The 57,671-nt window shown below is 58.2% G+C and carries 49 protein-coding genes and 2 pseudogenes (1 of these 51 running past the window's edge); 24 read left to right on the plus strand and 27 right to left on the minus strand.

Annotated elements, in window-relative coordinates; all coding sequences use genetic code 11:
* From ACFOFO_RS05780 to ACFOFO_RS05830, 11 genes and pseudogenes are all read right to left on the minus strand, one after another.
* On the minus strand, positions 1-518 hold a 518-nt coding region (locus ACFOFO_RS05780), incomplete at its 3' end, for a VCBS domain-containing protein (protein WP_390331090.1).
* Positions 519-546: 28 nt separating this feature from the next.
* Complete coding sequence (locus ACFOFO_RS05785; RefSeq protein WP_390331091.1) at positions 547-1,158, minus strand: hypothetical protein; 612 nt, start codon at positions 1,156-1,158, stop codon at positions 547-549.
* 391 nt (positions 1,159-1,549) lie between these two features.
* The gene (locus ACFOFO_RS05790) at positions 1,550-2,200 is read right to left on the minus strand and encodes a LuxR C-terminal-related transcriptional regulator (RefSeq protein WP_390331093.1); all 651 of its coding nucleotides are present in this window, start codon (positions 2,198-2,200) and stop codon (positions 1,550-1,552) included.
* A 1-nt stretch (position 2,201) separates the two neighbouring features.
* Complete coding sequence (locus tag ACFOFO_RS05795) at positions 2,202-3,602, minus strand: HlyD family type I secretion periplasmic adaptor subunit (protein ID WP_390331094.1); 1,401 nt, start codon at positions 3,600-3,602, stop codon at positions 2,202-2,204.
* The gene (locus ACFOFO_RS05800) at positions 3,586-5,763 is read right to left on the minus strand and encodes a type I secretion system permease/ATPase (RefSeq protein WP_390327339.1); all 2,178 of its coding nucleotides are present in this window, start codon (positions 5,761-5,763) and stop codon (positions 3,586-3,588) included. The genes ACFOFO_RS05795 and ACFOFO_RS05800 overlap by 17 nt, the downstream gene beginning before the upstream one ends.
* A gap of 552 nt (positions 5,764-6,315) precedes the next feature.
* Positions 6,316-6,522: pseudogene (locus tag ACFOFO_RS05805) on the minus strand (Tn3 family transposase); the annotation flags it as partial.
* A 3-nt stretch (positions 6,523-6,525) separates the two neighbouring features.
* Positions 6,526-9,009 (minus strand): EAL domain-containing protein, encoded by a 2,484-nt coding sequence (locus ACFOFO_RS05810; RefSeq protein ID WP_390331095.1) that lies wholly within the window; start codon positions 9,007-9,009, stop codon positions 6,526-6,528.
* Positions 9,010-9,014: 5 nt separating this feature from the next.
* On the minus strand, positions 9,015-9,452 hold the full coding sequence (locus tag ACFOFO_RS05815; RefSeq protein WP_390327340.1) for a response regulator: 438 nt from the start codon (positions 9,450-9,452) through the stop codon (positions 9,015-9,017).
* Positions 9,449-10,879, minus strand: coding sequence for a sensor histidine kinase (locus ACFOFO_RS05820; protein WP_390331096.1), 1,431 nt, complete (start codon positions 10,877-10,879; stop codon positions 9,449-9,451). Before ACFOFO_RS05820 ends, ACFOFO_RS05815 begins: the two co-directional genes overlap by 4 nt.
* Positions 10,880-10,950: 71 nt before the next feature.
* Positions 10,951-11,946, minus strand: a complete 996-nt coding sequence (locus ACFOFO_RS05825; RefSeq protein ID WP_390327342.1) for an ABC transporter substrate-binding protein — start codon at positions 11,944-11,946, stop codon at positions 10,951-10,953.
* Between the two features lie 1,118 nt (positions 11,947-13,064).
* Positions 13,065-13,976, minus strand: coding sequence for a LysR family transcriptional regulator (locus ACFOFO_RS05830; protein ID WP_390331098.1), 912 nt, complete (start codon positions 13,974-13,976; stop codon positions 13,065-13,067).
* A 127-nt stretch (positions 13,977-14,103) separates the two neighbouring features.
* Here ACFOFO_RS05830 and ACFOFO_RS05835 point away from each other — a divergent pair, with 127 nt between their 5' ends.
* The 13 genes and pseudogenes from ACFOFO_RS05835 (at position 14,104) to ACFOFO_RS05895 (ending at position 24,492) form a co-directional block, all read left to right on the plus strand.
* Complete coding sequence (locus ACFOFO_RS05835; RefSeq protein WP_390331100.1) at positions 14,104-15,567, plus strand: form I ribulose bisphosphate carboxylase large subunit; 1,464 nt, start codon at positions 14,104-14,106, stop codon at positions 15,565-15,567.
* Between the two features lie 66 nt (positions 15,568-15,633).
* Complete coding sequence (locus ACFOFO_RS05840) at positions 15,634-16,053, plus strand: ribulose bisphosphate carboxylase small subunit (protein WP_390327345.1); 420 nt, start codon at positions 15,634-15,636, stop codon at positions 16,051-16,053.
* A 44-nt stretch (positions 16,054-16,097) separates the two neighbouring features.
* A complete protein-coding gene (gene cbbX / locus ACFOFO_RS05845) occupies positions 16,098-17,021 on the plus strand; it encodes a CbbX protein (protein WP_390331102.1) in 924 nt (307 codons plus the stop codon).
* Positions 17,022-17,026: 5 nt separating this feature from the next.
* The gene (locus tag ACFOFO_RS05850) at positions 17,027-17,791 is read left to right on the plus strand and encodes an HAD-IA family hydrolase (RefSeq protein ID WP_390328280.1); all 765 of its coding nucleotides are present in this window, start codon (positions 17,027-17,029) and stop codon (positions 17,789-17,791) included.
* Between the two features lies 1 nt (position 17,792).
* A pseudogene (locus tag ACFOFO_RS05855) lies at positions 17,793-17,900 on the plus strand (ribulose-phosphate 3-epimerase); the annotation flags it as partial.
* Entirely contained in the window at positions 17,866-18,027 is a 162-nt protein-coding gene (locus ACFOFO_RS05860; RefSeq protein WP_390328380.1) for a hypothetical protein, read from the plus strand. The pseudogene ACFOFO_RS05855 and the gene ACFOFO_RS05860, both read left to right, overlap by 35 nt.
* A 25-nt stretch (positions 18,028-18,052) precedes the next feature.
* Positions 18,053-19,129, plus strand: a complete 1,077-nt coding sequence (locus ACFOFO_RS05865) for a class 1 fructose-bisphosphatase (protein ID WP_390331104.1) — start codon at positions 18,053-18,055, stop codon at positions 19,127-19,129.
* A 40-nt stretch (positions 19,130-19,169) separates the two neighbouring features.
* Positions 19,170-20,054, plus strand: a complete 885-nt coding sequence (locus ACFOFO_RS05870; RefSeq protein ID WP_390331130.1) for a phosphoribulokinase — start codon at positions 19,170-19,172, stop codon at positions 20,052-20,054.
* A 12-nt stretch (positions 20,055-20,066) separates the two neighbouring features.
* Positions 20,067-22,082: a transketolase gene (tkt, locus tag ACFOFO_RS05875; protein ID WP_390327347.1), complete on the plus strand. Its 2,016-nt coding sequence runs from the start codon at positions 20,067-20,069 to the stop codon at positions 22,080-22,082.
* Positions 22,082-22,765 (plus strand): phosphoglycolate phosphatase, encoded by a 684-nt coding sequence (gene gph, locus ACFOFO_RS05880; protein ID WP_390327349.1) that lies wholly within the window; start codon positions 22,082-22,084, stop codon positions 22,763-22,765. Before tkt ends, gph begins: the two co-directional genes overlap by 1 nt.
* A 20-nt stretch (positions 22,766-22,785) precedes the next feature.
* The gene (locus tag ACFOFO_RS05885) at positions 22,786-22,926 is read left to right on the plus strand and encodes a hypothetical protein (protein WP_390331135.1); all 141 of its coding nucleotides are present in this window, start codon (positions 22,786-22,788) and stop codon (positions 22,924-22,926) included.
* Positions 22,927-22,953: 27 nt separating this feature from the next.
* Positions 22,954-24,018, plus strand: coding sequence for a class II fructose-bisphosphate aldolase (gene fba / locus ACFOFO_RS05890; RefSeq protein ID WP_390331105.1), 1,065 nt, complete (start codon positions 22,954-22,956; stop codon positions 24,016-24,018).
* 123 nt (positions 24,019-24,141) lie between these two features.
* Positions 24,142-24,492: a hypothetical protein gene (locus ACFOFO_RS05895; RefSeq protein WP_390327351.1), complete on the plus strand. Its 351-nt coding sequence runs from the start codon at positions 24,142-24,144 to the stop codon at positions 24,490-24,492.
* A 431-nt stretch (positions 24,493-24,923) separates the two neighbouring features.
* Here ACFOFO_RS05895 and ACFOFO_RS05900 read toward each other — a convergent pair whose 3' ends face one another.
* The 10 genes from ACFOFO_RS05900 to ACFOFO_RS05945 form a co-directional block, all read right to left on the minus strand.
* Positions 24,924-25,388 carry a ferritin-like domain-containing protein gene (locus tag ACFOFO_RS05900; protein ID WP_390327352.1) on the minus strand — a complete coding sequence of 155 codons (465 nt, stop codon included), beginning with the start codon at positions 25,386-25,388 and terminating at the stop codon, positions 24,924-24,926.
* 353 nt (positions 25,389-25,741) lie between these two features.
* On the minus strand, positions 25,742-26,224 hold the full coding sequence (gene ssb / locus ACFOFO_RS05905) for a single-stranded DNA-binding protein (RefSeq protein WP_390327354.1): 483 nt from the start codon (positions 26,222-26,224) through the stop codon (positions 25,742-25,744).
* Positions 26,225-26,517: 293 nt separating this feature from the next.
* Positions 26,518-26,700, minus strand: a complete 183-nt coding sequence (locus tag ACFOFO_RS05910) for a hypothetical protein (protein ID WP_390331107.1) — start codon at positions 26,698-26,700, stop codon at positions 26,518-26,520.
* A 287-nt stretch (positions 26,701-26,987) separates the two neighbouring features.
* On the minus strand, positions 26,988-27,989 hold the full coding sequence (locus tag ACFOFO_RS05915; protein ID WP_390331109.1) for a porin: 1,002 nt from the start codon (positions 27,987-27,989) through the stop codon (positions 26,988-26,990).
* A gap of 308 nt (positions 27,990-28,297) precedes the next feature.
* Positions 28,298-29,065 carry a fumarylacetoacetate hydrolase family protein gene (locus ACFOFO_RS05920; RefSeq protein WP_390327360.1) on the minus strand — a complete coding sequence of 256 codons (768 nt, stop codon included), beginning with the start codon at positions 29,063-29,065 and terminating at the stop codon, positions 28,298-28,300.
* 41 nt (positions 29,066-29,106) lie between these two features.
* Positions 29,107-29,787 carry an aspartate/glutamate racemase family protein gene (locus ACFOFO_RS05925; RefSeq protein ID WP_390331111.1) on the minus strand — a complete coding sequence of 227 codons (681 nt, stop codon included), beginning with the start codon at positions 29,785-29,787 and terminating at the stop codon, positions 29,107-29,109.
* A 7-nt stretch (positions 29,788-29,794) separates the two neighbouring features.
* A complete protein-coding gene (locus ACFOFO_RS05930) occupies positions 29,795-31,240 on the minus strand; it encodes an MFS transporter (RefSeq protein ID WP_390327364.1) in 1,446 nt (481 codons plus the stop codon).
* Positions 31,241-31,346: 106 nt separating this feature from the next.
* Positions 31,347-32,852, minus strand: coding sequence for an amidase family protein (locus ACFOFO_RS05935; RefSeq protein WP_390327365.1), 1,506 nt, complete (start codon positions 32,850-32,852; stop codon positions 31,347-31,349).
* Positions 32,853-32,947: 95 nt separating this feature from the next.
* Positions 32,948-34,267: an MFS transporter gene (locus ACFOFO_RS05940; protein ID WP_390331113.1), complete on the minus strand. Its 1,320-nt coding sequence runs from the start codon at positions 34,265-34,267 to the stop codon at positions 32,948-32,950.
* A 166-nt stretch (positions 34,268-34,433) separates the two neighbouring features.
* Complete coding sequence (locus ACFOFO_RS05945; protein WP_390331115.1) at positions 34,434-35,654, minus strand: pyridoxal-phosphate-dependent aminotransferase family protein; 1,221 nt, start codon at positions 35,652-35,654, stop codon at positions 34,434-34,436.
* A gap of 168 nt (positions 35,655-35,822) precedes the next feature.
* Between ACFOFO_RS05945 and ACFOFO_RS05950 the strand changes: the two genes are divergently transcribed.
* Complete coding sequence (locus tag ACFOFO_RS05950) at positions 35,823-36,572, plus strand: GntR family transcriptional regulator (protein ID WP_390331116.1); 750 nt, start codon at positions 35,823-35,825, stop codon at positions 36,570-36,572.
* Positions 36,573-36,722: 150 nt separating this feature from the next.
* Here ACFOFO_RS05950 and ACFOFO_RS05955 read toward each other — a convergent pair whose 3' ends face one another.
* Positions 36,723-38,048, minus strand: coding sequence for a CynX/NimT family MFS transporter (locus ACFOFO_RS05955; RefSeq protein WP_390327367.1), 1,326 nt, complete (start codon positions 38,046-38,048; stop codon positions 36,723-36,725).
* Positions 38,049-38,491: 443 nt separating this feature from the next.
* Here ACFOFO_RS05955 and ACFOFO_RS05960 point away from each other — a divergent pair, with 443 nt between their 5' ends.
* Positions 38,492-39,256, plus strand: a complete 765-nt coding sequence (locus tag ACFOFO_RS05960) for a GntR family transcriptional regulator (RefSeq protein WP_390331118.1) — start codon at positions 38,492-38,494, stop codon at positions 39,254-39,256.
* Positions 39,257-39,707: 451 nt separating this feature from the next.
* On the plus strand, positions 39,708-42,641 hold the full coding sequence (gene uvrA, locus ACFOFO_RS05965; RefSeq protein WP_390331119.1) for an excinuclease ABC subunit UvrA: 2,934 nt from the start codon (positions 39,708-39,710) through the stop codon (positions 42,639-42,641).
* 217 nt (positions 42,642-42,858) lie between these two features.
* Here the strand turns inward: uvrA and ACFOFO_RS05970 are convergent, their stop codons facing one another.
* The gene (locus ACFOFO_RS05970; RefSeq protein ID WP_390327371.1) at positions 42,859-44,841 is read right to left on the minus strand and encodes a monovalent cation:proton antiporter family protein; all 1,983 of its coding nucleotides are present in this window, start codon (positions 44,839-44,841) and stop codon (positions 42,859-42,861) included.
* 167 nt (positions 44,842-45,008) lie between these two features.
* Here ACFOFO_RS05970 and ACFOFO_RS05975 point away from each other — a divergent pair, with 167 nt between their 5' ends.
* From ACFOFO_RS05975 to ACFOFO_RS06010, 8 genes are all read left to right on the plus strand, one after another.
* Positions 45,009-46,034, plus strand: a complete 1,026-nt coding sequence (locus tag ACFOFO_RS05975) for a KpsF/GutQ family sugar-phosphate isomerase (RefSeq protein WP_390327372.1) — start codon at positions 45,009-45,011, stop codon at positions 46,032-46,034.
* Positions 46,034-46,639 (plus strand): KdsC family phosphatase, encoded by a 606-nt coding sequence (locus tag ACFOFO_RS05980; RefSeq protein WP_390327373.1) that lies wholly within the window; start codon positions 46,034-46,036, stop codon positions 46,637-46,639. The genes ACFOFO_RS05975 and ACFOFO_RS05980 overlap by 1 nt, the downstream gene beginning before the upstream one ends.
* Complete coding sequence (gene lptC, locus ACFOFO_RS05985) at positions 46,636-47,229, plus strand: LPS export ABC transporter periplasmic protein LptC (RefSeq protein ID WP_390327375.1); 594 nt, start codon at positions 46,636-46,638, stop codon at positions 47,227-47,229. Before ACFOFO_RS05980 ends, lptC begins: the two co-directional genes overlap by 4 nt.
* Before the next feature lie 59 nt (positions 47,230-47,288).
* Complete coding sequence (gene lptA, locus ACFOFO_RS05990; RefSeq protein WP_390327377.1) at positions 47,289-47,855, plus strand: lipopolysaccharide transport periplasmic protein LptA; 567 nt, start codon at positions 47,289-47,291, stop codon at positions 47,853-47,855.
* Entirely contained in the window at positions 47,852-48,592 is a 741-nt protein-coding gene (lptB, locus tag ACFOFO_RS05995) for an LPS export ABC transporter ATP-binding protein (RefSeq protein WP_390327378.1), read from the plus strand. Before lptA ends, lptB begins: the two co-directional genes overlap by 4 nt.
* A 267-nt stretch (positions 48,593-48,859) precedes the next feature.
* Positions 48,860-50,368 carry an RNA polymerase factor sigma-54 gene (locus tag ACFOFO_RS06000; protein WP_390327379.1) on the plus strand — a complete coding sequence of 503 codons (1,509 nt, stop codon included), beginning with the start codon at positions 48,860-48,862 and terminating at the stop codon, positions 50,366-50,368.
* A gap of 79 nt (positions 50,369-50,447) precedes the next feature.
* Positions 50,448-50,807 (plus strand): ribosome hibernation-promoting factor, HPF/YfiA family, encoded by a 360-nt coding sequence (gene hpf / locus ACFOFO_RS06005; protein WP_390327381.1) that lies wholly within the window; start codon positions 50,448-50,450, stop codon positions 50,805-50,807.
* Between the two features lie 235 nt (positions 50,808-51,042).
* Entirely contained in the window at positions 51,043-52,146 is a 1,104-nt protein-coding gene (locus tag ACFOFO_RS06010) for an enoyl-CoA hydratase/isomerase family protein (RefSeq protein ID WP_390327382.1), read from the plus strand.
* A 151-nt stretch (positions 52,147-52,297) separates the two neighbouring features.
* Here the strand turns inward: ACFOFO_RS06010 and ACFOFO_RS06015 are convergent, their stop codons facing one another.
* The 4 genes in view from ACFOFO_RS06015 to pilQ are tightly spaced (at most 57 nt apart) and all read right to left on the minus strand, a layout consistent with a single transcriptional unit that may run on beyond the window.
* Entirely contained in the window at positions 52,298-53,434 is a 1,137-nt protein-coding gene (locus ACFOFO_RS06015) for a deoxyguanosinetriphosphate triphosphohydrolase (RefSeq protein ID WP_390327383.1), read from the minus strand.
* 1 nt (position 53,435) lies between these two features.
* On the minus strand, positions 53,436-55,106 hold the full coding sequence (gene aroKB, locus ACFOFO_RS06020; protein WP_390331131.1) for a bifunctional shikimate kinase/3-dehydroquinate synthase AroKB: 1,671 nt from the start codon (positions 55,104-55,106) through the stop codon (positions 53,436-53,438).
* A 57-nt stretch (positions 55,107-55,163) separates the two neighbouring features.
* Complete coding sequence (locus tag ACFOFO_RS06025; protein WP_390331121.1) at positions 55,164-57,008, minus strand: hypothetical protein; 1,845 nt, start codon at positions 57,006-57,008, stop codon at positions 55,164-55,166.
* A gap of 36 nt (positions 57,009-57,044) precedes the next feature.
* A protein-coding gene (pilQ, locus tag ACFOFO_RS06030; protein ID WP_390331133.1) for a type IV pilus secretin PilQ crosses the window boundary here: on the minus strand, positions 57,045-57,671 show its 3' portion. Its footprint extends 1,521 nt past the window's final position; 627 of the gene's 2,148 nt are visible here — the last part of the coding sequence; the start codon falls outside the window, past its right edge — the gene reads right to left on this strand; its stop codon occupies positions 57,045-57,047.

Below are 57,671 nucleotides of genomic sequence, written 5' to 3' on the forward strand. Positions count from 1 at the left end.
TCCTGCACGGCACCGGCGGCGGCCGCGGCGTTCGAGGTGATCACCGGCGCATCGTTCACACCGGCGATTTGTACTGTCGCGGTGGCCCAACTGAGCGTCCCGTTGCCGAGCCGTATTGCGTAGGTAAAACTGTCTGTGGCATATTCGCCCGCTGCGAGATGCTGGAGCTGAGCCTTGAAGTCTGCGAATAGAGTGCTTGCATCGTATCCGACTTGTCCATCGGACGTGATCCAGATTTTGGCGCCATGTGCGCTGCTGTCTGTGCTTAGCGCCTCCGTCCTGACTGTGTCTTGAATCAAGAGATCCGCAGGCCTGGTGCCACCAAGACTGGTGCCGTCATCGATCGAATAGAGAGTCTTGGCGGCGCCGCCGAGATCGTTGGCCATCACGTTCAGATATTTGATGCTAAACAAATCTTCGGTGAGGCCGGTATTGGCCGCCAGAAACAGGTCATCCCCGGCCTGCGGCGTGTTGCCGAACGAAACGGTAATCCCTGGTGATAGTGTGGTGGTAGTCATGATTTTCCCCTTAAATCTGGATTTAGCTCTATAAATCGGTGCTGCCGGAAGTGACGCGATGCGTCGCGGGCCAGATATGACGCCCCGTTGAGTATTCCCATGCTGAATGATCCGGAACCGACCCGTCATTACACGAGCACCTCGGCAGCCGCAAATCGCTACCTTTATCGATCGCCCTTCCGATGGCAGTCAGATCCGCCGCATGCTCATCCACTGTATCGAGCAACAGCGGGTCGAAGTCGGACACTGTGTGGTCGATGAAGTCCCTCTCGCGTGGCTGGACCATTGCTTTTTTCTGCATTAAGCTGCGGAATAAGATCGACGACGGTGTCGAAAATTCCGAGCCGAACCCGCCGGCGGTGGTGCTGATGTCGATACGGTCTTTGAATTCATGGGCGGAGTTAATCACCTCGCCCATGCCGCTTGCGACCACGAAGGTCGCCGTGTTAGCGGCACCGCTGATAGTTAGTAGGTCGGCCGTGCTGGCGTCAATCGCGGTGTTGCCTGCACTGAGGTCGGCGACCTCGTTCAGCACACGAGTATTCGACATCAGTCTGAAATTGATGGCGACGATTTTCGGGCCCGGGTCGAGATCTATACCGCCTTCTCGGCCTGAGGTTATCAAGTGGGTGTGAGTCATTTTATTTTCCCCCTGACGTGCCGGCGCGCCGACAGCAGCCATTAATCCGAATTTGCTGAGGCGAAAAGCGCCCTAAGCTCAGACTAATCGACTCTGGCAATGTGTTCTATTGGACCTTGGTACACCCCATACTTAAGTACAGGTGCCCACATCGCGTTCCGATGAGCGTTACCAGTACATCAGCGGCGTGCTTCAGGAAGAAGAGGCCGCGGCACATTTGCGACGTGCTGACGGGAGCTTCGCAGAGATATCTGCATGTCCGGTTTCAGCCGGCAGGGGGAGGAGAATTTCTATCGCTTGCCGCCAGCACCCGCGCAGCAAGGTTTGTCACACAAGGATCAGGCAGCAGCCGGTCCGTGCCGGTGCCGCCAACGCGGGCAGGCGCCGCCGGTCAGACGTCGGGGAGGTCTATTACCAGCAGCGCCAGCTTCAACCGATCAGCAATCCCAAGTTTGCGAAATATCTCGGTCAAGTGCGCCTTCACCGTGCGCTCGGTAATGGTCAGCTGTCGCGCGATCTGCTTGTTGCACTCGCCATTCCCGATCAGCTCGGCGATTTCCCGCTCGCGCCGCGTAAGGTCGGCGAGTCGCGCGACATTCGCCCGCCTGGTGTCGCTGTCGTCACGCATCCGCGCGCCCAGCTCATCCAGCAGGCGCGGGGTGAGCGTCCTGCGAATCCACAATTCCCCTTGCTTGATCGCGACGATGATCGATTTGAGCAGCTGCGGGTCAATGTCGCTGCGGCAGCAGCCGCGCACGCCGATCCTGAACAGGGCCAGTTCCCTGTCGTCGGAAATTTCGCCGCTCAGCACAATGATTCTGGTCGCCGGATTGAGCTTCATCAGGCGCGCAATGCCCTTCGTGCCTTCGAGATCGGGCAATTCGAGCTGCAGCAGAAGCACGTCCGGCTTTATCCGCACCAGGTATTCCTTGAGTGCGTCCAGATCGCTTACCGCGGTCGCGGCGGCAAAACCTTCCAGGCCTTGCTTCCAGCTGCAAAGTCTGTCGGGGGATGGGCTGGCAAGTAGGATCACGGCATTCATCTTATCGTTCGCGAAGCGCCATTTCTTTGGTCTTGATGATTGGTTTTAGCAGATAGTGCAGCACGGTTTTCTTGCCGGTCTTGATATCCACCGTGGCCACCATGCCGGGCAGGATCGCCAACGGCTCGGCCCGGCCGTTCGGCTTGTTCTGCCTGGTGCGCACCCGGATCTGGTAAAAGCTTTCCTGCCTCTCGCCAGGCCGTTCCGGCATCAGGGTGTCGGCGCTGATGTGTTCCAGCGTCGCCGGGAATCCGCCGTAAATGGAAAAATCGTAGGCCGACAGCTTTACCATGGCTTCTTGGCCGGGGTGGAGGAAGGCGATGTCGGCCGGGCGCACGCGCGCTTCGATCAGCAGCGTGTCGTCCAGCGGCACGATCTCCAGCAGGTCCATGCCGGGCTGAACCACGCCGCCGACCGTGTTGACCTTGATCTGCTTGACGGTGCCCGCCAGCGGCGCCCGTACCAGGGTGCGCGTGACGCGATCGTCGAGAGCGGTATTGGCGGCGCTTAACGCGGTCTGTTCCGCCCGCGCCAGGTTCAGTTCCTTCATGGCATCGGCGCGAAAGTGTGCGCTCAGCTCTTCCATTTTTTGCTGCACTTCGCGGTACGCCGAGTCAAGCCGTGGCAGCGCCAGCCTGGTCGCATCCAACTCGCCCTGCAAGTCGTTGGTCTGCCGTTCCAGTCGTAGCAGTTCCACTTCCGACACTGCGCCTTGCTGCGCCATCGGCCTTGTCATCGCCAGTTCCTTCGCAATCAGGCCATGGCTTTGCCGCAGCTGTACTTCACGCGCGCGCTTCTCGGCGAGTTCCTGCCGCCGCTGCTCGGCCTGTTGCCGCAATACGGACTGGTTGGCTTGCAGCTCTCGTTGCCTGGTGGCGTACAGCGACTTTTCTTCAGCCATCAGCTTGGGATTTTCCTTTTCCAGTTGCGCCGGCGGCACGAATTCAGTATTGCCGGCTTCCGCCGTCAGCCGTGCGATCCGGGCGAGCAGGGCATGGTCCTTAGCCTGGCCTTCGTGCGACGATGCGGTGAAGCGGGTGTCATCGATGCGCATCAGGGCCTGGTCTTTTTGCACCACCTGTCCCACCTGCACCAGGATTTCGGAGACGATGCCGCCCTCCAGGTTTTGCACGATCTGCACCTGGCTCGATGGAATCACCTTGCCTTCGCCGACGGTGAATTCGTCGACCGTGGCCAGCGCCGCCCACCCCAGCGCGAGCGCGCAGAAGAGCAGTGTCAGCCACAGGATCCAGTGGGTGAAATAGCGCGGCCCTTCCATCACGGCGGCGCTGCTTTCGCGCATGAACTCGGTGTCGTCGACGCTGGGCCTGAGTGCGTTTGCGACGCGACGCGTCAGTGCGCGCACGCCATCCTTGCGTGTCAGATCAGTTGGCGGCTGCATGGAGCTTTCCTCCTGCCAGTGCCGCCAGCACTAGCTCCTTGGGTCCGTCGGCAATCACGCGGCCGTGGTCGAGCACGATCAAGCGGTTGACCAGGCTCAGCAGCGACGCCCGGTGCGAGATCAGGATCAGCGTGCGGCCGTCGAGCTGGGCCGAGATGCGGGCCTTGAATTGGTCTTCGGAGCGGTTGTCCATGGCGCTGCTCGGCTCGTCGAGCAGGAGCAGCGGTGGCGCCATCAGTTCGGCGCGGGCAATGGCGATCGCCTGGCGCTGCCCGCCCGACAGTTTTTCGCCGCGCTCGCCGACCTGCAGATCGAGCCCTTGCGCCGCGCTGTTAGTGAATTCCGTGACGCCGGCGATTTCGGCGGCGCGTAGCACCGCGGCGTCATCCGCGTACGGTGCGCCGAGCACGATGTTGTCACGCACGCTGCCATAGAACAGCAGTATGTCCTGCGGCACATAGCCGATGTCGCGGCGCAGCGCCGCCGGATCGATCTGGCGCTGGTCGGTGCCATCGATCAGTACCGCGCCCGAGCTTGGCGGATACAGGCCGAGCACCAGTTTTTCGACGGTGGTCTTGCCGGAGCCGACGCGACCGAGGATCGCAACCCGTTCGCCGGGAGCGATTTTGAATGAGACGCCCGCCAGCGCTTCCGCGCTCTGGTCAGGATAGGCGAAGCTGACGTTCTTGAATTCGACGCCGCCGCGCAAGGCGGGCCGGTGTACGAAGTCCTTGCCGGCCGGCCGTTCCGCCGGCAGGTTCATCAGCCGGTCGATCGACATCAGCGCATCGCGCGACTGGTGGTAGCGCGTCAGCAGTCCCGCCACTTGCGACAGCGGCGCCAGCGCGCGCCCGGTGAGGATGGAGCAGGCGATCAGGCCGCCCATGGTGAGCTTGTCGTCGGCAATCAGGTAGACGCCCAACACGATCACCGCGAGATACGCCGCCTGCTGCGCGAATATGGAAAAATTGACGGCGCAAGCAGCCAGGAAGCGCGATTTCAATGCGAGCTTTCCGATGTGCCCGATCACCTGTTCCCACTTGCGCTGCACCGGGCCTTGCGCGCCCATGACCTTGATCGTTTCCAGCCCGACCAGGCTTTCGATCAGGGTCGCCTGCCGTTGCGCAGCCAGCTTGGAGCTCGCCTGCACCACGTGCGCCAGCGGCAGTTGCAGCGCCAGGCCGACGCCGACGATGAGCGGCACGGCAATCAGCGGCACCCACCCGAGCGCGCCGCCGACCCAGAACATGGCGCCGATGAACAGCACGACAAAGGGCAGGTCGATCAGGGCGGTGATGGTGGCGGAGGTGACGAATTCACGGAAAGCCTCGAATTCCTGCAAGTTGCTGGCAAACGCGCCGACCGAAGCGGGGCGCGCGCTCATCTGGATGCCGAGCACTTTTTCGAAGATGTTGGCGGACAGGACCACGTCCAGTTTTTTGCCGGCGACGTCGATGAAGTAGCCGCGCAGAGCGCGCATCAGCAAGTCGAAAGTCATGACCAGCCCGACTCCGATCGCCAGCGCCCACAGCGTTTCCACCGCATGGTTCGGCACGACCCGGTCATACACGTTCATCGAAAACAGGGGCACGACCAGGGCAAACAGGTTGATCAGCAGGGACGCGATCAGCACTTCGCCATAGATCGGCCATGACCGCACCGCCACGCCCCAGAACCAATGCAAGCGGGGCACGACGCTGTCGGCCGTGCGGGCATCGAAGCGGTAGGCGGGCCGCATGAAAATCACATGGCCGGTATAGCGCTGCTGCAACTCGTCCAGCTGGATGTCGTGCTCGCCAGTGCCGGATTCCGGCAGGATGATTTGGGCAGTTCTGCCATCATTGCGCAGCAGAATGCAGGCTTGCTTGTCCCGCAGCAACAACACGGCAGGCAAGACCAGGTCGGAAATCTTGTCCAGCGGCCGCTTGACCAGCTTCGCGGAAAAACCGACGCGCAATGCCGCGCGGATGAAGAGTTCCGGCGTCAGACTATGGTCAACCAGCGGCAGGCCGGCGGTCAGTGTGTCGGCCGAAACCGGCTTGTTATGCATCCGGGTCAATGCCATCAGGCAACCCAGCAGTGGATCGTCAGCCACGCTGGCCGCGGGCGGCAAGTCCCAAGCGTCGGCGGCGCTTATGGCAAGGGCATGGATCGGTTGCATTATGGGGGAGTCCTGAAGAGGATGTTACGTAGAGCAACCATACCAATTGTTTAACTGCAATACTTGATAATAATCAATACTCCAGAAAAAATTGTTACCGAAACTTAATTTATTTTCTGCATCATTGCCTGGATCAGCGAACAAGCCCGGACAAGATGACTGCTTGAGTAAACTTGTGCTCTCGCGAGCGCTGGCACGAAAACAACAACCCGCCGTACTTCGTTACTTAATGGAAACTTGCATGCATAACTTGCATGCCTAACTTGCATGCTAACTTGTCTGACGCCTGCATTTTCCGTTCCGCACGGGACGCTACTGTTTCGGCCTGATGTTTATTAACGCCGCGTCGCCATTGGCACATTGGCAATAACAAAACCGGGGGAACAGGCGCGCAAACGCCTTATTAAAAAGGCTGTGTGAGCGTTCAGCGTTGAAATTATCCCATTGCATGTTGAAGCAACCCGATAGCCTTCAGGTTCGCCCCTTCTTTGTCGAGCAGCCGGTGCCGGTCACGCAGATGCTGCGCCACGCCGAGCGGGAGCGTTGACGGACCCGACGACGCTGACTCTCATACGAACGGTCGCGGATTTCACTGAATCGGCGCAAGAATACTGCCCGACTCAGCGAGTTTTTCGCTTCGCCTTTGTTCAGCCCGATTTGACTGCGCCGACGCAATTCTGGGTCCTGCAACCAATCTAGCGTAACGAACGTACGCTCCGGCTTACCCAACGCACGTAACGCTAGCGTTAATCCGGTCCGGCTTTAGTGAAGTGTCCGCTGCACTTTCAGCATCTCTTCGAACTTCATCGCCGGTACCGGTTGGCTGAAATAGTAACCCTGAATTGCATCGCACTGATGGGCTTCCAAAAACGCCAACTGTTCCTGGGTCTCGACTCCTTCGGCGATGACCGACATCTTTAAACTATGCGCCATGGAGATGATGGCCTTGATGATCGCGGCATTGCTTTCGTCATGCGCGATATCCCACACAAACGACTGGTCGATCTTGAGAGTGTCGATCGGAAAGCGTTTCAAATAACTCAGGCTGGAGTAGCCAGTACCAAAATCATCAATCGAAAGATTGATCCCTAGTTGCTTGAGTCTCTGTAATGTCCCGATCACGGTTTCGCTACCCTGCATGATGACGCTCTCGGTTAATTCGAGCTCGAGTAATCTGGGCGGCAGGCCGGTTTCTTCCAACAATATCCTCAGCGAATCGACCAGGGACTTGTTGCGAAACTGAATGGCAGACAGATTGACTGAAATGGGAACGCACGCATGACCGTGCTGCAGCCACGCCTGGTTTTGCCGACAAACTTCTTCCGTGACCCACTGACCAATCGACACAATCAATCCGCTGTCTTCGGCGATCGCGATAAAATTGGCAGGGGTCAGCAGGCCTAAATCCGGATGGTTCCAACGAATCAATGCTTCCGCACCAATCAGTTTTCTATCCGCAGTATCGACCTTTGGTTGGTAATACACAACGAACTCCTGTCGCACCACCGCATGGCGTAATTGCACTTCAAACAATAGGCGTTTTGCTGCCTTACTATTCATTTCCGTGGCATAGAATTGATAGTTGTCGCACCCCGCTTCCTTCGCATGGTACATGGCGGCATCGGCATTCTTGATTAACGTGCTCGCGTCGGAACCGTCATTCGGATACATACTGATGCCGATACTGATCGTCAAGCTCAGCTCCTGTTGTTTCACAAAATAAGGAGCCGAAACGGCATCCAGTATTTTCGTTGCCAGATCGGCGAAATGCACTTGATGGCTGGCACTCGGCATAATAATCATGAATTCATCCCCGCCCTGGCGACTAACGGTATCGGTCGCGCGCGTCACCGACAGGAGTCTTGCGGCAACTTGTTCCAAAATATAATCGCCGGAAGAATGCCCCAGCGAGTCATTGATATTTTTGAAGCGGTCGAGGTCCAGAAACAGGACTCCCACACAGGTACCTTCGCGCAGTGCCGCGCCAATGGCTTGCTGTAGCCGATCCAATGCCAGTATTCGATTCGGCAAGCCGGTGAGCGCGTCATGCATGGCTTGATACGCGATTTTCGCGGTGATTTCCCGGGATGCGGTAACGTCACGGAATACCAGCACTGCGCCGATGATGCTTCCATCGCGACTGCGGATAGGCGCTGTCGAATTTTCGATCTCCGAGTACCTGCCGTCCTGCCGGATAAGAAGGCAATCGACGGGAAGGTGGCTGATGGTCCCTTCCGATAAGGCCGGCAAGATCGGATTCGGCAGTGGCAGCTTGTTGTTTTTATCGACAATATTCAGTACGTCCATCAAGGACTTGTTGATGGCCCCCTCCATGCTCCACCCCGTTAATTGCTGGGCCACGGGATTGAGGTAATCGATAATGCCTTGCGCATCGGTCGTGATGACGGCGTCGCCGATGGAATGCAGCGTCACTTCCGCTCGTTCCTTTTGGTTGAACATCATGATTTCGCCACGCTTGCGATCGGTAATGTCTTGAGTCGATCCGCGTATCTTGACCACGCTGCCCCCATCGCTGGTGGGCGCGAAGACCATTCGCACCCACTTGCGGTTCCCTTTGGCGGTCACAATCTCCAGTTCCAGATCGAAGGGCTTGCCGTACTTGATGGCTTGGCTAAGAACGGTCTCTATTTTCAGTCGCCACTCTCCATGGAAGAAGCTGAAAAAGAAGGCGATGCTTGTGTCAGCCGATGGACTCACTTCGTGAATCCGTGCGACTTCCTCGGTCCATGAACATCTTCCAGTCGCCGGGTCATACTCCCAGCCGCCGATGTGAGCAAGTGCACTCATTTCCAGCAATAGTTGGCTTTTCTCACGCAGCGCTTGCTCGGCCGCGTGCCTGGCGCGCAGTTCCGCTGCGTCGCGCTGTGCTCGCCTGATGGCTGGCACCAGGCGGGTCAGATTTTCCTTGAGTAGGAAATCCGTTACGCCCAGCTTGAGCAGTCCGACCGCGTTTTCCTCGCCGACGGTGCCCGATACGAGGATGACCGGAACATCGGGCAGCACAGAACGAACCAGCGCCAGGCTCTCTGTGAACTCCATTCCAGGAACGTTGTAATCGGACAGCACGGCATCCCAGTTCATGTCGGTCAGGTCTGCCACAAGATCGGCGGAATTGGCAACCTGACGACAATGGGCGTCCAGTCCGTCCTTGCGCAGATGCCGCTCGACGAGAAGGAAATCGGCAAGGGTGTCTTCAATAATGAGCAAATTCAGCGGCGCGTCCATCGGCGCTATCCTTGAGGCGTTTGGTTGATGGCCACCCAATAAACGCCAAGGCGTGCTACCGTCTCCGCGAAATCGCCGAAATCGAGCGGTTTGCGCACGAAGCTGTTGGCACCATTCGCGTAGCTTTGCAACCGGTCCCGCTCTTCATCGGAAGAAGTGAGAATGACCACCGGCAGCAGTTGAGTGCGCGAATCGGCGCGCAGACGCGCCAGCACCTCCAGCCCGGAAAGACGTGGTAATCCGATGTCGAGCAAAATTACGGTAGGCAACTCCGGACCGTCCCGGTTGGCAAATTCGCCCTCCCGGAACAGGTAGTCGACGGCCTGCTGGCCGTCGCGCACGACGGTGATCTCATTGGTCAAATGATTCTTCCGCAAAACGCGCAGGATCAGCATTTCGTCCTGCGGGTTGTCTTCGACAAGCAGGATGTTCTTGGCCTTCATGATGTCTCCTTGTTGGTGCCGTCGGCGGACGGAAAACTAAAGCGGAACGTGGCCCCCTTGCCCGGTGCGCCTTCGGCCTCCATGACGCCGCCATGGCGTTGCACGATGCGCTGAACGGTGGCTAGACCGATACCGGTTCCCGGAAACTCCTCTTGCCGATGGAGTCGCTGGAAAGGCTGAAACAACTTGACCGCATGAGCCATGTCGAAGCCTGCGCCGTTATCGGTCACGCAAAGGAAGTGATTTCCGTCTTTTTGTTCGGCATAGACTCGAATCGCGGGTTGTGGCGTGCGCAGCGTGAATTTCCAGGCATTGTCTAGCAAGTTCCTCATCGCCGCGTCGATCATGCGTGCATCGCCGCGTACGGCCAGGCCCGCCTCGATTTCGCACGCCATTTTTCGCTGTGGGTCGGCATGCGCCAGGTCAGCCAGAATGCCGTCAGCCATGCCGGAGAGATCGATCGCTTCGTGGCGCAGTTCGGCACGGGTGGAGCGTGACAAGACCAGCAGGCCGTCGATCAGTTCGCCCATGCGCAGGCTGGCGATGTTGATCTGGTCGAGATCGACGCGGGCATCGTCCGACAATTGCTCGCCTAAGTCTTCGATCAACGCTTGGCTGAAGCCGATCATGGCGCGCAACGGCGCACGCAAGTCATGCGAGACGGCGTAGGCGAAGCTGTCCAGCTCCTGGTTGGCGGCCTTGAGTTCGGCAGTGCGCTCCTCCACCCGCTGCGCCAGCTTCTCGTTTTCTTCCTTGATCAGGGTACGGGCGGCATCGAGGTCGATCGAGCGGTCCCGCAGGGTGATCCGCATGTAGTCGAAGCTTGCCGCAAGCTTCGTTATCTCGTCGCTGCCGGAGATCGCAATCGGTTGATCGAAAGTACCGGCACTGAACAGCGCGGTCGCTTCTTCCAACTTGACGATGGGGGTGACGATTCTGCGGTGAATAATATGCATCAACCACACGATGACACCTGCGAGTAGCGCGACCGAAACTGCCATCACGGCATGCACCCATCGTTTTTGACGGATGATGTACGCGGCCGTCATGTCATTTATCGCCAGTACGTCGGACACCATGGATGAAGTTCTGACATCGAGTTGGTCGCCAATTAATTCCTGGTTTTCGTTGGGTATCGTGCCTTGCTTCGCTCTTGAGAGCTTGTCGAACAGGGCGCCAACCGCCGCATCATCTTCGAGGATTCTGACCTTGAGCGATTGCGCTCGCCCATCGAGAATGGGAATGGCCGTGAGTATCGGCGTCAGTTCTGCAAACTGTGTCTGCAACTGCCGCGTCGCCCGCTGATGCGACGAGCCCGACAATTCGGGAAGGACGCCGCGGATCAGGGAGATTTTGCGCACCGCTGCATTCAAGTTCATCGTTGCCGCCGCATGATGTGCATTCATAATCTGCAAAATGATGAGCATGGCAGCCACCAACGCAACGCTGGTCATACTGACGACGGCGAATAGCTGCAGGGTTCGGCGAATGCGCATTGTTATTTTGAAATAGTGACGCCAGTGGGTTTGAGCGCGCGCAGCGGTTCCGTTTCGACAGCATGCAAGACATCGGGGAACGGTCCGCTTGGCACCAATCCGCGCCGGAAATTCCAACGTACCTGGTTCTCCGTGGCCAGCAAGAGCGCCTGTTTGAGCGTTAATTCATAGGTCAGGGGATCGCCGTGGCCGCGTAAGGCGCTGGCGGCTATGCCCGACGCCGATGCGATGATGTCGATGGCCTGGTTCGGATGGGTTTCGGCAAAGAATTCCGCCTTGAGTAACGCCCGTAACAGCCTGTCGGTCGATTCGCGATTGCGCGCGACATAATCCGAACGAACCACCAGGTTGAACGTTTGAGAGTATCCCCCTGTGGGATAAAATGTCTCGGCCTTGTTACCCAGTTTCTGTTGCGCCTGGGTCATAAAAGGTATCCAAATCGATGCGGCATCCACCTCGCCGGAGACCAGCGCGGTGACCAGCGCATCCGGCGGGCGCGGCACCATGGTGATCGAGTCCAATGGGATATTGTGAAACGCCAGAAAGGTTTCCAGATCGTAGTGTGTGTTCGTGCCGAAAACGAAACCGATCCGTTTACCCTTCAAGTCGGCCGGCTTGACAATCCCATGGTCTTTGCGCACGACGAGGCCCGAACTCCATCGCGAAGAAAAAATGGTCGCGATGATTTTTGGCCGCTTTCCTTCAGCCAGTGCTTTGGCGACCGGCGTTTCAGCCGTGGATCCGACATCGGCCTCACCTCGCAGCACTTGCGTGATAGCGTCATGGCCGGTCAGCACGGTTTTTATTGTTGCAGTCAATCCCTCTTTGGCGAAATAAGCTTTCGCTTCAGCAATTTGCAGCAACCCGGAATGCGGCACCTGGAGTTGCACAATCACGATTGGCAAGGGCGGAGGCCGCCGGAACGGTGAATACAGGAGGACGGTGCCGATACCGATAACCACCGTTACCGCAAAAAACACCGCACGCTTGGCAATCATTGCTTTCGCCCATCAATAAGAAGGAGTTGATTTCCGCAGGCAGCCACGCTTCGAGGCATGCGATTGATCAATCAACAGCAGTAGATTTTTGGGCCAATGTGGCGAGGCGAAACCCCGCAACACATGACGTCGGCAATGTGGAACTCAGAAACTCCATTTTTGTTGGCTGATCTCAATCATCTGGTTTTTTTTCAAAGCCAAAGACCCTGAAAAAATGGTTGATTGAGTTCTGTTGTTGATTTTTATTTTGAATTAGCCCGACTAAAACTTCGAAATGTCAATTAGTGCCTGAATCGATGCGGAAGCGCTCATGCCAGGCTCGATTCTCGAAAACATCAGAGATGTCTCCGTCAAACAATTTCCCGTCTAACATTGAAGTAAGCACACACAAGCTCTTCTATTTCTTCGAGCTCAAGAAATTTTCCATCGACCAACCTCTGTCCGGGGTCAATTCGCGCAGCTCCAAGAAGAGTTATAGACCATAAAGGCCGTCAACGCTTGCGCAGTCGTGTTGCTCGCTAGACTCCTCGTCCGTAGCTCAGCCAATGAATTCGTTGATTCGAATAGCGGCTCGACGGCCATCCGGTGAAACAGCACTGGCAACGTTCGCCGGAAAAAACACGAGGGGCAGATCGTGTAACGCGACTTCAACAAGTCATGAAAAAAAGACAATATCGAATCCTGACATGTCTAAATGTCAAGCCTCTTGAGAATTTTCATGCTGGGTGCTTACGCGGCGGTTCGCGCGCGGCCAAATTTTCCCGCCGCCGAATGATCTGACCACTGGCGCGCAATTTTGCTAATCGCACACTGCAACAATCAGTGCCATTCCGCTGAAGTGACTGCTTTTTTGAAAACCAAATAACAAAAGCGTGCAGTCAAAATCGCTACGCGTACGCGTTCCGATGACGGCTAGAACATTTGTGTACATTTGGAAGATGTACTTTTATTCTACAAAACGATACAACAACAAAAAGATGTAAACAAAATAAACAGCGGAACAACAAGGGTTCAGCAGATACCTTTCCATCGCTTGCTCCCCGAATCTTTTGAGCGAGGCACGATCGCACATCGATGACGGCATGAAAAGGTGCGGATTCGATCGCGCTCACGACAAATCATGCCCATATAGTGACCAGCGGCCCCGCCTCTTCAATCAGAAAGGACTTCAACACGCTGGCCGCCGGCGACAGCCGTTTGGAGGCCAAATGCGTAACATGCCAGTGCCGCACAATCGGCAATCCCTCAATATTCAACAGCACCAGATGGCCAGATGCCAGCTCGTGGCGGATGGTGCGCAGCGACAGGAAACTCAGTCCCATGCCAGCCATGACGGCCTGTTTGATCGTTTCATTGCTCGGCATTTCCATCACTATTTGCGGCTTGATGCCGTGTTCGACAAACAGCCGTTCCATCGCCTGTCGGGTACCGGAACCGCTTTCCCGCACCACAAACTCCTGATCGTTCAGGATCGCCATCGGCGCATTACGTCTGCGCGATAAGGGATGCTCCGGCGCACTAATAATCCCCAGCGGATTGGTCGCAAATGCTGTGGCAACGCAATCGATAGTGTCGGGAGTGTGTCCCATGATCACCAGGTCGATCTCGTTACGTGTCAGCAGCTTCATGATGCTCTCGCGGTTGTGGATTTGTAATACCACTTCAACGTCCGGGAATTTTTTGCGGAAACGCACCAACAGCATCGGCACGAAATATTTGGCCGTGCTGACGATTGCCAGTTCAACGCGTCCCTTCTTGAGACCGCGCCGTTCCGCCATCGCATCTTCCAGTTGCTTCAGCTGGGCAACGGCGCCAATCACGTACTGCTGAAAATCCAGCCCGGCATCGGTCAGCCTCATTTTTCGGCCGGCCTGTTCCAGTAGTGGCATGCCCATCGCAGTTTCCAGCTGGCGCAGCTGCATCGATACCGCTGGCTGGGTAACGTGCAGTTTATCGGCCGCGCGCGACACCGACAGTTGGCGAGAGACTTCGAGAAAGGTTTCGAGTTGTCGGAGGGTATAGCGGCGCATGGCAATCCATATATAAGTTTTTTCTGATGGAGCTTAAATTTTTATTTATTAGATCTGATGCTAATCATTTTATATAGTGACGTCCATAGATAGTTAATCGGGCAGCGGCCCAACTGAGGAGAACACTATGGGTAGTAACGACGCAGTGCAGATCATGGACTCGAAGAAACGCTACGCAGCTGGCGTTCTGAAATATGCGCAGATGGGTTATTGGGATGCCGACTACATGCCCAAGGAAACCGATGTGCTGGCGTTGTTCCGCATTACGCCGCAGGAAGGTGTCGATCCGATCGAGGCCGCCGCAGCCGTGGCGGGCGAATCGTCCACCGCGACCTGGACCGTGGTATGGACCGACCGTTTGACCGCATGCGACATGTACCGTGCCAAAGCGTACCGGGTCGATCCGGTACCCAACAGTCCGGGTCAGTATTTCTGCTGGGTGGCGTATGACCTGTCGCTGTTCGAGGAAGGCTCGATCGCCAATGTGACTGCCTCAATCATCGGCAATGTATTTAGTTTCAAGCCGTTGAAAGCGGCCCGTCTGGAAGACATGAAGTTTCCGGTTGCCTACATCAAGACGTTCCTTGGCCCGCCCACCGGCATCATTGTTGAGCGGGAACGCCTGGATAAATTCGGCCGTCCGCTGCTCGGTGCGACCACCAAGCCCAAGCTCGGGTTGTCAGGCCGCAACTATGGCCGTGTGGTCTATGAGGGATTGAAAGGCGGCCTTGATTTCATGAAGGATGACGAGAACATCAACTCGCAGCCGTTCATGCACTGGCGCGACCGTTTCCTGTTCGTAATGGAAGCCGTCAATCGCGCCACGGCCGCCACTGGCGAAGTCAAGGGCCATTATTTGAACGTGACCGCCGGTACGATGGAAGAAATGTACCGCCGCGCCGAATTTGCCAAGGAGCTGGGGTCGATTGTGGTCATGGTCGACCTGGTGGTCGGGTGGACCGCGATCCAGTCGATGTCCTACTGGTGCCGCCAAAACGACATGATGCTGCACATGCACCGCGCCGGCCATGGCACCTATACCCGCCAGAAATCCCACGGTGTCTCCTTCCGCGTGATTGCAAAGTGGCTGCGCATGGCCGGTGTCGATCACTTGCACACCGGGACTGCAGTCGGCAAGCTCGAAGGCGACCCGATGACGGTGCAGGGTTACTACAACATTTGCCGCGACACGCATACCAAGATGGACCTACCGCGCGGCATCTTCTTCGACCAGGATTGGGGCGGCCTGCGCAAGGTGATGCCGGTCGCATCCGGTGGCATCCATGCGGGCCAGATGCACCAGTTGCTGGACCTGTTCGGCGACGACGTGGTGCTGCAATTCGGTGGCGGCACGATCGGCCATCCGATGGGGATTCAGGCGGGCGCCGTTGCCAATCGTGTGGCGCTCGAAGCGATGGTGCTGGCGCGCAATGAAGGCCGCGATATCAAGAATGAGGGGCCGGACATTTTGCGTGGTGCCGCCAAATGGTGCCAGCCGCTGCAGGCTGCGCTCGATACATGGGGTGACATTAGCTTCAACTATGCCTCGACCGACACATCCGACTTTGTGCCGACGGCTTCCGTTGCCTAGGTCAAATCGCAATTAGTCAGATTATTGGCTGCATTCACGTTTATCAAAAGAATTGAAGAGGACACCATGCGTATTACTCAAGGCACATTTTCGTTTTTGCCCGACCTGACCAACGAGCAGATTAAAAAGCAGGTGGAATACTGCCTGGACAAGAACTGGGCGATCGGCATCGAATACACCGACGATCCGCATCCGCGCAATACCTATTGGGAAATGTTCGGGCCACCGATGTTCGACATACGTGACCCGGCCGGCATCATGCAAGAGATCGAAAACTGCCGCAATACCTTCACCAGTCACTACATCCGTGTAACGGCATTCGACTCCAGTCAAGGTGTGGAATCGATTGTGATGGCATTCATAGTCAATCGTCCGAAGATCGAGCCGGGCTTCCGTCTGGTACGTCACGAAGACAAGGGCCGCACCGTTCGCTACAGCATCGAGAGCTACGCGGTGCAGGCGAATCCGGAAGGTGCACGCTATTAACCGCCGAACAATGCGTCGAACACCGCGCCGATAGCGAGCTCATCATGCACACACGCGAAACGTCCACAGTCATGCCTGCCAATCCGTTCGCGGTGGCGCTAGCCAGCTCCGGCATCACGGAGCTGCTGGCGCAGTTGGACCGCGAGCTGATCGGTCTGGCGCCGGTCAAGGCACGCATCCGCGATATTGCGGCATTGCTGCTGGTGGACAAGCTGCGTGCCGAACGCGGCTTCTCGGCCGGCGCGCCCAGCCTTCACATGTGCTTTTCCGGCAATCCCGGCACCGGCAAGACCACCGTCGCGCTGCGCATGGCGGAAATTCTGCACCGTCTTGGCTATATCCGCAAAGGGCATCTGGTAGCGGTCACGCGCGATGATCTGGTTGGCCAGTACATCGGCCACACCGCGCCCAAGACCAAGGAAATCCTGAAGAAGGCGATGGGCGGCGTATTGTTCATCGACGAGGCGTATTACCTATATCGCCCGGAAAACGAGCGCGACTACGGCCAGGAAGCCATCGAAATCCTGCTGCAAGTCATGGAGAGCAACCGCGACGATCTGGTGGTGATTCTGGCCGGTTACAAGGATCGCATGGACCGGTTTTTCGAATCCAATCCCGGCATGTCCTCGCGGATTGCCCATCACATCGATTTCCCGGATTACAGTTCGGGCGAACTGTCACAGATTGCCGACCTGATGCTGCAAACGATGCAGTACCGGTTTGATGACGAGGCGCGCGGAGTATTCACCGACTACCTCGAGCGCCGCATGGCCCTGCCCCATTTTGCCAACGCCCGCAGCGTACGCAATGCGCTGGATCGTGCCCGGCTGCGGCACGCCTCGCGCCTGTTGAGTGATGCCGACGCAGTGGCCGACGAACGGTCGCTGACCACCATTACCGCACCCGATCTGTTGGCCAGCCGCGTATTTGCGCAGGCTAGTCCGCAGGTTGAACCCAAGGAGCAATGAGCATGTTGAGCGCCCTGATCTTTGATGTGGACGGCACGCTGGCCGATACCGAGACCGCACATCGCGCCGCGTTTAACGCGGCGTTTATCGAGGTCGGGCTCGATTGGTACTGGAGCGAGTCGCTCTATACCAGCCTACTCGACGTGGCGGGCGGCAAGGAACGACTCCAGCATTACTGGAACATGGTCGATCCAAAGAAGGCGCGCGAGAGCACGGTCAAAACGACGATCGACGCCTTGCATGCCATCAAGACGCGGCACTATGAAGCGATGGTCGGTGGCGGCAAGCTCTCCTTGCGGCCCGGCATACTGCGCCTGATTCGCGAAGCACATGCAGCGCAGATGCCGATGGCGATCGCCACCACCACCACGCCCGCCAATATCGATGCGCTGCTGCGCACGTCGCTAGGCAGCGATTGGCGCAGACTGTTTGTCACCGTATGCGATGCGTCCACAGTCAAGAACAAAAAACCGGCACCGGATGTGTATCTGGCCGCACTCGAAGCACTCGCGCAGCGGGCAACAGATTGCCTCGCTTTCGAAGATTCGGAGAATGGCCTGCGCGCTGCCCGTGCGGCGGGAATCCCGACATTGATCATGCCAAGCGCCTATACGGGCAGGCACCAGTTCAACGATGCGCTTCTTGTGCTGCCGCATCTGGGCGATCCGGACCAGCCGATGCGCCAGCACATCCCAGGCGCCGACCAGCGCTGGGTCGATCTGGCGGCGCTGCGGCGCTGGCATGACGGCACTTTGTTCGAGGCAGCATAAGATGAAAAGCTCAGACATTCGTATCGCGCCTTCGATTCTTTCCGCCGACTTTTCCCGATTCGGCGACGCAGTGCGTGCCATTGAAGCCGCCGGAGCCGACCTGGTGCATCGGCGCCATCAGGCGGGCCGGTGCCGATACCTTGGTCGCCGGCAGTGCAATGTTCGGCGCGCCGGAAGCTGACCAAGGCTATCGCACCATCATGCAGAAGCTGCGCGAGCAGGCTGCTCCCAGATAAAACAAAACCATCGGAGACCCGCATCATGCCCCTTACCCAACATCGAACGACCCTGACGCAGTTCCTGATTGAAGAGCGGCGCCGCTATCCGCACGCCAGCGGCGACTTCAATAGTCTCATTCTGAGCGTGGCGCTGGCGTGCAAAAGCATTGCGCGCTCAGTTGCGTTCGGTGCCCTGGGCGGTGTGCTGGGCAATGCCGGCGGCGCCATCAATGTGCAAGGGGAAACGCAGAAAAAGCTGGATGTCTTGAGTAACGATGTGTTCCTCCGGTTCAATGAATGGGGTGGTCATCTGGCCGGCATGGCGTCCGAAGAAATGGAAGACCCCTACCAGATTCCGGATCATTATCCGAAGGGGAAATACTTGCTGGTATTCGATCCGCTGGATGGTTCTTCCAACATCGACGTCAACGTATCCGTGGGCAGTATTTTTTCCGTGTTACGCGCACCCGATAGCACGCGCGCGGCCACGCAACAGGATTTCCTGCAGCCGGGCACCGAGCAGGTTGCAGCCGGTTATGCGGTGTACGGCCCGACCACGATGCTGGTGCTGACGGTGGGCAATGGCGTCAATGGCTTTACGCTGGATCCGAACCTGGGCGAATTCATATTGACGCATCCTGCGTTGCAGATCCCGCCCGATACGCATGAATTCGCAATCAATGCCTCCAACAGCCGCTTCTGGGAGGCGCCGGTCAAACGGTATGTCGATGAGTGCCTGGCCGGCAAGACCGGACCACGCGACAAAGATTTCAACATGCGCTGGATCGCATCGATGGTGGCCGAAGCACACCGCATCCTGATGCGCGGCGGGGTCTTCCTGTACCCGCGCGACACCAAGGATACGAGCAAACAGGGCCGGCTGCGTTTGCTGTATGAAGCGAATCCGATTGGTTTCGTCATGGAACAGGCGGGTGGACGCGTCAGCACCGGACGCCAATCTGTCTTGGAAGTGAGGCCCTCCTCGCTGCATCAGCGGATTGGCCTGGTGTTCGGTTCAAAGAATGAAGTCGATCGGATCGAGCGCTATCACCATGAACCGCAACCGGTCGAAATGCACAATCCGCTGTTCAACGAACGCAGTCTGTTCCACGCAGTGTGATCCGACTATCCACCGTGTTCCATTTCTGAAAGTTCACGCCATGTCTGAACGCCATCCGATTGTTGCGATCACCGGCTCGTCCGGCGCGGGTACCACGTCGGTCACTCACACTTTTGAAAACATTTTTCGCCGCGAAAAAATCCAATCAGTCATTATTGAAGGAGACAGTTTTCACCGCTACGACCGCAAGGAAATGCAGCTGAAGCTTGCCGCGGCTGAAGAAACCGGCAATATGAATTTCAGTCATTTCGGTCCAGATACCAATCTGTTTGCGGAACTTGAAACCCTGTTCCGCAACTATGGCGAGACTGGCACAGCCAGGCGTCGCAAATATCTACACGACACCGAAGAAGCTGCACCTTACAAACAAGAACCAGGCACCTTTACACCTTGGGAGGATTTACCCGCGGATACCGACCTGCTGTTTTATGAAGGGCTGCATGGTGGCGTGGTCAACGACACTGTCAATATTGCCCAGCATCCGGACCTGCTGATCGGGGTGGTACCAGTGATCAATCTGGAGTGGATTCAAAAGCTGTGGCGCGACAAGTCCACGCGCGGCTATTCGACCGAGGCGGTAACCGATACCATCCTGCGTCGCATGCCCGATTATGTGAACACCATCTGTCCGCAGTTCTCGCGCACCCATGTCAATTTTCAGCGCGTGCCCTGCGTCGATACCTCCAACCCTTTCATCGCACGGGAGATTCCGGCGCCCGACGAGAGCCTTGTGGTGATCCGCTTTGCCAATCCGAAGGGAATCGATTTTCAGTATTTGCTGAATATGGTGGCTGACTCGTTCATGTCGCGCGCCAACACCATCGTGGTGCCGGGCGGCAAAATGGAACTGGCGATGCAGCTGATCTTCACGCCGTTCATCTGGCGCATGATGGAGCGCAAAAAGCGCGCTCTGGGCACACTGTAAGAAAGGTTTCTCATGAATGCTCCTGATAGAGCGGTGATTCCCGCCGCCACCCCCGCAGACGCGTTGCGTTTTTTGGCCGCCGATGCAGTGGAAAAAGCCAAGTCCGGCCATCCCGGCGCGCCGATGGGCATGGCCGAAATCGCCGAGGTGTTATGGCGACGTCATCTGCGCCATAACCCGGCAGACCCGAACTGGATCAACCGCGACCGCTTCGTGCTGTCCAACGGCCACGCCTCGATGCTGATCTACGCGCTCTTGCATTTGACCGGTTACGACTTGCCGATCGAGGAAATCAAGCAATTCCGCCAGATGCATTCGAAAACACCGGGCCATCCGGAAGTCGGCATGACACCGGGGATCGAAACCACGACTGGACCGCTAGGCCAGGGACTGGCCAACGCGGTCGGCATGGCGCTGGCTGAAAAAATGCTGGCGGCCAGCTTCAACCGTCCGGGCCACGCTGTCATCGACCACCACACCTATGTGTTTATGGGTGACGGCTGTTTGATGGAAGGTATCAGTCACGAGGTGTGCTCGCTGGCCGGCACGCTCGGACTAGGCAAATTGATCGGGTTTTACGACGACAACGGCATTTCGATCGATGGCGATGTCAAAGGCTGGTTCAACGACGACACACCCAAGCGCTTTGCCGCTTATGGCTGGAATGTGATCGCTGCTGTCGATGGACATGATGTCGAAGCGCTCGACGCCGCGATCCGGCAGGCCAAGTCGCAGCACAGCCGGCCTACCCTCATCTGCTGCAAAACCGCGATTGGTCAGGGCGCACCGACCAAAGCCGGGGACCACGATGTGCATGGTGCACCGCTTGGCACCCAGGAAATTGCGGCGATGCGCGCGCAAAAAGGCTGGGCCGCTGCACCGTTTGAGGTGCCGCCCGAGATGGCGGCGGCGTGGGACGCGCGCGACACCGGCCGTACCCTTCAGGCCGAATGGGAAGCGCGTTTTGCAGCTTATCGGGCCGCGTTTCCCGCGTTGGGCGCCGAACTTGCCCGCCGCATCGCAGGCATCCTGCCCGCCGCGCTGTCCGCGCAGTTTGCGCAACTGATCAATACCGCCGGCGAACTGCACAAGAAGGTGGCAACGCGTAAAGCCTCGCAAATCGTGCTGGAACACATCACCAGCATTCTTCCCGAATTTTTCGGTGGCTCGGCCGATCTATCCGGCTCCAACCTGACCCATGTCAAGGCATCGGTGTGGGTCAACCATCATGGCAGCGGGAATTACCTGAGCTATGGGGTGCGCGAGTTCGGCATGGCCGCGATCATGAACGGCATGGCACTGTATGGCGGGTTTATTCCGTACGGCGGCACCTTCATGTCGTTCTCGGACTATTCCCGCAATGCGATCCGCATGGCGGCGCTGATGAAACAGCGCGTGATTCATGTTCTCACGCACGACTCCATCGGCCTGGGCGAAGACGGACCGACACACCAACCGGTTGAACACGCTGCCAGCCTGCGCTTGATTCCCAATAACCGGGTCTGGCGCCCGTGCGATGGGGTCGAGACCGCCATCGCCTGGCAAGCGGCAATCACCCGTGCGGATGGCCCGACCTGCCTCGTGCTTTCGCGCCAGGCGTTGACGCCTTTTGAGCGGAATCCTGAGCAGACCAGCGATATCGCTCGTGGCGGCTATGTATTGATTGAATGCCCGCAGCCACAGGTGGTGCTGATTGCCACCGGTTCGGAAGTGGAAATTGCCACTACGGCAGCCGTGCAATTAACCCAGGAAGGCGTTGCCGTCCGAGTGGTTTCGATGCCATGCGTTGAGACCTTTTATGTGCAGGATGCCGACTACCGCAATCGTGTTATGCCAAACGGTGTTCCCCGCGTCAGTATCGAGGCTGGGGTGACCTGGTTCTGGCGCGCAGTCGTGGGAGAAAACGGCATCGCCATCGGTATCGATACCTTCGGTGAATCAGCGCCTGCAGAACAGTTGTATCAACACTTCAAGCTGACGCCTGCGCATGTGGCCGAATGCGCGCTTACTCTGATCAAGGGTTGGTAATGGGCAGCATCGATACATCGCAGCGTGCGGTCCTGATCGATCTGGATGGCACGCTGGTGGACACCGCCCCTGACATTGTCGAAGCGGCCAGTAGGATGTTGCAGGAACTGGGTGCGCCGCCGTTGCCGGTCAAGACGGTCAGCGGCTTCATTGGCAATGGCGTGCCCAATCTGGTGCGCCGTGTGCTGGAGGCCAGCGCGATCAAGTCTGCGGTACAGGAGCACCAGGCGCTAACGCTGTTCTATCGACATTATCGGGATACGAATGGGCGCTTCGGCCAGATATTTTCGGGCGTGCGGGATGGGCTGACGGCATTGCAGCAGGCTGGCTACCGGTTGGCCTGCGTGACGAACAAGCCACATGCATTTACCGAACCGCTTCTGGCATTGACAGGATTGGCTGCGTACTTTGAGGTCGTGGTCGCAGGCGACTCGATTGCGCAGATGAAGCCCGACCCTGAGCCGCTATTGCATGCCTGCCGCCAAATGCAGGTCGATCCCGCGCTGTGCGTGCTGGTGGGTGACTCGGAAGTCGATGTTGCCGCCGCACGGGCGGCCCGGATGCCGGTCTATATCGTGCGCTACGGCTACCCGGGACCGGATGGGTACAGCGGCATGCAGTGCGACGCCTTGATCGAATCGTTTGATGAATTACCGGCCCTGCTTGCAGCGCCATCCCTATAATCAGAAAGAGCAACGGCGGCATGGCCATCAAAGTCGCCATCAATGGCTATGGCCGCATCCTCCGCAATGTCTGCAACGTTCTTCGTGCCCACCACGAAGGGGTCAACACCGCCGGCGGCACCAACCGAATCGTGCGTATCGGAGAAAAATTCGACGCTTGACTACGCAGCCCCTTAAAGGAGATTTACATGTCCCTCGTATCGCTACGCCAACTGCTGGACCACGCTGCCGAACACCGTTATGGCCTGCCGGCGTTCAACGTCAACAACCTGGAACAGATTCTGGCCATCATGCAGGCCGCGGATACCTGCGACAGTCCGGTCATCCTGCAGGCCTCGGCCGGTGCCCGTAAATATGCCGGCGAAGCATTTTTGCGCAAGATGGTGGAAGCAGCGGTTGAGGCCTATCCGCATATCCCCATCTGCATGCATCAGGACCATGGCGCCAGCCCCGCGGTATGCCAGGCTTCGATCCGTTCCGGGTTTTCCAGCGTGATGATGGACGGCTCGCTGATGGAAGACATGAAAACGCCGTCGTCCTACGACTACAACGTGGAAGTAACCCGAAAGGTGGTGGACTTCGCACATTGCATCGGCGTGTCGGTCGAAGGCGAACTGGGGTGCCTGGGCTCGCTCGAATCCGGTCAGGCGGGCGAGGAAGACGGCTCGGGCGCCGAGGGAATACTGTCGCACAACCAGTTGCTGACCGAACCTGCCCAGGCGGCCGACTTCGTCAAGCGCACCGGTGTGGATGCGCTGGCGATTGCGATCGGCACCAGCCATGGCGCTTACAAGTTCAGCCGCAAGCCTACCGGTGACATTCTGGCGATTGGCCGTATCAAGGAAATCCATGCTCGCATTCCCAATACCCACCTGGTGATGCATGGCTCCTCTTCCGTGCCGCAGGAGTGGCTGGACATCATCCGTCAGTATGGCGGAGACATGAAGGAAACCTATGGTGTGCCGGTCGAAGAAATTTTGGAAGGTATCAAGCACGGCGTGCGCAAGGTCAATATCGATACCGATATCCGGCTGGCAATGACCGGTGCGATGCGCCGCAGCATGGCCCAGCATCCGTCCGAATTCGATCCGCGCAAGTTTTTCAAGGATGCCACGGCTGCAGCCAAGGAAATATGCCAAATGCGCTTTGAAGCGTTCGGCTCAGCCGGGCAGGCGGCGAAGATCAAGGTTACACCACTGGAACGGATGGCGAATCACTACACGAAAGGTGAACTGGACGCTGTTGTGCATTAAGGCAACGCTGATTTAGCGAGTGCAATGCTGTGACGAAACGTTATAGATGTCATAGATGAAAAACACGGTAGACAGCAATCAAACAGCAGCCATTGGCGACGGCGGTGGATCAAGGTGCGGGATTTGGACAACACCGCAGACATCGGCTGGTTAGGGGAACACCGCAAGGCAGAGCAGGCGCGCAAGCTGGAAGATCAAAAGCCAGAGCTAAAAAAAACAGCTAGGAAAAGACGCAAGGAAAAGTCACTAATCTATTCGGTTGCTCTGCTCCTCCTCTGGCGTCAGCCCTTTTTGCACTTCTTCGGGCGAGCCTTGAACATCGAGAGTCTGGTCATTCGCGAAATAGATGGTCGTCGTTTGGCCACCATCCAGGGATCGGAAGAATCGCACCAACAGCGGGTTCACGATTACTTTTTCGCCGTCTGCTGCTGCCGTAAATGTGCAGAAATCAACTCGCATGCTTGCCTCCTATAAGAGTGTGCGACAACCTGCTGCATATCCATATTTTAGAAGATGCTGCGAAATTGTTGAACTGCGCCCCGACTTGAGCTATAGCGCGCCAATATTTGTTGGTTCAGATTGAACTCTGCGACGCTGCTGCCATAAGCGAGCGGTTCCTGTGGCTATAGATTTGGCCCACAAACACAGTGTGCCGAATCCCCTCACCCCAGCCCTCTCCCAAAGGGAGAGGGTGAGAAATGGACCCGAATTATTGAAACTTAATTCGGGCCGGATCAATAATGCGTGGGTCCTGAAATCGTGAAAAGGGAGGGTCGATGTACAGTGAAATTCAACACTTAGTGTGGCCGAAATACCCGCCCCACCGGGACGGCCGAAGGCACGTCGGTTGCAGTCCGCGTGGAGCGCTGGGCTAGCTAGGAGGACTGACGTATGCCACTCGTCGATTAACCGGAACGCGGTGAAAATGGCGCAACCGCTCCCGGCTTTCTCAGCATCTTGTCCACTTCCGCTACATGCATCTCTTCAGCCTGAATCATCTGCCGTGCGAATTCCTCCAGCGCGATGAAACGCGCTTGCACCAGCTCTAACAACTCACGGTAGAGAGCCAGTGCTTTGCCTTCCGCTTCCAACGACTCGATCAGCATGGCGATGATGTCATGTTTGTGCGAGTCTAAAAGGGGCCCGATGGCGAGGGAAGGATACGCACCGAGAGTCGTAATCCACTCGCCGGCTTGCTGTGCATGCAACAGCGATTCGTCGGCCTGTGCGCGCAACCAGGACACGATCGGAATTCGGCTAAACCCGAAGACGAGGAAGGAATAGTGCGTATAGCGTATTACCCCCGCCAATTCCGCTTCGAGTATTCGATTCAACACGGCAACCACTTCGTCCTTATCGATGTCTGGCATGTGAATCACCTCCGTCGTAAGCAAGGCCCCATCGCGCAGGGCTTGGGGCTAAAGACTTGGCAACAAATGCGTTGTATGAGCAGACGCACAATAGAAAGGTACGTTCGCGCTAGCGATACCCTAAGTTGTTTTATACGTCAAAACGACAAAAAACAAGGCGTATGCTGCCCAACTATGATGACAACGAAAATAGACGTCCCATATCTTTACGTTGTCATATTTTTTATATACGAAAAAAACCTCCCAGTTCTTTACAGAAAATGGGAGGTTGAGTAATGTTATTTAATCTTTAAAAAACAATGAGTTGCAAAATAAAACAACTCAGTTACATAACACCTAAAGTTCTATCCGCATCAAAACGGAATATCGTCGTCCATATCAGAAAAATTCGGTGCCGGCTTGGCGGCCTGACGCGGTGCCGATGCTGGTGCCGGTGCCGATGCCTGCTGACGCGGCGCCGGGGCGCTGTAACCCTCATCCATCGGCGCGCTGCCCATGCCCTGACGGCCGCCCAGCATCTGCATGGTGTCGGCGCGGATGTCGGTTGCGTATTTCTCGACGCCATCCTTGTCGGTGTACTTACGGGTGCGCAGGCTGCCTTCGATGTATACCTGCGAGCCCTTTTTCAGGTACTGGCCGGCGATCTCGGCCAGCTTGCCGAAGAAGGTGATGCGGTGCCACTCGGTTTGTTCTTTTTTCTCGCCGGTATTCTTGTCTTTCCAAGAATCGGTGGTTGCTACTGCGATGGTCGCCATCGCGTCGCCGCTCGGCATATAGCGCATTTCGGGGTCGCGGCCGAGGTTGCCGACGATGATGACTTTGTTGACTGATGCCATGGTTTTCTCCTGATTCTCTGTCGAACGCCAATTCTTTGTGTCACTTGACAATACTTGCTGTCACTCACAACCACATAAAATCAAGCACTTAGAAAAAACACAATGATTTGCCACTGTTTTTTTCTGAAATACGGCGTTGTTACAATAACAACTTTAACAAATTGTGCTGCGTAAAATCCCTTGGTGCGAATCCGCAATTATACCTATGAAGAACGGCACAAGACCCATTCATACACGGCTGAGCAGGTTGTCGGGTCTTCATCGGCCAGCAGGTACTCCAAATTTCACCGGGATCAAAGAACAATGCCGCGTCCAGATCGAGGCCGGTTCGCCCCCAGCGCATCAAATGCGCGATGCAATGCCTGACAGTTGATGTGCCAAGCATTTTTCAAAATATTGAAGGTCTTCCAGCGCCGGAACCAGTCGATCAATTCGATGATGTCGTCAAGGGATGCTGTCGTGCGATTGGTCAGCAAGCGCCACGAGATTGGCTCGACGTCTGCCGGCACATCGAACTCCTCCGCGGCGTGACGGCATGCGTCGAATGTAAATACATGCCGCACTGTAATGATCAGGCTAAGGCGGACATCGTACGTGGGGTATTGCTCAGCTTGCGCGCATGATCTGTCTGCCGACTGACACGCGCATCTCTAGATTGCAGCGCGCGTGACAGATATGTATAGCGACGGAACCAAAAGCGCCCGTAAGCGCCGTTTTACGCGACCTTCAAATTGTAGAAGGCCGCGCCTAGAGCGTTGAGCGATTAGAAGAAGTGACGGATACCGATATTGAACAATTTGTCCGTGTTGCCGGCAGCAGCAACTTTGATTTTGGCCGCACCATCGTTGCGCAATTCGCCGTAGCTGGTATACAGGGCAGTACGCTTGGACAGGTTGTGGATGTATCCGATAGCCGCCTGGCTAGAATTGTCGTTGGTAATCGCCCTATCCGTTTTGCGGATGTAGGAAATCAAGAAAGTGCCTGCTGCGCCGACTGGTGCGGTCAAGCCAATCAGTGCATCGCGTTGGTCGCGTTGCGTGGTAGCGGCGCTGCCAAATACAACGCCTTTTTCCCATGAATAGGTCGCAAATGCTTTCACCACGCCAAAATTATAATTACCACCAAGCAATGTCACCTTGGTGCTGTCGGTGCCGGCGGCGTTCTTGATATTCTGGTGAGTCAATACAACATCGACCGGACCTTTTCTGTAGCCGATGTAACCTGCAACAGTACGGCTGGCCGATGCGTCGCCGGGAACTTCACCCAGACCATATTGCAGTTCCCCTCTGAAGCCATTAGTGCCGTAACCGTAGGAGATCAGGTTGTCGGTGCGTTTGCCGCTAAAGGCGAACAAGTTTGCTGAGTCGCCAGCCAGAGAATCACCAAACGGATCGAAGGTTTCCACGTTGGCGTAGAGGGGGTTCTTTTGCCGGCCAAACTTGACGGTGCCGAAACCGCCGGTCAGGCCAATGAAAGATTGGCGGTTAAACAATTTTGCAGCATCTGCCTGTGCGCCAGTGTCGGCAGTAAAGCCGTTTTCAAATTGAAAAATGGCGGAAAGGCCACCACCGAGGTCTTCGCTGCCCTTAAAGCCCAGGCGGCTACCGTTCAAACCGCCGTCATCCATTCTGGTCAGGGAGGTGCTGCCGTTGTTCTCATGTGCTAAGCCGAGGTCAACCACGCCGTAGATGGTTACATTCGATTGGGCTTGCGCTACACCGGCAATTGAACCGAGTACAGCCAGTGCGATCAGGGTTTTTTTCATTTGTCGTCCTTGATAATTATTGTGCTTGAGAATCCGCTCAAGCTTGCCGGGTGAACAAACATTACGGTCGAACGTGATTGAGATCGACGTTATTGGTGAACCATGTCAACGAGTTTCGATGACATTTTTATTGGCTTTATCTGTGCTTTCCTGAAGCGACCGGAGGTCGACCATATGACTATCAGAACCGAGCGCTCCGGTTGATTAGAACGCCATCAACGGGAACGACGATTTGAACGGCGACGCGGGATCGGCTTGACCCGCAATCTGCATGGCTGGCCTTCAGCTTGGAAGACTGGAGATCACCCTTAGAGCTGGACTGACGCGTGCCCGATGCCGTCGAAAACGACAGTCACAAGATCGCCGGCAGCAGCGTCGAGAATGCCGACCCATGTTCCAGTGGTCACCACGCTGCCAGCTTCGACGACCCGGCCTTCTCGCGTGGCGTGGCGCAACCATGCGGCGACACAGAAAGTGGGATCGCCGAGCGCATGCGTGCCGCAGCGTTCCGTGCTCTCCTGGGCGATCTGCACCTGGCAGCGTTGTGCCGCCCAATCCCTTGGCTTAAAGGCCTGCCATTCGCCAAGCACCAGCGCGCCATGTGACTGCAGATCCGCCAGCTTCAGCAGCGCGGGCGCATCGATGGATTGGTCCCAGCGGGAATCGACAATTTCAATCGAGACCGCCATGGCATCGATCAACTCAGTGGCAGCCGGGCCGTCGAGCGTGGCAGCCAGCGCGGCATCGACATCGCGCGCAAGGCGCAACGCAATCTCCGCCTCAATGCCACGCCACGTGAATGGCCAACTGCCGGCATGCGCCGGACTGGTCCACACGCCGGCTGGCGGTAATGCCGCGTGGGTCAGCGCCGCTGCACGCGATGGGCCGCCGGATTTCCAGTACCGCCCTGCGCTTGGCATCTGCCAGCCCAACGATTGAGCCACTGCGGATTGCACGGCATAAGCCTCGTCGGCATTGCTAAGCGCATCGGCATAGTGAGTCGCGTCGGTGGTGCGATGCTCGTGCCTTGCACGGATCAGTGCTTCTGTCACGGTGGCAATCATTGATGTATTCATGGTTTGATATTCTGTACAAAGACTTTGTTGGAATCAGTAAATCAACCGATGCCGGCAAGCATGTGCAACAGGCTGCGACACGCTGCCGGCACCGGACCGATAACGGGAATGTCGAAGCGCGTGCTTAAGGCTTGTGCGGCCTGGCCGAGCGGTCCGCCGCCGATCACCACGGCCTGCGCGTGGTCGAGCTCGATGCACGCTGCCACTGCATCAGCCAGCGCGGCTTGCAGCGCCGCCGGCTGCCGGCCAAGCGCCTGCGGGTCGCCACTCGTGAAACGCACGCCGCAAAAAGCAGCCTCGAGCCCATGGCGCCGCACGCCGGCCTCGATCGAGGCTGCCATGGATGACGTAGTGGTCGCAATGCCAAACCGGCGCCCATGCTGCGCAGCCTCACGCATTGCGGCTTCGCCGATACCTACGACGGGCACCGCCAGCCGTTGCCTGAGCACTGCCACGCCGGGATCGCCAAAGGCCGCGACGATGACACCACACACCTCATCTGCCACCAATTCCGTGTGGGTCAAAGCCAGCTCACCGACCGCATGCGCAGCGGCCTGTAAGTCCGCTTCTTCGACAATCATCGGCACCCCATGCGGCATCGTTAAAGCGCGGAGCGCCGGCGCGCCGCCCGGCCAGCTGGCCAGGCAAGCACGAGCGATGTCGGCCATCATCTGTGTGGTGAGCACGGATGTGTTTGGGTTGATTAGCAAGACGGGCTTCATGCAACCCTCAAACATGTCTTGCAGCGACGGCATTGCTCACCGCGGCGTCTGTGCGTTCATCGTCCGCAGTTTCACCCATGGGGCGGCCAAAAGTCTCCGGTGCAAATTGCACGCTCAGCGCAAACACCGCATACATCCCCGCCAGCATGGTAAACATGCCGCCGACCCCGTAGGACTGGAACACCCGGCCACTGACCAACGGCGTCAATGCGCCTGCCAGCGTGCCGAGTGCCAAGATCATTGACGTGCCGAAGGCGCGCACACGGGTCGGATATTGCTCCGGGGCGAAAATCCAGATCGAGGTATTGAGGAGTACCACGCAAAACGTGAAGGCGGCCCCGAACAACAGCACCAGCGCGACGTTAAAGGTGAGAAAAGCGAAGCACAAACCGGCGGTGCAGGCCAGTCCCGCACCAATGGTCAGCACGCGCTTGCGTCGGATGTGATAGCCGCAATAAGAAGCTGCCAGCGCACCAAACAGGCTGCCGCTTTGCATTACCATCGTGAAAATCAGGCTCTTCGAGATGGTGTAGCCCTGGGCGATCAAGATGGTGGGCATCAGCGTCAGCACTGAAATCTGGGCGCCGTAGGTCATCGAAACCGCAATCCCAAGGGCGATCGTGCGGCGTCTTAGCTGTCCCGAGAATACCTCGCGCAGACGCACTTTCTGGTGCGAAGTATCGTCTTGCACCCACCTCTTGATATAGGCCTTTGGTTGACCCTCCAGTTTGCCCAGCCGCCCCGAAGCCAGGATCGACAATACGCGATTAGCTTCGTCGACCCGGCCTTTCGATAACAGAAAACGCGGAGTCTCCGGAATAAAACGCCGGTAGAACACCACGAAGAAAGCGGGCACGACCAGGCAGCCGAACAGCCAGCGCCAGCTGTCCGGCCCCGGGAACATCGCGAATACAGCCAAGCCGAACGCCGGCGCGAGCATATTGCCAAGCCCGCCGCTGCCCACGCTGACCAGGCCCACCGCGGTACCGCGAAAACGGGTCGAGCACAGCTCGGCCAGCATCGTCACGGCAATGGAAATCTCTCCACCAAGGCCCATGCCGACAATAAACCGGCCCGCCGCCAGTACCGTGTAGTTCGGTGCGAGTGCACAAATGATCGCGCCCAGCGTGAACAGCAGCAGGTTGGCACTCAGCATCGTGCGCCGACCGTATCGGTCGGCGATATAGCCCGAACCGATGCGCCCGAGCGCGGCGGCACTGAAGGTCAGGGTGTTGAGAAAGCCTACCTGTGTGACCGAAATGCCCCATTGCTCGCGCAACATGGGTCCGATCAATCCTACGGCGTTCTGTTCGAATACGTCGAACATCACGCCCAGCATGATCATGAAGATGATTTTTTTATGCGAAGACGTTACACCGATATCGTCCATCGCCCGATCAAGTTCATGCTGTTGCGGGGAATTCGACGTCTGAACCGCTACTTCTGCACCCATGGTTGTCTCCTGCAAGTTTGGGGTTCGCCGAGGTGTGCCTCGGACTATGTGCCACCGGGATCGTTTGGTGTTTTAAGCTCAGTTGCGAAGGTTCTCTTTGCGTCGTTCACCCCAATGCTGGCGTTGTATGAGGGGCCATGCGAGCCTGAATGGCTTGCTCTGCCGCATAGGCAAGTCTGATGAGGACAGCTTCGGAAAAGGGTCGGCCAAGAAATTCGATTCCTACTGGAACGCCCAGCGGCGCATCCGGGCCTGGCGCGGAAAAGCCTGCCGGGACCGCAATGGATGGGAAACCGGTGGCAGATGCGAGTACACCGTTGCGTTCAGATTGCGTCTCCCCGATCGGAACAACCAAGCGGCGTTGATGGGGAAACGCCAGCGCGTCGATCCGGTGCCTTGCCATCAAGTCCAGCAGCCGGTGCCGTAACGCCGCTTGTCGCTGCAGGCGTTCGCGGTATATGATTTTTTTAGCGCCTAGCTCCATTGCCGTGCTGAGCGTGCCCGCGACGCTGGGGTGCACCAGACCTGATGCGGCGATGTCCGCCAGCGAACGCACCATGATATTGGGCGGCAACTTTGCCAGATAGGCATCGAGATCCTGCGCCATCTCATAGTGGTGCACCAGCGTTGAAGTCAGCAGTTCATCGGGGTTGATTGGATCATCGATGGCGACCAGCGCCGCACCCTGCTGTTCAAGGATGGCAAGCGCTTTCTGCATGACGGAATTGACGGGCTGATGTTGCGGCTTGTGTCCGAAGAAATGCGTCAGGATACCGATACGCGCCCCCTTCATCCCGTCTCTGTCGAGAAACGAGGTATAGGTTGGTGGAATGTGGGCGCTGGCCTCATGGGTGGACGGATCTTCGCGGTCATATCCCGCTATGACATCCAGCAGGATGGCGGTATCGGTTACTGTTCGTGTGATCGGACCGATGGTGTCGTGTGTCAAGCCGCATGGAATCAGGCCGGTGCGGCTGATTAGCCCCATCGTCGGACGCAGGCCCACGAGGTTGTTTGCCGAGGCCGGTGAACGTATCGAGTTGACGCCGTCACTACCGATGCCGAGCAGGCCTAAATTTGCGGCGATGCCGGCCGCGGTTCCGCCGCTGGACCCGCCAGGCGTGCGACTCAGGTCATAGGGATTCAGCGTCTGGCCGATTAGCGTGCTGACGGTTTCGCCGCCGGAGGCCAACTCATGCAGATTGGTCTTCGCCAGGATAATGGCGCCTGCCTCACGCAACTTCTTGACGATGAAGGCATCGTCCTGAGGCACATTGTCTTTCAGCAATGGCGAGCCGGCGGTGGTAGCAAGCCCCTTGGTTTCGATATTGTCCTTGACCAGTACCGGCACGCCACACAGTGGCCCTATCTTCTGCCGTGACGACGCCGCAGCCACCGCATCGATACGATCTGCGTCTGCCAGCGCTTCCGGATTGAGCCGGATGATGCTGTTGATGCGGGGTCCGTGCCGGTCATAGGCCGCAATCCGATCGAGGTATTCTTGGACCAGTTGGCGCACCGTCAGCGTGTCGTTGCGTATCGCGGCGCGGACGCCGGCGATGGTCGCTTCTTCTATATCAAACTGCGTCTGCGATTTGAGTGCTGTTTTCATAAATTCTTTCCCTGCGCGCTATTCAAGACTTTGGAGCCTGTAGCGTTGCAGATCATGCAACGCTACAGGCGATGCCGTGACGCCTCGCCAGCGTGTTATCGATTGACCAGTTTTGCAGGTATGGTCCAGATGGCGAACGCACCGATCGTCAGCATTGCCGCGATCATGTAAAAGGCGGCATTGCTGCTCTGGGTCATATCCCGGAGGTAGCCGACCACGAAACCACTGGTGAAGCCGGACAGGTTACCAATCGAATTGCTCATCGCAATCGCCGTGGCCAATCCCGCTCCGCTCCACATGGCAGTTGGCAGAGACCAGAACAGCGGAGTGCAGGTCAGGATGCCGGAAGCCGCAATCGACAGGAACACAAGTGACAGCGTGGTGCTGTGCGTGACATAGGGCAGTGCCAGGAAGCCAGTCGCACCCATCATGCAGGGAACGATCAGATGCCAGCGCCGTTCACAGTGTTTGTCCGCGCTGCGGGCGAAGAAGAACATGGTGAAAATGGCACAGATATAAGGAATCGCGCTCAACAGTCCGATATGCAAGGGATCGCTAACCCCGGTCGACTTGATGAAGGTCGGCAGCCACAACGTGATGCCGTACTGACCGGTGACATAGCAGAAACAGATCAAACTGATGAGCCAGGCGCGCGGATCAGTGAAAATCTTGCCGACCCGGGCATCCGGAACGGTCAATTTGTTTTCTTCTTCCTTGGCCTTTTCCAGTATGCGTTTCTCACTGCTGATGAGCCACTTGGCCTTGCCGATCGTATCATCCAGGTAAAAGAAACACATGATGCCCAGTATCACCGCCGGAATGGCTTCGAGCATGAACATCCATTGCCATCCGTGCCAACCTGACACACCGGCCATGCCGCCCATCAGCAAACCGGACAAGGGGTTGCCGATGATGCCGGACAGCGGCGAGCCCATGCAGTAGATCGCCGTGATCTTGGCGCGCCGGTGCGATGGATACCAGGTCGACAGGTAGTACACGATACCCGGCGTAAACCCGGCTTCTGCCAAGCCCAGCAAGAACCGCAGAACATAGAACTCATTGGGGGTTGAGATGAAGGCAAAGCCGGCCGACAGCAGCCCCCAGGTGATCATGATGCGGCCGATCCACATCCTCGCGCCGAATCGGTGGAGGCACAGATTGCTTGGCACTTCGAACAGGAAGTAGCCGATGAAAAAAACCCCGGCGCCCAAGCCATAAATGGTTTCGCTGAAACCCAGGTCATGGGCCATCTGCAGCTTCGCGAAACCGACGTTGACACGGTCAAGATAGGCAACCAAAAAGCAAACCATCAGAAAAGGCACGATCCGCCAGGTAACCTTGCTATATACCGCCTCTTCGTGACTCCTGACCGCACCCGCTGTTCCTGCCGCTCCAGTTTCAACAGTAGTTTCCAAGGTGTCTCCCTTATAATATTTATTTAGGTGCGCAATAGCGCTATGTGGATGCTGTTGCGCTCAGTCTGGTGTGATGCTCACAGCGCGCCTGCTGCTGAAGGCCAGTCCCGGCGCAATGCCTCCACATTGCTGGACTGGAAATCAACTTGAGGCGCACCATGCCGGGTCAGGCAGCAGCCTTGACTGCCAATGGGATGGTATGGGACGCGAGATAATCCATGGCTGCTGAAACTCCGCTGGCCGCGACCGGTACGCCAGAAAGCTTCAATCCCATCTCGCAGCCCGTCAGGGTCGCCATCAACATCAGATCGTTGCAGTCGCCCAGATGGCCGATGCGGAACATGCGGCCTTTCATCTTGCCGAGTCCTGCACCAAGCGACATGTTGAAGCGTTCGTAGATTTTCTTGCGCACCGCATCTGCATCGATACCGTCCGGCATCATCACGCCGGTGAGCACCGGACTGTAGACGGTGGAATCGGCGCACTGGATCTCCAGGCCCCAGGCGCGCACGGCACGGCGGCATGCTTCTGCCAGCCGTTGATGGCGCAAGAACACATTTTCCAGGCCCTCGTCGAGGATCATGTCGAGCGCCTCCGAGAGACCGTAAAGCAGATTGGTGCTGGGCGTGTACGGCCAGTAGCCGGCCTTGTTCATCTCGATGATTTCCGTCCAGTCCCAGAAACTGCGTGGCAACTTGGCGGTCTTGCTGGCTTCGATGGCTTTGGCCGAGAGCGCATTAAAGCTGAGGCCAGGCGGCAACATCAGCCCCTTCTGGGAACCAGAAACGGTCACGTCCACGCCCCACGCATCATGCTGATAGTCGGCCGATGCCAGACCAGAAATGGTGTCGACGAGCAGCAGCGCCGGATGTCCGGCCGCATCGATAGCCTTGCGCACTGCGGCGATGTTCGAGGTGACACCGGTCGACGTCTCGTTGTGCACGACACAAACCGCCTTGATGACGTGCCGTGCATCGGCACGCAGGCGCGCTTCGATCATGTCGGCCTGGACCCCACGGCGCCAGCCTTCGATGCCGGGCAGCCCGAGGAACTCCGGTTTGACGCCAAGGCTCTCAGCCATTTTCTTCCAGAGCGTTGCGAAGTGGCCGGTTTCGAACATCAACACGGTATCGCCAGGACTCAGCGTATTCGACAGTGCTGCCTCCCAGGCACCGGTCCCGGATGCGGGATAGATGATAACCGGATGTTCTGTCTTGAAAATGCTCTTGATGCCCGCCAGTACCTTGAGTCCTAGCGCCCCGAATTCGGGGCCACGGTGATCGATGGTTGGATAGCTTACGGCCCGCAGGATGCGATCCGGCACCGGGCTAGGTCCGGGAATTTGCAAAAAATGACGCCCTGCCGGATGGAAGTTAAGTTTCAACATTCATGACTCCTTTTGAATTTTGAATTTTGAATACAAAATACATATTATTTGCAGGGTGATGAAATTGCAAGAAGATATTTGTCCCCACTGCCATTGCTCGCCAGGCAAATTTCTTTGTTTGAACGAATGGGTTAGAATGCAACTTGAATGACAATTGTGGTTTTTAGTATGCAAAATTCAGAATTTCAGGGCAACAAAACTTCCGCGTCTTCACTGCCGAAGGTCGAACGGCCACGTCTGCACGATGCTGTCGTCGACCACCTGCGGCAATTTATTATTGAAGGCGCTTTGGCGCCGGGCATGAAGCTCAATGAACGCGAGTTATGCGAGATGCTCGGCGTTTCGCGCACCCCGTTACGTGAAGCATTGAAGGTATTGGCCGCCGAAGGGCTAATCGAGATTTCGCCGAATCGCGGCGCAACGGTTTCCCGCATGACCGAATCCGAAATTTGGGAGACATTCGAATTGATGGGCGGCCTTGAAGCTTTCTCGGGGGAGTTGGCGTGCGAACGCATCACGCCGGCCGAATTGGCTGAGATCAAGGCGATTCACTACAACATGCTGGCGTGCCGCGTTCAGAACGATTTGCCTGGTTACTACGCACGCAATCATGAAATTCACGACCGCATCAATCAAGCTGCTCGCAATTCGGCGCTGCGCCAGATGTATGTGCTAGTGAACCGGCGACTTCAAGCGCTCCGGTTCAGGTCAAATTTCCAGACGCAGAAATGGGACAGTGCGATCCACGATCACGACGAGATGATCAAAGCCCTTGAATCGCGCGATGGCAAAAAGCTGGCGGCCATTCTGCGCCAGCACTTGCTGGACAAGCGTGATGCGGTGCTGCAAATTCAGCGTGCTGATTCAGTCGCTTCGAACCAAACAGAACCATCCGACCGCGCAGATTTATCCCTTTAGGACTTACGCAATTTCCATCGAGACCGATGGATTTTTGCGTTGTCGAATGAACTCATGATTCAGAAGCAGCAGCCCGCGTCGTCCATTCATAAAAACCGTTGTCACCAATTAATTGACGTGCGGTACCGGGTTAATTTTTCGCAATGAAAGTCAGCCCTGGCTAGTCAGGGCAGTTGGGGAAATGGGCAGGCCATCGCTGGGACCATACCCCATCGCTCGCGCATAGCCTTGTGGCTTAAAAAAAGCTGTAACGCCCAGCAACACAAACACCGTGCAAGCGAGCATCTGCCATGCAAACAAAAAGCTGCCGGTCATATCGCGAATCCAACCGGTCAGAAAAGGCGCAAGAGCCGCAATGATGAAACCGATGCCTTGCATGAAGGCGGTTAACTCTCCGGCGCTCCTCGGATTTTGAAGGTGGTCCAGCGCCAGGATCAAGCACAGCGAAAACGTTCCACCCAGTCCGAACCCCAGTACGGAAACCGAGAGCACTGCCAGCTGTTCCGAACCGGCAATCAAGCCCATAAAGCCTATCAATTGCGCGAGCAAGCCGAACGCAAGCCATGGACGACGATCCACGCCGCGCCTTGCCAGCGTGGGCAACAATACGGCGGCGGCGACTTGCATCGCGGTCATCAAGCCGAGCAACGAGCCGCTTTGCTGGTTAGTCATGCCGCGCTGCATGTAAAACGCCGGCAGCCATGCAACCATGCTGGTATAGCCGCCGTTGATCAAACCGAAGTAAATACCCAGCAACCACGCTCGCTTATTTTTATGCAAAAAACGCGCAACAGCAGGAGCATCGTCGGTCGACGATGGCATCGGATTGCGCACCATCATCCACAGCAGCAACGCGAAGACTGCCGGCAAGGCCCAGATTCCCAGGCCGGCGTGCCAATCGTGAAACCACTGCGCACTCGATGGACTCAGCACCGCCCCCAGCCCACCACCACCCATGATGGCGGCGGAATATAGGCCCATCGTCACCGGAATTCGCGTCGGGTAATGGTGCTTGATCACGCCAGGCATCAACGCTTGTATCAGCGCCACGCCGGTGCCGGCCAATCCTGCGCTCAAGATCATCGGAACCGTGCTATCGACAAAAAATCGACCGGCGCAAGCCATGCCTATTGCCAGCAGACCCAGCGCAATGCCGTGCCTGTCGCCGATCAAGCGGTTGATCCTGGCTCCGGCCAACGCGACAATCCCCATCGCCAGCACGGGAAGGACCGTGAGCATCGAAGCGACCTCGAAGCTCATCCCGGTTGCGGCCTTGATGTCGGACAACAACGGACTGATCGAGGTCAGCAAGGGCCGCAGATTCAGCCCCACAACCAGCAGCACCATCAGCAAACGCAGGTCGAACGTCTTATCGGTACGCTCTGCGCCACCGCCGATGCGGCTGTCGAACACGTTGCCCAGCATCACGCTGTCCGTCGACTTCTCAGCGAGCAGGGCCGTCTTGCACCAGTACATCGATCAAGCCTCCATTCGCCCGCAACTCAGGCGGACGGAGCTTGCAGATCAATAAATTGTTCATCGCACTCCCCATTTCTTAAGCGGCCGCTCGCCGCTCAACCATCGCCACGCCGGTGACGAAACTGACCACGACAACCATGCAAGTGCCACCAGTCCGATATTCAAGGACTTCAGCAGCGTCGATCCATTGGGAAACCGCTTGGCCAAGCCGACATCGAACGCCAACATAGACGGCAACCGTCCCCGGCATGAGTCCGGATATCGTCTTCTCAATCCCTGGAGTCCGATGATGGTAAACCAAATTTATAATTTTGGTTAACCATCTAAATTATAATCATCCTCGGCCGTGGCCATTTGGATTGCTATCCTGCACCGGATGTCCCCGATCTGGTGCCACGCGCAGGTACAATTCCAGCTCCGAATTTCACTCAGAACAAGCCATGGCAACGCCTTCCTCTCGCAACACCGAGCCGCTCAGCACCGCCGCTGCGCCCCACGACGACGACCTCGATGAGGTACGGACAGCACTCGACCATGGCATCGAAGAACGGGTCTACATTGCTATTTCCAGCGCGCTACTGGGCGGCAAACTGCGACCGAACATGCAGTTGCGCGAACGCAATCTGGCTGAAGTATTCGGCTGCAGCCGCGGTGTGATACGCAAAGTGCTGGCCCGGCTGGGCGTGGAAGGCAAACTTGTGTTGAAGCACAATCGAGGGGCGTTCGTGCCCTGTCCATCGGCCGAGGATATGCGCCAGGTGTATTACGCCAGACGCGTGGTGGAAACTGGGATTGTAACGATGCTGTGCGGCCAGCTGTCACCGAAGCAGATAAAACAATTGCAGCAGCATGTCCAGGCCGAAGAGCTGGCGTTCAAGCAGCTGAGGCGCGACGCTTCTATTCACCTGGCTGGCGAATTTCATGTGCTGTTGGCACAGATGGTCGATAGCGAGGAGTTGCTGGCATTCATCAAACGCCTGGTAGCCAAGACCGAGTTATACAAGGCGCTTTATGATCCGGCCGAGTTTGTCAGTTGTGCCCCCAAAGAACATCAGCAGATTATCGAAGCACTGAAAACGAGATCAGTACAGGAAGCAGTCGACTTGATGACCGCCCATCTGGACGAGGTGAAAAACCGGGTCATAGTAGCGGCGAAAAATGCCGAGATGCCCGATCTCACGTCTGTATTTACGGAAAATTTTTAACCACGGGCGCAATCCCGACGGATCAACGCGTTGGCCCGAAACTGTATCTGCAGTGATCTTGATCGCCAACATGTTTCCCATCCGCCAATTCAATCGTCTTTTCCCGATTGCGACCAAGCGCTGAACAGCGTTGCTACGAAGCAATTCCAGAATGACTGCTGCATCCTTCGGGTCGGCTCAATCTCGACTCTGCTTTGCAAGATTCGTCGCCGTAACTGGATGCGACGTGTTGCTCGATTCAACCTTGACCCGCTCGCTACGATCTCTAGCGATGCCCGCAATTGCCGTGGCAGCGATTATGTGCCAGCGCGCCGCTCGCAAGACTCCGATTCGCTACCAATAAACCAGCTTGCCGATGCAATTTACTGTGGCTATCAAAAGCGGCTATAGTACTAGGTTGCTCCGCATTTCAAGCCGTCCAAGTCACCGAATTCACCGCAGAAAGTTGTACATGAAGAAACCGAAGTCGAGCCAGGAATCCGCGCAGCTTGCAGCGGCGGCGGCAGCAGCCGCGGCTGCGCAGCGAGATCAAATTCGCATTCGCGGCGCGCGCACCCACAACTTGAAGAATATCAACCTCGACCTGCCGCGCAACAAGTTGGTGGTGATCACCGGCCTGTCCGGTTCCGGCAAGTCGTCGCTGGCGTTCGACACCCTGTATGCAGAAGGCCAGCGCCGTTACGTCGAATCGCTGTCGGCCTATGCGCGCCAGTTCCTGCAGCTGATGGAAAAGCCGGACGTCGATCTGATCGAAGGGCTGTCGCCGGCGATCTCGATCGAGCAGAAAGCCACCTCGCACAACCCGCGCTCGACGGTCGGCACGGTCACCGAAATCCACGATTACCTGCGTCTGCTGTACGCCCGCGTTGGCACGCCCTACTGCCCGGACCACCCGGAAAACGCGCTGGCGGCGCAGTCGGTGTCGCAGATGGTCGATGCGGTGCTGGCGCTGCCGGCAGAGACCAAGCTGATGATCCTGGCGCCGGTCGTGGCCAATCGCAAGGGCGAGCACGTCGACCTGTTCGAGCAGATGCAGGCGCAAGGTTTTGTCCGGTTCCGGGTGCAGAGCGGCACCCACGCGGCCAAGATCTATGAAGTCGACGATCTGCCGAAACTGAAGAAGACCGAGAAACACACGATCGACGTCGTGATCGATCGCGTCAAGGTCAATCCCGACATCAAGCAGCGCCTGGCCGAGAGTTTCGAGACCGCGCTGCGCCTGGCCAGCGGCCGCGCGATCGCAATGGAAATGGAAGGCGGTCACGAGCATATCTATTCCAGCAAGTTCGCCTGCCAGATCTGCGGTTACTCGCTGCAGGAACTGGAGCCGCGGCTGTTCTCGTTCAACAATCCGATGGGCGCCTGTCCCGAATGCGACGGCCTCGGTCACATCGAATTTTTCGATCCGAAGCGGATCGTCGCCTTCCCCAATCTGTCACTCGCATCCGGTTCGGTCAAGGGCTGGGACCGACGCAACCAGTTCTATTTTCAGATGCTGAACAGCCTGGCGGCGTTTTATGAGTTCGACGTCGATGTGCCGTTCGAGCAGTTGCCGGAAGCGTCGCAGCAAGTGGTGCTGTACGGCTCCGGCAAGCAAACGATTCCATTCGCCTACGTCAACGAGCGCGGCCGCACCGAAGTGCGCCAGCATGCGTTTGAAGGCGTGGTCAACAATCTGCAGCGGCGCTACCGCGAGACCGATTCGATGGCGGTCAAGGAAGAACTGGCCAAGTTCATCAACGAGAAAGAATGCCCGTCCTGCCACGGCGCCCGCCTGCGCATCGAAGCCCGTTACGTCAAGGTCGGCAACGGCGCCCAGGAACGCGCGATCTATGAAGTGGCCGCGATGCCGCTGCGCGCCACGTTGAGTTTTTTCGACGAGCTGACGCTGACCGGCGCGAAGAAGGAAATTGCCGACCGCGTGGTCAAGGAAATCATCTCGCGCCTGAACTTCTTGAACAATGTCGGGCTCGATTACCTGTCGCTCGATCGCAGCGCCGACACGCTGTCCGGCGGCGAGGCGCAGCGCATCCGGCTGGCGTCGCAGATCGGCTCCGGCCTGACCGGCGTGATGTACGTGCTGGACGAGCCATCGATCGGCCTGCATCAGCGCGACAACGACCGCCTGATCGCGACGCTCAAGCATTTGCGCGACATCGGCAACAGCGTGCTGGTGGTCGAGCATGACGAGGACGCGATCCGTACCGCCGATTTCGTGGTGGACATGGGCATCGGCGCCGGCGTGCATGGCGGCGAAGTGATCGCACAGGGCTCGCTGGAAGACATCCTGAAAAGCACCAAATCGCTGACTGCGCAATACCTGAACGGCACGCTGGCCATCGCGGTGCCCGCCAAGCGTACCGCAGCCGATCCGGAGCGCCAGTTCGTGATCAGCGGCGCCAGCGGCAACAACCTGAAAAACGTCACGCTGAACTTGCCGGTCGGCCTCCTGACCTGCGTCACCGGCGTCTCCGGCTCGGGCAAATCGACGCTGGTCAACGACACGCTGTATCACGCCGCCGCACGGCATCTGTACGGCTCGCAGGCGGAACCGGCGGCGCATGAATCGATCAGCGGCCTCGAACATTTCGACAAGGTGATCTCAGTCGACCAGGCGCCGATCGGGCGCACACCGCGCTCGAATCCAGCCACCTACACCGGATTGTTTACACCGATCCGCGACCTGTTCGCGACCGTGACCACCGCCAAGGAACGCGGCTATTCGGCCGGCCGCTTCTCGTTCAACGTCAAAGGCGGGCGCTGCGAGGCCTGCCAGGGCGATGGCGTGATCAAGGTCGAGATGCACTTCCTGCCCGACGTCTATGTGCCGTGCGACGTCTGCCACGGCAAGCGCTACAACCGCGAAACGCTGGAAGTGCACTACAAGGGCAAGAACATCACCGAAGTGCTGGGCATGACGGTCGAGGAGGCGCACGTATTCTTCAAGCCGGTGCCGGTCATCGCGCGCAAGCTGCAAACGTTGCTCGATGTCGGCCTCGGCTACATCCGGCTCGGCCAGAGCGCGACCACGCTGTCCGGCGGCGAGGCGCAACGCGTCAAGCTGTCGCTGGAACTGTCGAAGCGCGACACCGGCCGCACCCTGTACATCCTGGACGAACCGACCACCGGCCTGCATTTTCACGACATCGATTTATTGTTGAAAGTAATCCACCGGCTGCGCGACCAGGGCAATACGGTGGTGATCATCGAACACAACCTGGACGTGATCAAGACCGCCGACTGGCTGGTCGATCTGGGGCCGGAAGGCGGCGCCGGCGGCGGGCTGATCATCGCCACCGGGACGCCGGAACAGGTCGCGAAAAATCCGGAAAGCGTGACCGGAAAATATCTGAAGCCGTTGTTGAAGCCCTTGCTGAAGCGATAGCGGCAGCATCGGCGCCAGACCGTTGAAGGTGGACAGCAACGTCGTGAGGGCCGTTGCCGCCACCGTTGTGGTTTCGCATCACCAACCCGCGCATTCCGCCGGCGTGCAGAAGTCCGGCAAGCAGGAATTTTAGGGGAGTATTGCCGGAAAATAAGCGATTGCGGCAATGATGGCGCGCGGGAAATAAAATACACCTCCGTGTATTTTATGATGCGGCTTATTTCAGCAGCCGCGCTTCCGCCCTCGAAATGCCTTCTACCGCGCCGCGCAACACCACCACGTCACCGATCTGCAGAATCGCCTCCGGCGTCACGTCCAGCCGCAATTTGCCGCGCCGCAGCAACGTCACTTCGGCGCCGAGCGACGCCAGATCGAGTGCCTCCAGCGACTTGCCGACCGCCGCCGCACCATTGTGCAAGGTGACCGAATGCAATCGCAACTGCTCGTTATCGTCCGCCTCGACATCGCTGGCGCCGTGGAAAAAACCGCGTAGCGACGCATAACGCTGATCGCGCGCACGCTGCACCCGATGCACCACGCGCCGCAGCGGCACACCCAACAGCATCAGCGCATGCGAGGCCAGCATCAGGCTGCCCTCCATCACTTCTGGTACCACTTCGGTGGCGCCGGCGGCTTTGAGCTGATCGAGATCGCTATCGTCGTAGCTGCGCACGATGACCGGCAGTCTCGGATGCAGCTCGTGTGCGAAATGCAGTACTTTCAGTGCCGACGGCGTGCTGGCGTAGGTCACCACCAGCGCCGCAGCGCGGTGGATACCCGCCGCCACCAGGCTCTCGCGCCGGGCCGCGTCGCCGTACGACACATTGGCGCCGGCGGCCTGCGCCTCGCGCACCCGTTCCGGGTCGAGGTCGAGCGCATGGTAGGCGATTTTTTCTTCCTCCAGCAGCTTCGCCAGATTCTGGCCGCTACGGCCGAAACCGGCGATGATCACGTGTTTTTGCGTGCTCATGGTGCGGCTGGCGATCTGGGTCAGCGCCAGCGACTGCAGCATCCATTCACTGGCCGAAAACTTCATCGCGATCGCGTCGGACTTGGCGATGATAAAAGGCGCTGCCAGCATCGACAGCACCATCGAGGCCAGGATCAGCTGGATGAGCAAGGGGTCCATCAGCCGCAGTCCACCGGCCTGATTCAACAGCACGAAACCGAATTCGCCGGCCTGCGCGAGACCCAGGCCGGTGCGCAGCGCGACACCACTGGAGGCGCCGAACAGCTTGGCCAGCAGCGCGATCAAGGCAAATTTCAGCAGCACCGGCCCGGTCAAGAGCAGCAGCACCAGCCACCAGTGCTGCAGCACCAATTCGAGATTGAGCAGCATGCCGATGGTCACAAAAAACAGCCCGAGCAGGACGTCGCGAAACGGCTTGATGTCTTCTTCGACCTGATGCTTGTATTCGGTCTCGGAGATCAGCATGCCGGCGACGAACGCGCCAAGTGCCAGCGACAAGCCGGCCAGTTCGGTAATCCAGGCCGCACCCAGTGTGACCAGCAACAGGTTCAACATGAACAGCTCTTGCGAGCGGCGCTGCACCACGATCTGGAACCATTTGCGCATCAGCTTCTGGCCGATGAACAGCAGCAGCAACAGCACGATCACGGCCTTGAACGCGGCCCAGGACAGAGTGGCCAGCAGGTCGGCCGGATTTTGTGCCAGCGCCGGGATCACGATCAGCAGCGGCACCAGCGCCAGATCCTGAAACAGCAGCACGCCGAAGATGCGACGGCCGTGCTCGCTTTCCAGTTCCATCCTCTCGGTCAGCAACTTCGAGACGATCGCGGTGGACGACATCGCCAGCGCGCCGCCGAGCGCAAACGCGGCCTGCCAGCTGATATTGATGATTTGCGGCGCGAAGCGCGCGACCACCCAGCCGAACAGCATGGTGGCGCCGATGGTCAGCAACACCTGCGCCATGCCAAGGCCGAACACGGTGGTGCGCATCGACGACAACTTGGGCAGCGAGAATTCGAGCCCGATCGAGAACATCAGGAATACCACGCCGAACTCCGCCAGCGAGTGCATGGTGCCATCGTCATGCACCAGGCCGAGCGCATGCGGTCCGATCAGGATGCCGACCACCAGGTAACCGAGCATCGGCGGCAGATGCAGCATGCGGAACGCGACCACACCGAGGACGGAGGTTCCGAGAAGCAACAGGGTGAGTTCAAGCGCTGAGAACATTATTTTGGTCGTTGTTGTTTTATTACGTAGATAGTGCGTTTTAGCGCCAAGTATTGCGGAATTGACTGCGGACTTGATTGCAAACTAGCGCGGGACCGGCCCGGGATGTGACTTTATGTTACAGATGGCAAGTTTTTTGCTTTATCAAATTCGTTTATACTTTCGCCATGAGTGTACCCCAAGCAAAATCCCCTCCCAAAGCTTTCGACGCCGACAGTGCCCAGCGGGCGCTGCGACTGGCCCGCGAAACCCTGCAAATAGAAGCCAACGCGCTGATCGCGCTGGACCAGCGGCTGGCCGACGGCGATCACAGCATCGTGCAAGCAGTGCAACTATTGCTCAATTGTCATGGGCGGGTCGTGGTGTCGGGCATCGGCAAGTCCGGTCATATCGCACGCAAGATCGCCGCGACGCTGGCCTCGACCGGCACCCCGGCCCTGTTCGTGCATCCGGCGGAGGCGGCGCACGGCGACCTCGGCATGATTACCGCGCACGACGTATTTATCGCGATTTCCAATTCCGGCGAAGCGTCCGAGCTGATGTCGATCGGACCGATCATCAAGCGCATGGGCGCCAAGCTGATCGCGATGACCGGCAATGCCGACTCCAGCCTGGGCGAACTGGCCGACGTCCACCTGAACACCCGGGTCGACAAGGAAGCCTGCCCGCTGAATCTGGCGCCTACCGCCAGCACCACCGCCGCCTTGGCGATGGGCGACGCGCTAGCCGTGGCGGTACTCGATGCGCGCGGTTTCCGTGAGGAAGATTTCGCGCGCTCGCACCCCGGCGGCGCGCTCGGACGCCGGCTGCTGACCCATGTGCGCGACGTGATGCGCAGCGGCGCCGATATTCCAGCGGTGAGCGCCGACACCTCGCTGTCTGCGGCGCTGGAGGAAATCACCAAGAAAGGTATGGCGATGACCGCCATTGTCGACGTCGACGGGCGCGTGCTGGGCGTGTTCACCGACGGCGATCTGCGCCGTCTGATCGAGCATGTACAGGACTTCACGAAACTAAGCATCGCCGACGTGATGCACGCCAATCCTCGCACCATCGAGCCGCAGCGGCTGGCGGTCGATGCGGTCGCGATGATGGAGGAATTCCGCATCAATCAGCTGCTGGTGGCCGATGCCGACGGCATCCTGGTTGGCGCGCTGCACATCCACGACCTCACTCGCGCCAAGGTCATCTGATGCACACCGACCAACACAAGCTCGGTCTGGCGATGGAACGCGCAGCGTGCGTCAAGCTGATGATTTTCGATGTCGACGGCGTGCTGACCGACGGCGGCCTGCATTTCGGCGCCGAGGGCGAAGTGATCAAGCGCTTCAATGTACTCGACGGCCACGGCATCAAGCTGCTGCAGCAATCGGGCGTCGCCACCGCGATCATCAGCGCCCGCCAGTCCCCGATCGTGCTGCGCCGCGCCAGCGATCTCGGCATCGCCCACGTACAACAGGGCGTGCATGACAAGGCCGCGGCGTTTCAACTGCTGCTGCAGCAGACCGGCCTCTCTGCCGCCGACTGCGGCTTCGTGGGCGACGATGTGATCGATCTGCCGATTCTGCTACAGGTCGGCTTTGCCGCCAGCGTACCGAACGGCCACCCGGAAGTCACCAGCCGGGTCCATTACGTCAGCCGCGCGACCGGCGGTCACGGCGCCGCGCGCGAAATCTGCGATTTTGTTCTGCGCGCACAGGGCACGTATGACGCGGCCATGGCACCGTATTTAACGCTCACCCCGAGGCCCGCTCTACCCTCCCGTCCTGCGCCGAGCACGGGCGAATTTCCGCAATGAACGCCGGCCCCTCGCCCCGTTTGCGCCTGACCGTATTGATGGTGCTGGGCCTGGCCCTTGCGCTAGGCAGTTTCTGGTATCTGGAGAACACGCGCAAGGAGCTGGCCGACATGCTGCCGAAGGGGCAGCGGACCGAGCCGGATTATTTTATCGATCGCTTTCAGTACGTCCGCATGTCGACCACCGGCCAGCCGCGCTACAAGGTTTCGGGCGTCAAGATGACGCATCATCCGCTGGACGATTCATTCCAGATTCGGCAACCGGTGGTGCGCAGTCTCGGCGACGAGCGGCCGCCGATGACGATCGTCGCCGATCGCGCCCGGCTGGAAGACTTGAACAGCAGGCTGCACATGCTCGACCATGTGCGGGTCGACCGACCGGCCACACCGCAGTCTCAGCCGTTTCGGCTCGACACCGAACAGTTGTTGATCCTGCCGGATGAGGACATCATGCAGAGCGACCAGGCAGTCGAGATGGCGCTTGGCAATGCGCGCATGAGCGGGGTCGGCATGTTTGCCAACAACGCGACCGGTGAACTGAAATTACTGAGTCAAACCAAGGTTCACTATCCGCCGCCGACTACCCGGTAGCCGAAATTCGTGCGCCAAGAATCAACAATACCAATGCCGTACTCAATGAAGATTTTGTCATGACACGTTTTCTTTCTTACCCGCCGCTGTTGCTGGCGCTATTGCTGGCGTTTGGCGTCACGGGTGTCGCGCATGCCGAAAAGGCCGACGCCGGCAAACCGACCAATATCGAGGCCGACCAGATGGCCTATGACGACGTCAAGCAGATCAATACGTTCAGCGGCAACGTGGTGTTGAAGCGCGGGACGTTGATCATGAAGGCCGACAAGATGGTCGTGACGCAGGATCCGGCCGGCTACCAATTTGCGACCCTGACCGGCGTGTCGGGCGGCGTCGCGACGTTCCGGCAGAAGCGCGACGGCGGCTCCGACCTGTGGATGGAAGGTCAGGGCGAACGGATCGAATACGACGGCAAGAACGAACTGGCGCGCTTCTTTTCCAAGGCCAAGCTAAAGCGGCTGGAAGGCAGTAAGCCGACCGACGAGGTCGAGGGCGAATTCATCTCCTACGACAGCCGCACCGAATTTTTCTCGGTCAACAATACCGCCAACGGCGGGAGCAAACCCGGCGCCGGGAGGATCAAGGTCGTGATTCAGCCGCGCCCCGAGTCGAAGGGAAGTAAATGAGCAGCACCCTGGATGTGCGCGGCCTGCAAAAATCCTATGGCAAACGGATGGTGGTCAGCGATGTGTCGGTGCAAGTAAAAAGCGGTGAAGTGGTCGGCCTGCTGGGCCCGAACGGTGCCGGCAAGACCACCTCGTTTTATATGATCGTCGGCCTGGTGCCGTCGGACGCCGGCGAGATCGATCTGGATGGCGTCGATATCTCGCACCACCCGATCCACCGGCGCGCGATGCTCGGCCTGTCCTACCTGCCGCAAGAGGCGTCGGTGTTTCGCAAGCTGACGGTGGAAGACAATATCCGCGCAGTACTGGAACTGCAAAAAACGGATGGCAAGGCACTGCCGAAAGCGGAGATCGAGCAGCGACTGGACACCTTGTTGCACGATTTGCAAATTGAAAAGCTGCGCGAGAATCAGGCGCTGTCGCTGTCCGGTGGTGAGCGGCGGCGCGTCGAGATCGCGCGCGCGCTGGCCACCAACCCGCGTTTTATCCTGTTGGACGAACCGTTTGCCGGCGTCGATCCGATCGCGGTGATCGAGATCCAGCGCATCGTGCGTTTCCTGAAGGCGCGCGACATCGGCGTGCTGATCACCGACCACAATGTGCGCGAGACACTCGGCATCTGCGACCACGCCTACATCATCAATCAGGGCGAGGTGCTGGCCAGCGGCCATCCGGACGAGATCATCGCCAATGAATCGGTGCGGCGGGTGTACCTGGGGGAACATTTCCGTATGTAAACCCGTGCGATGCAAGCCGTGGGCAACGCCGTGCGGCACTGCGGCTGGCCGCTGAACGAGTGATGCAGCATGCATACGGAACTGTAAACGATCCACATACTCCATGAGAGGAACGTTGGTTTCGCATACCAATTAATGGGAGAAGCAACATACTCCATCACAAAGATCAATATCAATCAATATCAATCAAGATCACCGGCGCGCCATCGGTCCGTGATAAGTTGCAGCAAGCCGCACAGGAAATAATCCAGCCGACATGAAACAAACATGAAGCAGTCACTTCAGCTCCGCACTTCGCAGCATCTTGCGTTGACCCCACAATTGCAGCAATCGATACGATTGCTGCAATTGTCGACGCTCGAACTGCAGCAGGAACTGGAGCAGATCATGCTAGAGAATCCGCTGCTGGAGCGACTCGACGATCCACTCGATCGTTCGGTGCGATTGCAGGCCGATGGCGTGTTTAACGATACGTCCGGCACCTCCAGCACGCCGGCCGACACGGGGCCAAGCGCCAGCGACAGCAATGGCTCAGGCAGCGCCGACCAACCTGAGCGCGCTGCGGAGGGCGCCGATGCCGGCGCTGCGGCGGACGGCGAACCGGCCGAAGCCGGCGACTCCGACTGGAGTTTCGACGATGCCCCGCGCAGCAGCAAGGCGCCCGACGACGATGGCTGGCCGCAACTGGAAGCGCATCACTCGACGCTGCGCGAGCACCTGCTGGAGCAGATGCGGGTGACCGTGCGTGAGCCGCGCGACCGCGCGCTGCTGGAACTGGTGATCGACGCAATCGACGAGAACGGCTATCTGGAGCAGACGCTGGAAGAAATCCACGCGCTGCTACCGCCGGAATTGGAAGTCGAACTCGATGAACTGAACACGGTACTGAAGCTGTTGCAGAGTTTCGACCCGGCTGGCGTCGGTGCCTGCTGCGCCGCAGAATGCCTGGCGTTGCAAATCAAGCGATTGCCGAAAGTGCCATACGTGACGCGCAAGATGGCGCTCGCAATCGTCGAACACCACCTCACCCTGTTTGCGCAACGCGACTTCACCAAACTCAAAAAAGCGTTCAGTTGCGACGACGAGGATCTGCGCGAGGCGCAGACCGTGATCCGGATGTGCAACCCGCATCCGGGCGCCGTATTCGCCGCCGGCAGCTCGGATTACGTGGTGCCGGACGTGGTAGTGCGGCGCATCAAGAACGACTGGCAGGTGACGCTGAACCGCGATGTGATGCCGCGGCTGCGGGTCAACGCGATGTATGCCAGCATCCTCAAGCAAAACAAGGGCGATGGCTCGCTCGGCTCGCAACTGCAAGAGGCAAAGTGGCTGATCAAGAATATGCGCCAGCGTTTCGATACGATTCTTCGCGTATCGCAAGCGATTGTGGAGCGCCAGCGGAACTTTTTTACCCATGGCGCTGTCGCGATGCGCCCCCTTGTTTTGCGTGAAATAGCTGATACACTGGGTTTACACGAGAGCACCATTTCTCGTGTCACCACGCAGAAGTACATGCTTACCCCGCACGGCATGTTCGAGTTGAAATACTTCTTTGGCAGCCACGTCGCCACCGAAGCGGGAGGGGAAGCGTCATCGACGGCGATACGGGCACTCATCACGCAACTGATAGGAGCAGAAGACCCTCAACATCCACTTTCAGACAGCAAAATTGCAGACATGCTGGGTGAACAGGGCATGGTAATCGCGCGACGCACGGTCGCGAAATATCGAGAAGCCCTCAAGATCCCGGCGGTAGGCCTGCGCAAGTCTTTGTAGTTTTTCTCGTTGCTGTGTTCCTGCGGTAGCGTTGTTTGTAGTTGATCGGGAACGCCAGTGACATCAATAGGAGCGTTGTATGAATCTCACCATCAGTGGACATCATCTCGAAGTGACCCCCGCAATCAGGGACTATGTACAAAGCAAGCTCGAGCGCGTCATGCGCCATTTCGAACATGTCATTGATATAGCGGTCATCCTGACCGTCGATAATCTCCCGGAAAAAGAAAAGCGACAAAAAGCGGAAATCAATCTGCGTTTGAGCGGAAAGGCGCTGCACGTGGAAAGTCTGGCGCATGACCTGTATGCCGCCATCGACAGCCTGATCGACAAACTTGATCGTCAAGTGATCAAGTACAAAGACAGGTTGCAACAACATCAACATGAGGCAATCAAGCATATGCCGGAGGCGCCAGCGCCCGAAGTCGTCGCCACCTAGGTGGCCGACTGCCGAACAGATCGGCAACATGGTATGAAGGGCGCAGCGATGCGCCCTTTTCCATTGGAGCGCATCAAGATTTGCCGTGACCTGCACCGATATGGATATTCGCGTAGCTCGAGAGAATCGGATTTGATGCTTCGCGGAAAACTCGGCATCCGGTACTGCGCACGGCAACGGGCACTGGCAACACGAGTTCCGATAAAATGCTGCTTTCTTTTTCGCCAATCACACCATGTCCGACTACGTTCAGAGCAGCACCCACAACCGGATCGGCTTCATCACACTGAACCGCCCGGATGCGCTCAATTCCTTGTCACTGGCGATGGTGCGCGCATTGACGCAGGTGCTGCTGGGCTGGCGCGATGACGCGGCGATCGATGCGGTCGTGATCCATAGCAGCAGCGCCAAGGCGTTTTGCGCCGGCGGCGATATCCGCTTCTTTCATGCGGTTGGCAGCAAGCCACCCACCGGCGGCAGCGCGCTGCTGGAAGATTTCTTCACCGAAGAATATGCGCTGAATCACCTGATCCACCATTATCCGAAACTGTATATCGCGCTGCTCGATGGCGTGGTGATGGGCGGCGGGATGGGTATCGCGCAGAGCGGCGAAGCGGCGCGTCTGCGCATCGTCACCGAGCGCACCAAGATGGCGATGCCGGAAGTCAATATCGGTCTGTTCCCCGATGTCGGCGGCGGTTATTTCCTGTCGCGCGCACCAGGCCGGATCGGCGCCTATCTGGGCCTGACCGGCGAGATCATCGGCGCCGCCGATGCCCTGCATGCCGGGCTGGCCGATGTATTCGTGCCATCGGCCGAGTTGCCGACGCTGCTGGCGCTGTTGCGCACCAATCCGCGCGGCGGATCGGGCAACGGCGCGCGTGCCGTGGTCAATCACTTTGCTGCCGGGTTCCGTGCGCAAATTGATCCGGCCGCGAGCCGGCTGGCAATGCAACGCGCGCTGATCGACCGCCACTTCGCGCACGATAGCGTGCAGCAGATCGTTGCGGCGCTGGAGCAGGATGGCGACCCGTTCGCGCAAAAAACCCTGGCCGTGATGCGACAACGCTCGCCATTGCTGATGTGCGTCACGCTGGAACAGCTGCGGCGCGGCGCCAGCATGTCCGTGGCCGACTCCCTGCGCATGGAGCGCACCATGGTGCGGCACTGTTTCGAGCATGGCGAAGTGCTGGAAGGCATACGCGCGCTGGTGATCGACAAGGACAATGCCCCGCAGTGGAACCCGCCGGCATTGGAGGCCGTCACGCCCGAGATGGTGGGCGCGTTCTTTGTCGAGGCGTGGCCGGCCTATGCGCATCCGCTGAAGAATTTGGCGTAACGGCCGCAACGCCCCGCAGTGCTATCTATTGCAGGCGACAATGCGTACATGAGCAAACAACTCGATCATCGCGGCGCTGCGGCGAGCGCAGGATAAACTGGCCTGCCGTCATGCGCGCGAGCAGGTCGGCCATTGCTTGATCGACGGACGATCAGATTTCGTCGACTGCAAACAGGCGTCGATACTCGCGGATCGCGTAGCGATCGGTCATGCCGGCGATGTAGTCGGCTACTTGACGTGCCTGTGTATGGCGGTCGCCGCCGGCAGCCAGATAATCCGGCGGTAGGAGGCCCGGCTCGGCGATGAAGGCATCGAACAACTGCCGCACGATATGGCGCGCCTTGCTGGTCATTCGGTTGACCTGGTAATGCCGGTACAGATTCTGGTGCAGGAAATGCTTCAGCTGCAGCGCTTCCGCCTGCATCGCATCCGAAAACACGATCAGCGGCGAACCGGCGCGCACCTCGTCGACGCTGGCGGGATGCGCATCCCGGATCCGCGCTTGCGAACTGTCGATCAGATCTACAACCAACGTGTTGATCATGCGCCGCATCGTTTCGGCAATCGCGCGCCGTCCGCCCAGACCGGGAAACACGCTTTCGACTTCACGCCGGTGCCGCGCATAAAAATCGACCTGGTCGAGTTGCGTCGTGGTCAATAAACCGGAGCGCAATCCATCGTCGATATCATGATTGTTATACGCGATTTCATCGGCCAGATTGGCCAGTTGCGCCTCCAGCGACGGTTGGGTACGATCGAGGAAGCGCTGCCCGATCTCGCCCAGTTTGGCGGCATTGACTACCGAACAATGCTTGAGGATACCCTCGCGCGTCTCGAACATCAGGTTCAAGCCGTCGAATGCACCGTAGCGCTCCTCCAGCGCATCAACCACGCGCAGGCTTTGCAGATTGTGCTCAAAGCCGCCGCAGTCTTTCATGCACGCATTCAACGCATCCTGACCGGCGTGCCCAAACGGCGTATGGCCGAGATCGTGCGCCAGCGCGATCGCTTCGACCAGATCTTCGTTCAGACGCAGATTGCGCGCCACCGAACGGCCGATTTGCGCCACTTCGAGACTGTGCGTGAGCCGCGTGCGGAACAGGTCGCCCTCGTGATTGACGAACACCTGGGTCTTGTATTCAAGCCGCCGAAAGGCGGTGCAATGGATGATGCGGTCGCGGTCGCGTTGGAACTCGCTGCGTGAACTGGATGCGGCTTCGGCAAAGCGCCGGCCCCGCGATAGCGCCGACACGGCGGCATAGGGGGCCAGTTGCGCTTCGTGATTCATGTCACTGGATGCCGGCCTGCAGGGTTGCGTTCAACACATCCGCTGGTACGGTGGTGATGGTTGGCGTGCCGAGCGGCTTGGGCAGGATAAACTGGATCTGTCCACCTTCGTTTTTCTTGTCGACCTGCATCAACTCGATCCAGCGCGCTTGACCCAAATCTGGTGCCGTGGTCGGCAAACCCGCGGCGGCGACCAGCGCCTTGATCCGTGTTTTGCTGACGAAATCGATATACCCGAGCCGGTAGGACAGGTCGGCAGCCATCACCATTCCGCAGCCGACCGCTTCTCCATGCAGCCATTGACCGTAGCCGAGTCCGGCCTCGATTGCATGGCCGAAGGTATGCCCGAAATTGAGGATCGCGCGCAAGCCGCCCTCGCGCTCATCCTGCCGCACCACGTCGGCCTTGATTTCGCAGGAGCGCTGGATCGCATACGCCAGCGCCGCCGGATCGCGCGCCACCAGCTGGCCGATATTCGCTTCGATCCAGTCGAAAAACCGGGCGTCGATGATCGCACCATACTTGATCACTTCGGCCAACCCGGCCGATAGTTCCCGCGCCGGCAAGGTATTGAGCGTACCGGTGTCGGCGATTACCGCCCGCGGTTGGTAAAACGCGCCAATCATGTTCTTGCCGAGCGGATGATTGATGCCGGTCTTGCCGCCGACCGAAGAGTCTACCTGCGCCAGCAAGGTGGTCGGCACCTGTATGAACGGAACGCCGCGCATATAGCTGGCGGCAGCAAAGCCGGTCAGATCGCCGATCACACCGCCGCCAAGCGCGATCAGGGTGGTCTTGCGATCGCATTTTTCGGCCAGCAAGGCGTCGAATACCCGCATCAGGCTGGCCCAGGTTTTCTCTGCTTCGCCATCCGGCAGGATGATCGTGATCACGTCTTTGCCGACCAACTGCAGGCTCTGTTGGAGCTGCGCCAGATACAGCGGTGCCACCGTCGTATTGGTCACGATCGCAGCCCGCTTGGCGCCGATGTGACGCCCGAACATGGCGGCATTGCCAAGTAAGGACTGGCCGATGACGATCGGATAACTGCGCTCTCCGAGCTCAACTTGCAAATGGATGGTAGAAGGTTGCTGCTCGGTCATGATTGTGTGCGACGAGGTTTTCTGATTGCGCTGAAGCGATTGGTTCGATGCTGTGGAGAAATTGAGCGGGGCCGCATCACCGACCTCCTCGCTCAATCCGAGCTGTTGCAGGATTGCCTGCACCATCAGATGCACGTTCTGGCGTCCGGTGTCGATAATAACATCGGCCACTTCACGATAGTAAGGTTCACGCTGAAGCGTAAGCTCTTCGAGCTTCTTGCGCGGATCGACGGTCTGCAACAGGGGCCGGTTCTTGTCGTGGCTGGTCCGGTGCAGGATGCTGTTGACACTGGCCCGCAGATACACCACTTTGCCACGCGTTTTGAGGTATTCACGACTGTCGGCATCAAGTATCGCACCGCCGCCGGTAGCCAGCACGATGCCCGTCCTGGCGGTGAGATCGCGAATCACTTCAGCCTCACGGCGCCGAAAACTTGCTTCACCCTCGATCTCGAAAATCCACGGAATCGAGGCGCCGGTACGCACCTCGATCTCATGGTCGGAATCGATGAATTGTTTGTGCAGTTTTTTGGCGAGGGCGCGGCCGACGGTAGTCTTGCCCGCGCCCATCAGACCGACTAAAAACAGATTTCTTGACGCGTTCAACGGCTACATATCCCTGGGCAATTATGGAATCGGGTAATTAATGCTGTAATGATACACAACCGGCGAGCCCAAAGGTGAGGCGACTATGATGTCGAAAGTGTCGGTCGCCGTAGTTGCACCACCAACCAGGCAAGTCGGACCAGGAGTCACAGGAATCGTATGCGGGATCACAAAATACGTGTCGGGAACCGCATTCGGAATGATCTGACCTATCGTCGTGCCGCCGCTAATATTCGCCGAGACCAGCGTTGTGCCTTGGGGCAGCGGATTTCCGTTCAGGTCCGTCGGCGCAAGCTGCAGCGAGTAGGCTCCGCACGAGATCGTCGTCAACCGTGTGACCCCTGCAGGCACGACTGGCTGATCGGCGCTGAGATGAATGCCTATCGATCCGCTTAGTGTGTACAGCGCCGAGGTCGTCGATACGCTGATCGTCGCTAATCCTGGTACCTTGCCTGCGGCATTACCGACGCCGTAACGTGGATTTTGACTGCGGAATACAACGCTACACGCGCCGTTGACCGTCGTGCAACCGCCGTTGGACGCGCTGCCGATAGCGCCGCTGTCGGTCGTAAAAATTACGGGTGTGCCATCGGCCACTGGATTGCCGTTGACGTCGGCGAGCAGGATATTGACGTCTGTTGTTTCATTATCGTGATTCCAACCCGAAATATTGAAACTCTTTGCGCTCAGTGAAAAAGCGGCTTGAACCGGCTGCCCGGTTGTTACCGTAACACTGTCCGAGATGGTCGAAATCGCCGGTTGATTGTTGAACGCAGCAATCACCCGGAAAGTCGTCGGCACCGAGCCCGAATTCACGGTGACTACCGCTGTACCGTCGCTGCCAGTGGTGCCGGAAGTCGATTGCAGGCTAACCACATTGGCCGGATTCACAGAAAAATTAATTAGCTGGTTTGGCAACGGTTGCCCGGATGTATCTAGTGCCTTGAAGGTCAGGGTCGCCGTTTCTACGCGACCATTTCCGCCCGCACCCTGCAAAACGATGGCCTTGTCGCTAGGCGCTGCCGAAACGAAGCCGATCGAGGCCGCCACCGGTGCCGCGACGATGAGATTGGCCGAGATTGGCTGCGCGCCGGTGACCGACGCTGTCACGACATCGGTCGCGCCGCACCCCTTGTCGGTATACACTACCTGCGCTTGGCCGTTGACGGTAGTTGCACTGCTCGGCAACGATGCCTGACCGGAGCTGGCGCAACCGGACGAGAAATTCACCGTCACCGGCTGAGCCGTGTACAGTGCGCCATTGGCCAACACATTCACCTTGAGCGCGGTCGTGGCATACGACTTGAGATTGATTGTGCCCGAACTTGGCGCCGACAGATTCAGGGTCACGGCGGTCACACCCAGTTGATAATTCGATTTGACAATCAGGGCCTGGGTAGCGACAGTCGCAGTAGCCGTCACCGTATCGGCGGCCCCGGATTGCGTCTGGGCCGTCAGTAGATCTTTTGGCGACAGCTTGATCGATGCTACGCCGGACGCGTTGGTCAAGACCGAGCCTGAGGCCGGCGATAAGATCGATAGCGTGCCGCTGGTCGCAAAGGTCACGACGGTATTAGCGATCGGATGACCATTTGCGTCGAGCACGGTAGCCTGGGCCGTCAATGGATTCACCGTGGACAAGGCCTGCGAACTGACCCCACTCGCATCGACGAGATTCATGGTGATGGTACCTGCTGCGGCTGTTGTAGGGCCTGCAGTTCCCGTTGCCGGAGTACCCGTCGTTCCGGTGCCGGTTCCGACCGTGGTGCCAGGCGATCCGCCGCCGCCGCCGCAGGACGCCAGCGCGATTGCAAATACGGCACACGCGGTAAAGCGCAGACGATTACCGAGAGTCAATTCGTTCATTTTTAGTTTCATATTATGTCGCAGCCTTGATAGGTATTAACGGGTTGCCACGCGATCATTGACGATCTTCGGCGTGATGAAAATCAGCAGCTCGGTCTTGTCGTTGCTACGGCTCTTGGTCTTGAACAGATTGCCGACTACCGGGATATCGCCGAGCAGTGGCACCTGGGTCAGGGAATCGAGTTCCTGCTGGGTGTAAATGCCGCCCAGCACCACGGTTCCGCCGTTCTCGACCTGGACGTTGGTTTTCACGTGCTTGGTATTGATTGCGAAACTACCGGCGACTGCGACGCCACGGCTGTCCTTGGTAACGTCAACCACCAGGATGATATTGCCGTCCGGCGTAATTTGCGGTGTCACTTCGAGTTTCAGGTTGGCCTTTTTAAAGGTCACCGCGGTGGCGCCGCTGCTGGTCGCTTGCTGGTACGGAATCTCCTCACCTTGTTCGATTAGCGCCGCCTGCTGATCGGCGGTCACGACGCGCGGACTGGAAATGATCTTGCCCTTGCCGTCAGCTTCCAGCGCGGAAATTTCCAGATTCAGGAAGCGGTTGGCCGCTGCCGAGAACAGGCTAACTGCCAGGCTGCCAGCATTGAAACCATTGAGGTTGGCCGCCGGCAAATTGACGAATTGAGAATTCGGAATGAAGCTGCCGCTGGTCAC

Source organism: Pseudundibacterium arcticum (assembly GCF_042646465.1).
Lineage (GTDB): Bacteria > Pseudomonadota > Gammaproteobacteria > Burkholderiales > Burkholderiaceae_D > Undibacterium_A > Undibacterium_A arcticum.

Bases quoted from the DNA above. Each gene is read 5' to 3' on its own strand.
- ACFOFO_RS05870 (WP_390331130.1), top strand. From the start codon at position 19,170: ATGTCTGAACGCCATCCGATTGTTGCGATCACCGGCTCGTCCGGCGCG.
- lptC (WP_390327375.1), top strand. From the start codon at position 46,636: ATGAACGCCGGCCCCTCGCCCCGTTTGCGCCTGACCGTATTGATGGTG.
- ACFOFO_RS05865 (WP_390331104.1), top strand. From the start codon at position 18,053: ATGCCCCTTACCCAACATCGAACGACCCTGACGCAGTTCCTGATTGAA.
- fba (WP_390331105.1), top strand. From the start codon at position 22,954: ATGTCCCTCGTATCGCTACGCCAACTGCTGGACCACGCTGCCGAACAC.
- ACFOFO_RS05840 (WP_390327345.1), top strand. From the start codon at position 15,634: ATGCGTATTACTCAAGGCACATTTTCGTTTTTGCCCGACCTGACCAAC.
- lptB (WP_390327378.1), top strand. From the start codon at position 47,852: ATGAGCAGCACCCTGGATGTGCGCGGCCTGCAAAAATCCTATGGCAAA.
- ACFOFO_RS05950 (WP_390331116.1), top strand. From the start codon at position 35,823: ATGCAAAATTCAGAATTTCAGGGCAACAAAACTTCCGCGTCTTCACTG.
- ACFOFO_RS05810 (WP_390331095.1), bottom strand. From the start codon at position 9,009: ATGGACGCGCCGCTGAATTTGCTCATTATTGAAGACACCCTTGCCGAT.
- ssb (WP_390327354.1), bottom strand. From the start codon at position 26,224: ATGGCATCAGTCAACAAAGTCATCATCGTCGGCAACCTCGGCCGCGAC.
- ACFOFO_RS05900 (WP_390327352.1), bottom strand. From the start codon at position 25,388: ATGCCAGACATCGATAAGGACGAAGTGGTTGCCGTGTTGAATCGAATA.
- ACFOFO_RS05960 (WP_390331118.1), top strand. From the start codon at position 38,492: ATGGCAACGCCTTCCTCTCGCAACACCGAGCCGCTCAGCACCGCCGCT.
- ACFOFO_RS05790 (WP_390331093.1), bottom strand. From the start codon at position 2,200: ATGAATGCCGTGATCCTACTTGCCAGCCCATCCCCCGACAGACTTTGC.
- ACFOFO_RS05925 (WP_390331111.1), bottom strand. From the start codon at position 29,787: ATGAAGCCCGTCTTGCTAATCAACCCAAACACATCCGTGCTCACCACA.
- lptA (WP_390327377.1), top strand. From the start codon at position 47,289: ATGACACGTTTTCTTTCTTACCCGCCGCTGTTGCTGGCGCTATTGCTG.
- ACFOFO_RS06025 (WP_390331121.1), bottom strand. From the start codon at position 57,008: ATGAACGAATTGACTCTCGGTAATCGTCTGCGCTTTACCGCGTGTGCC.
- ACFOFO_RS05815 (WP_390327340.1), bottom strand. From the start codon at position 9,452: ATGAAGGCCAAGAACATCCTGCTTGTCGAAGACAACCCGCAGGACGAA.
- ACFOFO_RS05915 (WP_390331109.1), bottom strand. From the start codon at position 27,989: ATGAAAAAAACCCTGATCGCACTGGCTGTACTCGGTTCAATTGCCGGT.
- ACFOFO_RS05795 (WP_390331094.1), bottom strand. From the start codon at position 3,602: ATGCAGCCGCCAACTGATCTGACACGCAAGGATGGCGTGCGCGCACTG.
- ACFOFO_RS05920 (WP_390327360.1), bottom strand. From the start codon at position 29,065: ATGAATACATCAATGATTGCCACCGTGACAGAAGCACTGATCCGTGCA.
- ACFOFO_RS05835 (WP_390331100.1), top strand. From the start codon at position 14,104: ATGGGTAGTAACGACGCAGTGCAGATCATGGACTCGAAGAAACGCTAC.
- tkt (WP_390327347.1), top strand. From the start codon at position 20,067: ATGAATGCTCCTGATAGAGCGGTGATTCCCGCCGCCACCCCCGCAGAC.
- cbbX (WP_390331102.1), top strand. From the start codon at position 16,098: ATGCACACACGCGAAACGTCCACAGTCATGCCTGCCAATCCGTTCGCG.
- ACFOFO_RS05980 (WP_390327373.1), top strand. From the start codon at position 46,034: ATGCACACCGACCAACACAAGCTCGGTCTGGCGATGGAACGCGCAGCG.
- ACFOFO_RS05825 (WP_390327342.1), bottom strand. From the start codon at position 11,946: ATGATTGCCAAGCGTGCGGTGTTTTTTGCGGTAACGGTGGTTATCGGT.
- ACFOFO_RS05830 (WP_390331098.1), bottom strand. From the start codon at position 13,976: ATGCGCCGCTATACCCTCCGACAACTCGAAACCTTTCTCGAAGTCTCT.
- ACFOFO_RS05935 (WP_390327365.1), bottom strand. From the start codon at position 32,852: ATGAAAACAGCACTCAAATCGCAGACGCAGTTTGATATAGAAGAAGCG.
- ACFOFO_RS05975 (WP_390327372.1), top strand. From the start codon at position 45,009: ATGAGTGTACCCCAAGCAAAATCCCCTCCCAAAGCTTTCGACGCCGAC.
- ACFOFO_RS05930 (WP_390327364.1), bottom strand. From the start codon at position 31,240: ATGGGTGCAGAAGTAGCGGTTCAGACGTCGAATTCCCCGCAACAGCAT.
- ACFOFO_RS05945 (WP_390331115.1), bottom strand. From the start codon at position 35,654: ATGTTGAAACTTAACTTCCATCCGGCAGGGCGTCATTTTTTGCAAATT.
- ACFOFO_RS06015 (WP_390327383.1), bottom strand. From the start codon at position 53,434: ATGAATCACGAAGCGCAACTGGCCCCCTATGCCGCCGTGTCGGCGCTA.
- aroKB (WP_390331131.1), bottom strand. From the start codon at position 55,106: ATGGGCGCGGGCAAGACTACCGTCGGCCGCGCCCTCGCCAAAAAACTG.
- ACFOFO_RS05800 (WP_390327339.1), bottom strand. From the start codon at position 5,763: ATGCAACCGATCCATGCCCTTGCCATAAGCGCCGCCGACGCTTGGGAC.
- ACFOFO_RS05970 (WP_390327371.1), bottom strand. From the start codon at position 44,841: ATGTTCTCAGCGCTTGAACTCACCCTGTTGCTTCTCGGAACCTCCGTC.
- ACFOFO_RS05885 (WP_390331135.1), top strand. From the start codon at position 22,786: ATGGCCATCAAAGTCGCCATCAATGGCTATGGCCGCATCCTCCGCAAT.
- hpf (WP_390327381.1), top strand. From the start codon at position 50,448: ATGAATCTCACCATCAGTGGACATCATCTCGAAGTGACCCCCGCAATC.
- ACFOFO_RS05820 (WP_390331096.1), bottom strand. From the start codon at position 10,879: ATGCTCATCATTTTGCAGATTATGAATGCACATCATGCGGCGGCAACG.
- ACFOFO_RS06010 (WP_390327382.1), top strand. From the start codon at position 51,043: ATGTCCGACTACGTTCAGAGCAGCACCCACAACCGGATCGGCTTCATC.
- ACFOFO_RS06000 (WP_390327379.1), top strand. From the start codon at position 48,860: ATGAAGCAGTCACTTCAGCTCCGCACTTCGCAGCATCTTGCGTTGACC.
- ACFOFO_RS05785 (WP_390331091.1), bottom strand. From the start codon at position 1,158: ATGACTCACACCCACTTGATAACCTCAGGCCGAGAAGGCGGTATAGAT.
- uvrA (WP_390331119.1), top strand. From the start codon at position 39,708: ATGAAGAAACCGAAGTCGAGCCAGGAATCCGCGCAGCTTGCAGCGGCG.
- gph (WP_390327349.1), top strand. From the start codon at position 22,082: ATGGGCAGCATCGATACATCGCAGCGTGCGGTCCTGATCGATCTGGAT.
- ACFOFO_RS05955 (WP_390327367.1), bottom strand. From the start codon at position 38,048: ATGTACTGGTGCAAGACGGCCCTGCTCGCTGAGAAGTCGACGGACAGC.